Source organism: bacterium, assembly GCA_040755755.1.
Lineage (GTDB): Bacteria > SZUA-182 > SZUA-182 > DTGQ01 > DTGQ01 > DTGQ01.
The window spans coordinates 57672-115342 of record JBFLZW010000061.1 but is presented as its reverse complement, the minus strand read 5'-3'; the positions used below and the strand labels follow the sequence as shown (position 1 = coordinate 115342).

Sequence of the window (57671 nt, the reverse complement as noted above, 5' to 3'; positions counted from 1 at the left end):
TCCTCCTGAAAAGGTGACGCGAGATTCTTGTCCATCTACTATTTTTGGCCCTCTGCCCTCCCCTCGATAGACACCGTTCAGCTCTATCTGCCCCACCAGGCTGGTGACAGGCAGGGAGAAAAAATAGGGCTCGCCGATCAGAGGAATCGGCCGGCACAGAGCCAGATTATAGCTGAGCTCGTCTCCGGGATCAAGTCCGTTCTCTCTCTGGCGGGGAAAAAAATAGGAAACATTGGTATGGAGATACCCCAGGTCGCGAAAGCTGGTGCTGAAAGCAAGTCCCGGCATGAATTCATATCTGCCGGAGCCCAGGGGGATGGTATAGCTGGTCCATCCGTACCAGGCGGTCTTATGCTCATCTCCGGTAGGCACACTGGTGGCCAGGGATGCGGCAAAACTGGTATGCCTGCGGGACCAGAGGCAGTATTTGAGCAAAACGACCGTGTCTCCAAGGCCATGGACCGAGGGCTGAGACTCCCCCTCCCAGGTACGAATGTAAGCCTTTTTCCAGAACATCTTCGGGATAATCCCCAGGGTAAGATCATCGGTCAGGCCGTATCGAATACCCAGAGCCAGCCTCCAGACATCGACTGGCCGCTCTTGCGGAGATATCCATTCCCGTCTGATCGTCATGGATCCCAGGGTCAAACTGACCGAAGTTATTCCCTGTGACAGAGTAAGCCCCGGCTCCCGGCTGAAAATCGGGACAGGGACCATCGATCGCTCTTCACCACCGGCATCATCGCGTCCCATCATCCGCTGGATATATTCCAGGTTAGCCTGGGCGCGCTTGTCTTCCTCCCTGATATCGAGCGCGGTATGAAACTCGCGGATGGCCAGCTCGTATTCACCCTGCATCCGGTAAATCTCGCCCAGGCTGGTGTGAGGATCGGAGGAGTCGCTCCCTTCGCAGGCCAGTTGCAGCTCCCGGACCGCCATGTCCCACTGCCTGCGGGCCTTATAAATGTTGCCCAACCGCTCGTGAGATGGTGCGTGCTCCGGACAAAGCTCCACTGCTTTTTGATAGCAGGCGATCTCTTGCGCAGAGTTGTCGCTGAGGGCGAGTCCCTTCTGGTACCACTCCCCTGCTTTGGTGCAGTCAGCCCCGCTGGCAACTGCCCGGCCTGGATAGATGGCGGACATGAGCAGCCACCCACAAAGACACAGAGGCAGCAGTAAGACCATGCTTCTCTCTGTGTCTCTGTGTCTCTGTGGTTTCCTTTGCATTTCGCTTTTTGGTTTGCTCATATATGGTAGCCATCACACTGCTTAGTATCTGATGCCTTGAGCGGAGTGAAAATCCTATAGAGATGATTTCCCGCAGAGACGCAGAGGCGCAGAGAAAATAATTTGTCTTTTTTACCTCTGCGCCTCTGCGTCTCTGCGGGAGAAATATTACTGTGTTGTCTTACCAATATGAGCGTTTTGGTTTTAAAACTCGCGTTCCAGAAATTCCCTGCCTCTTCGGCATATTTCAAGCCCGTAGTCAGTCCATGCTCCCTGTCCCCAGTAGCGGTAGCAACTGGTCTGGCTGACCAGAAGGTAGAAAAGGGCCTGCTGATAGGCCGGGCTTTTCCTGTCAACAGCCGCATTCTGATCGATCTTCTGATGGAACAGGGCACTTAAGTGCTCCATGGCACTCAAAACCCCTTCATAGCCCTTGACCCAACTGCGGTCATTGGTCCAGGAGCCCATATCCAGGTGAAAGCTGCGGTCCTGTTTCTCGAGATCGGAAATGGCCTGTCTGACCGCATCAGGACTGGGATGTGAAACACGGTCCCAGATTCTCTTCTGTCCCACCGGCTGCACGGGAAGGGCGGATTTTTCAACATCGATTCCTTCGGCCTCAAGAAGCTCAAGATACTCGCTGGCGCACAGGCTGACAGTGCCTGATGTGCCGATCTGTCGGAAGGCACTCTTGAAAGCTTCCGGGAATTCGTTCATCATCACCCCGCCGTTTTCCCCATCTCCGATCTGAAGGACAAAAGGCGGGATGCTTTTTCCTCCAAACTCCTGCCGACGAAGCCCCCTGGCTTCAGCATACGGCTGCATCTGTGCCACCAGCTTGGTATCAGACCCCTTGGTCTTTACCAGGGCGGTCATGGATACCTCCTCGCCCCGGGAATTTCTGGCTGTCAGAAGGTGAGGAACATGAGGATTTCTGATACGGCCGCCGTCCAGGTTCTCGACGGTGTGCTCCTGAACCATGAGCCAGCGAAACCCGCAGGCTTTCAGAGTCTTGACGTATTCATGGCAGACATCGGGATGGATCGGAAGATGCATCTCCGGGGGTGAAAATCCCCTGACCCTGGCCAGGGCATCCCAGCCGAAGATGGAGGCAAAGTGCTGCTGCCATGCCTGGATGTGCAGTTTGAGATCCGGAGGCGGTGTAGAGGAAGCCACGGCATGGGACCACATGGTTCCCAGCCATTCGATGCAGCGGCTGTAAGGCTCCCGGGACATGACGTTTTTAAACTTCTCCAGAATATCACCCCGGCCCATCTGACGGAGCCCATAGAAAAGGTTGCCGGAGTAGTCCAGCATCACCCGGGGACTTTTGCCCTCATCGACCAGTTCCTTGATGAAATCGGCCATGCGGGCATAACATCGGGCAAAAACCGGGGCATTGTGATTATCGTGAATGTGCTGATTTTCCATCATATACTGAAGATTGCCAATAATGGCTGCATTTTTAAGGTTTGGTCCCCCTGCCGGGATCAGCGGCTGGTGCATATGAAGGGCAATACCGAACGATGACTCGACCTGGCTGAGAATTACCGGCGTGCGATCGAGAAAGACCGGCAGGCTGCGGGACATGGTCTCTTCGACCGATGATTCATATCCGCAGAAATTGGGCAATCCGTTGATGATGTCAGAAAGTGGCTCCATACGAGTAACTCCTTTAATGGTAATGAAAAATTTTCCAGAACATGGCTACAAGGCCGCTCACAATGAAATTGCTGTCAATAGTCAACTTGGATGCGATCCCTTTCGGGAGCGCGTTGCGGTGAGAAAGAAACATAAAGATCCAGGTAAAAAGTATGCACAGGGAAAGAGCAAATCCCAGCGAAGTAGTCCAGCCGAAATATGCGGCTGCGGTCAGAAGAGCAAGCGACGGCAGGGAAATGGCAAACAAAAGCCGCTCAATCCGCTTCTGGCCGAGAATTATCGGCAGGGTTTCCCTGCCCACAATCCGATCTGCCTGGATATTGCGAATATCCTGCAGCACGGAGCGGATAAAAACCAGGGTGGCGATAAAAATAAAGCAGACCGCAGTATCAATTCCTGCTGAATCCACCCCATAGAGGAGTGGAATCCCAACGGCGACACTCGCCCAGGATGCAGCCAGGAAGATATCCTTGGAGGCCGGAATGTCTTTCAGCCGTCTGAACTGGACATAAACCTTCCACCTGTGGGGAATCAGCGGAATACTGTAAATAATACCGGCTATACTGGCCAGGAGAAGAAACAGAAATGGATAAAAACCCAGATGCAGGGAGAGCGAGAGGGCCAGAGCAGCCGAAACAAGGGCCAGCGCGAGGCGCAGAGCAGTGTAGCGGGATATCCCGTGCAGTATGTTCGGATCACGACCTTCGGGGTCGTGCCGGTCTATCAGGTGGTTGACAAGATACATGGCAAACACGTACAGGGCGGGAATGATCAGCAGGGGAAAATCCGGATCGATTCCCTGCAGGAGGCTGGCTGCATAACTGATGCTGAAAGCACCGATGGCTACAAAAAGGTCGCTGCTATCCAGAAACTGGAACATTCGAAGCAGGAGGCGCATGAGAAAATTGGCCTTGCGCTGCCTGATGGAATTCAGCTTTTCCACTACCCCGTCGATGATCCAGTTGGGAGTGGATGCTCCGGCTGTCACGCCGATACGGTCGAACTTTTCAAGCTCTTTAACCGGCAGTTCCTTCGGGACCTCGATATGAAAGGTGGGTTTGCCGAGAGCGCGGACCATATTGGCCAGGCGGATGGTATTGGCGCTGTTTTTCCCGCCCACGATGACCATGGCTTCGACCTGCTGGGCTATCTGCATGGCTTCATCCTGCCGCTTTTGGGTCGAGGAGCAGATGGTATTGAAGATTTCGGCCTGGGGAAAGCGGCTGCGGATTTTATCCGCGATCCGCTGGAAATCCTCGACATTCTGGGTGGTTTGTGCTACCACGCAGACCTGGTCCATATTCGGCAAAAGATCAATTTCCGGCAGGCTGCTGACCACGGTCCCCCGGTTTTGCGCAAAACCCAGAATGCCGGTCACCTCGGCATGCCCCTTATCACCGATGATGATGACATGGTACCCCCTGCGGCTGTGGGATTTGACGATGGATTGCACCTGAGCCACATGAGGGCAGGTAGCGTCGCAGAGCTTGAATCCCTTTTTTTTCAAAAACTGCCTGGTCTTTGGCGCAATGCCGTGCGCCCGGATAACCAGAGTGCCGGAAGGAGCGGAGTCAGGATCCGACAAAGCGGTAATTCCCCGGCTCTCAAGCAGGGCTATGACCTGCGGGTTATGGATGAGCGGTCCAAAGGTATAAATCGGCGGGTCTCCCAGACGGGCTGTATCCAGAAGGATATTCATCGCCCGCTGGACACCCGTACAGAAACCGGCAGTTTTGGCAATCTTGATCTCCATGGTATTTCATATATTACCTTCTTTCCGACCAGGATTCAAGGGGTTTGACCAGAATCAGGAATGAGCGGGATGAAGATTTCCAGTTGACGGGAATCCGGTATTCCAATACAATGAAGAAGATAAAAGAGAGCCGGGAGAAAAAACGGAGAAAAGCAAAAGGACACCACAGAGACACAAGAGGCACAGAGGAGCACAGAGAAAAGCACAATAACTTCATTAACCCTATCTGAAAGTTGACCATGCTTGCATTACGGAAAGTATCAAAACAGTTCGGGCCGCAGGTATTATTTCAGGATGTAGATCTTCAGGTCAGTCTGAACGACCGGATTGGTCTGATCGGACCGAACGGATCAGGAAAGACGACTATCTTCTCGCTGATTCTGGACGAGCAAATGCCAGATTCCGGTCAGATCGAGAGAAATAAGAACATGGTTATCGGCTGCCTGAAGCAGGAGGTGGTGGAAGACACATCCCGCCCTCTGCTGGAGGAAGCCACCGATATCTGTCCCCATCTGAACCGCATCAGGGAGCGGATTGACCTGTGGCAGGAAGAAATGGCCCACGAGGATGACCCGGAAAAAATACAGGACTATGTCCAGAAAATCGGCGAGTATCAGGCTGAATTTGAAGCCCGCGGCGGGTGGGACCTGGAGCACCAGGCCAAGCGCATCCTCTTCGGCCTGGGATTTCGGGACCAGGACCTGAACCGTCCGATCCGCGAATTCAGCGGAGGGTGGCGGATGCGCATTTCTCTGGCCAAACTGCTCCTTCAGGAGCCCGACCTCCTGCTGCTGGATGAGCCGACCAACCACCTCGACCTGGAGTCCATCATCTGGCTGGAGGATTTCCTCAAAGGATACCAGGGGGCCATGATCCTCATTTCCCACGACCGGAGATTTCTCAATAATATCGTTACCCGCATCGTGGAGATCGACCAGAAAACCCTTCAGCAGTATACGGGAAACTATGATGATTTTCTGGATCAAAAGCAGCTCCGGCAGGAAATCCTTGAGGCTTCTTACAGGAATCAGCAAAAAAAGATCGAAGCCACCGAGCGGTTCATCGAGCGGTTCCGCTACAAAGCCACCAAAGCCCGTCAGGTGCAAAGCCGGATCAAGTCTCTGGAGAAGATGGACAGGATCGAGCTTGACCAGAAGGCCAGTCAGTTTTCAATCACTATTCCCCCGCCTCCTGTGTCGGGAAAGGAGGTTATGCGGTTAAAAAATGTGCACAAGCGGTACGGTGACCGGACAGTCTATCACGGGCTGAACCTGGTTTTGCACCGGGGGGACAGGGTTGCCCTGGTTGGCCCCAATGGATCGGGAAAGTCAACCCTGCTGAAAATCATGGCCGGGGTGCTGGACATAGAAGGCGGTGAGGCAGTGGTAGGCTATAATGTCGCCAGGGCCTATTTTGCCCAGCACCAGCTTGAGATTCTCGATCCGGAGCATACGGTCCTCGAAGAAATCGATCCCTGTTTCGGGCCGGGCTCGCCCGTCTCTGCCCGCTCCTTTCTGGGGGCCTTTCTCTTCCGGGGAGATGATGTATTTAAAAAAATTGCTGTCCTGAGCGGAGGAGAGAAAAGCCGTCTGGTGCTGGCAAAAATGATCGCCCAAAAGCCCAATTTCCTCCTGCTGGATGAGCCGACCAACCATCTCGATATTCCCTCCCTGGATTGCCTGCAGGAAGCCCTCAGCCAGTATCCCGGCACCCTGTGCATGATCTCTCACGACCGGCTGTTCATCAATCACCTGGTTAATAAAATCATCCATATTCAGGATGGACGTCTGGAGGTTTTTCTCGGCAATTATGATGACTATCTCGAACAGATGGAGCAGAGGAAGGAAAAACTCGCCGCCTCCCCGCTGCTCTCTCCTTCGGCAGAGCCCGGCAGCAGCAGGGATGGAAAAGTCAGGAGCCGGGAGCAAAAGCGGCTTGAAGCCGAGAAAAGAAACCAGAAATTCCGCCGCCTGGACCCGCTCAGGAAAGAGTCGGGAAAAGTGCAGGAGGAATTAAACCTTGTGCTGGAAAAAATGGACCAGCTCGACAGACTGTTTGCCGATCCAAATTACTACCAGCAGCCTGAATTCTCCAGAAAATTGTATGAATATAAGGAGCTTGAGGCCAGAAACGAGGAACTTACCCACCGCTGGACCGAACTGGAAGAGCAGATTGAAGCCGTTGAGCGGGAATTGGCGGAGGAAGGATAGATTTGACCATACACTCCCCCCTTCCCTCCCCCTGAACCAAGGGGCGGCTTTCCCTATTATCGACACCCACCAACTGCATGGAGATGCACATAGCTGATGCATCCGCTCTCGGGCTTCTGCATCAGCTCGGCATGTTCTGCCACACGGCCGGGACTTAGCGACTGCTTCTGCCGTGCAACTGACTTTCAAAGGGGCGATAATCCTTAACAGCGGCTACTACATAAGGTGAAGTACATAATGCATAATGAGTGTAACATAGTACAGAACGAAGATAAGCGAAGTCGGCACAAGGTATCTCAGCATGTTTTAATCTCCCTTTACACCCCACACAATTAACCATACCCCCGGAAAAATAAAAAAACCACCAGAATAAATTTCTGGCGGCTGGGGGGGACAACTTATCTGATTCCATAACATAAAAGAGCCTGTTTCATTACAACTCAACCAGGCTGTTTTTATTATAAACAGACGGGTTAAAAAAAAGCAAGAGGAAAATATCGTAAAACTATTCAGGGGAGCATTACCTGATTGTTTACGATGCCTATTTTCACACTTCTTCTGCAAGACAGAATAGCCAAAAGGGTTTTATCCGAATCTCCCGGTAATGTATCCTTCTGTCCGTTCATCTTTTGGTGAGGTGAAAATCTTTGACGTTTCATCGAACTCTATCAATTCGCCCAAGAGCATAAAACCGGTATAATCCGAAACCCTGGCAGCCTGTTGCATGTTATGAGTAACGATAATGATGGTGTAATCTTTCTTAAGCTCTATCATCAGCTCTTCAACCCTCAGAGTGGCAATGGGATCAAGAGCAGAACATGGCTCATCCAGAAGTATTATTTCCGGCTCAATGGTGAGAAGACGAGCGATGCACAGGCGTTGTTTTGTTTCTTCCGAAAGGTTAAGAGCCGGGGTGTTGAGTTTATCTTTCAGCTCATCCAGGAGACCGACAGCCATGAGGCATTTTTCTACCGCATCTTTATATTTTTTCTTATTTTCACCGTGTACTTTCAACCCATAGACCATATTATCGTAGACTGATAAGGGGAAGGGATTAGGACGCTGAAAAACCATACCGACTTTGCGTCTTAATTCAACTAAATCAATATCTTTGATACTTTTGCCGTTAATTTCCAAAAGGCCGGTTATCTTCACCTCGTCAATCAATTCATTAAGCCGATTAAAGCAGCGCAGAAGCGTGGATTTGCCGCAGCCGGAAGGACCTATTAAGGCAGTAATGCTTTTCTCATAGACAGAAAAATTTATCTTTTTCAAAGCATGAAATTTGCCATAATAGAGATCCAGATCTTTTGTTTTCAGAGCAATGTTTTCCATCAGCCGAATCTTCCCAAGATATAATCTTCAGTCTTTTTCAGAGAAGGATTGGTAAACATTTTTTCCGTACTGGAATATTCGATCAGCTCTCCCATATAAAAAAAGATTGTGTAATCGGTAGACCTGGCAATCTGCTTGGTGTTGTTCGAGACCAGGATTATTGTATATTCCTGTTTCAACATATTTAAGGCTTCTTCAATCTTGGCTGTGGATATCGGGTCCAAGCCTGAACAAGGTTCGTCTAAAAGGATTATTTCGGGTTTCAGGGCCAGAGTCCTGGCCAAACAGAGCCTTTGTTGCTGCCCTCCAGAGAGTTTCAAGGCAGATGTTAAAAGTCTGTCTTTGACTTCTTCCCAGAGAAAGGCTTTTTTCAGGCTTTCTCTCACTATTTCGTTCAGTTGGAGCTTTTTATTAATACCCTTAAGCCTGGGGCCATAGGCCACATTTTCGTAAATAGAACGGGGCAGCGGGATGGGAACAGCAAACACTGTCCCTACCCGTCTTCTCAAATTTACTTCATTTACTTTCTCTTCCAGGATATTTTCATTATCAATAAATATTTTCCCTTCAACCGAAAACCCATCTTCAAAGCTTATCATCCTGTTGATCACCGAAATAAGAGTTGATTTTCCACTACCGGCAGGCCCCATGATACCGGTAATAGTATTTCGATAAATCTCCAGGTTTATCCCCTTTAAGACCTCATTTTTTTTAAAAAAGGCTCTGAGGTTCTCTATTTTTATTTTTATGTCCATACTCATCTATGAATATTTGGCATTTATGAATATTTGGCAATAATTTTATGCATAAAATAGTAAGCTATCACATTAATGGTCAGAATACTGAGAACGAGAATCCAGGCTGTACCATAAGCCTTTTCCATGGATATTCCTTCTCTGGCCAGAATATAGAAATGTACTGACATAGTCCGGCCGGATTCCATTAATGAAGCGGGCAAGCGGAGGGAACTGCCCATAGTAAAAATAACCGCTGCCGTCTCACCAACCACCCTCCCTATACTCAGCATAATCCCGGTTAAAATTCCCGGTGTGGCTGAGGGAAGAACTACTTTGGTTATGGTCTCCCACTTGGTTGCTCCCAATGAGTAGCTGACCTTGCGTAAGTTATTGGGGATAGATTTGATCGCCTCCTCACTGGTACGGATAACAGTTGGGAGTATCATGATAGTTACGGTCAGAGAACCGGCTAACAATGACCAGCCCATCTTTAATTTTATAACAAAAAATATAAATCCGAACAGGCCATAGATAATGGATGGAATACCGGCCAAGGACTCTACACCAAAGCGGATTATCCTGGTCAAGGTGGATTCTTTGATATACTCGGTGAGAAAAATCGCCGTACCAACCCCCAATGGAGTTGCCAAAAGTATAGAAAGCATGGCCAAAAAAAATGTGCTGATAATCGAAGGGAATATTCCTCCCTGTCTCCCCATATTCCCTGGAGGATAAAGAATAAACTCCAGGTTGAAATTGGCAAAACCCTTGACAAAGATGATGACAATAATAACGACTAAAACGCTTACGGCAAAGAATGCCTGCAAATTAAAAACTATTTGAACGAGCTTATCGGTAATCCGCGGATTGATTCTCATGTAATTATCTTATTTAATTATTTTATTTTTAAAGATAAAATTAGCTATATAGTTAAGAATCATGATAATAATAAGCAGAACAACCCCGGTAGCAAATAATCCCTTACGATGATCACCGTTGGCATAGGCAAGTTCCAGGGCAATGTTACTCGTTAGTGTCCGTAATGGTTCCAGAGGGCCGGCAGGAATCTTGAGGGCATTTCCTGCAACCATGATCACAGCCATAGTTTCACCGATGGCCCTGCCCATTCCTAAAATGAAACTGGCCAGGATACCCGAACTGGCAGAAGGAACGACCACCATACGTATAGTTTGCCATTTGGTTGCTCCCATAGCCAATGAACCATCCCGATAAGTCTTAGGTACACTTTGCAGAGAATCATATGAGATACTGATAATGGTCGGTAAAATCATTATACCCAAGACCATTGATGTGGTAAGAAGACAGAAACCGGAACCTCCGAGATAGTTTCTTATCAAGGGGACGATGTAGATCAACCCTAAAAACCCATAAACCACCGAAGGAATACTGGCCAGAAGCTCCAGCCCTGGTTTGAGGAATATTTTCATTTTTTTCCCTGCATATTCAGAAAGATAGATAGCACAGGAAAGCCCCAGTTGGGCACCGATTATTAACGCACCAATGGTCACCAAGAAGGAAGAAATGATCATAGGGAAAATACCGAAAAAACCTTTCGTAGGTGCCCACTTGAAGCCAAAAATGATTTTATTGAAGCCAACTTTGCTGAATAATGGTAATCCTTCGATAAAGATAAATATAAAAATGAGAAATAAAAACAGAATTGACGAAAAGGCAAACATCGTCAAAACCCATTTAATATACCGTTCTCGGGGAATGCCATTTTCGGTCATATGGAATGAAGACGCAAGCTCCATGAAAAGGCCCCTCATATATCTATCTTGTGAAACAGATTTCTCAATCATGTATGGAAACCAGACCTTCTTTTTTCAGGATACTCTGTCCTTCATGAGAAAGGACATATTCGATAAATTTTTTTGCTCCATCTTGAGGATCAGCATTGGTTAAATACAGAAAAGGACGGACAATTTTATATTTTTTTTGTTTAATATTAGTTATTGAAGGGGAAACGCCATCTATGATAACTGCTTTAACCCTTTTGTCCACTAATCCAAGAGAGATATACCCTATGGCATAAGGATCAGTCGCCACAACCTCCTTTACTGATCCGTTAGAATCCTGAACCATAATACTATCATCAATGCTATCTTTTTGCATAACCAAATCTTCAAAACTGCCTCGGGTCCCGGAGCCTTCCTCGCGAGTTACGACATCTATTTTACGGTCGATCCAACCTAACTCTTTCCAGTTAGTGATCTTCCCATTAAAGATATCTTTTACCTGTTGAAGAGAAAGAGCCTCTACTGAATTATTTGGGTTGACCACGAGGGCAATACCGTCATAGCATATCACAATCTCGTTGAGCTCTTTTTCATCCTCTTTAAGCTCTCGGGAAGACATACCTATATCCGAGGTTTTGTTAAGGCAGGACTGAATACCGGCGGTTGAACCGCCACCCTGAACATTAATTGAATAATTTGAATGATCGATCATAAAATATTCAGCCAATTTTTCCGTGAAAGGCATAACAGAAGTAGAACCGGCAATAGTAATTATATGATTTTTTCGATTTGGATTGCCGTTAGAGTTACTATTACATGCGCTTATGGCCATAACCAAAAGAAAAAGAAAGAGGATTAAAGATCGGCGAATATCTGCTTGAATGTATTCCATCCTGGCTCCTTGCCTGCTTCCATAATTGACCATTATAACCGAGTATAAGGTTATTGGTCAACCGTCCAAGAATTTTGCGTGTTCTATCCCCAGCCACCTTCGACAGTCCCGCTATCAGCACTCCTGAACAGGGTAATCCCGGCACTTTTATGATGCCTATTGCCGGTGTGCCAGCCTGCTCGAAAAATTACTGTCGGAGAGAGGGTTATGGGGTTGAGATTGATGATCGGATTGATGATCGGTAAGGGTGTGCCGCATTTTATCACTCTCCTGTAAAGCTGCCGACAGATCTCGAATGACCTGTCCCAATTGTTCCTGGTGCCGTCCATATCCAGCCCAGTCACCTTTCCGGAAGCTGTCTGTAGAAGCTTGAAAACATTGGGTCACCCTTCTGGCCAGATCGATAATCGACTGATTGGCCATCCGGTGTCCTGCCGGTTGGATCTGGCACAGATCATGCTCTTCCAGGAGATGCGGATCTTGTGACGCCGTCAGAGAAGGAACCTGGGCAGTTTCCTGACCGAATATCTCCTGCAAAGCCTCAGACAGCGTTTGCTTCATCTCTATTTTTTCCCCATAGGCGACAATAACCCGCTTCAGCTCGGGTACGTTGCTTCGATCATTGGCCAGAAGATAAACCGGCTCGACATAGAGAATGGATTCTTCAATGGGAATTACCAGTAAATCCCCCCTGAAGACATCAGACCCTTGCTGGCTCCATAAGGTCAATTGGCTGGAGATCTCGGTCTGCTGGTCGATACGGGCTTCGATCTGACGGGGGCCGTAAATCAGCTTTTCCTTGGGCAGCTTATATACCAACAGCTTGCCATAATCCGGTCCATCGCACCGGGCGCACATCCAGGCAATCATGTTGCTTTTACTGTCAGGAGTAAACGGAACCATGAGCAAAAATTCCTCTTCCTGATAGTCCGGCAGGCGCATGGTCAGGTAATACCCCCGCATCGGTGAACCAGTCTGCCCGGTAACTCCTCGCTGCAGCGGCAGGTCCCATAAATCTTCCTTATTGTAAAATACCTGGGCATTACTCATATGGTAGAGCCGGTACATGTGAGCCTGAATTTCAAACAGGTCCCGGGGGTAGCGGATGTGAGCCCGCAAGTCCTGCGGCATTCTGGAGAAGTGTTTAAAAAGCCGGGGGTATATTCTCCGGTAGGTCCGGATAATCGGCTCTTCCTCATCCACCATATAAAAGGTAGTTTCCCCGCTATAGGCATCGATGGTTATTTTCACCGAATTGCGGATATAATTGATCATCTTCATCCCGGCCTTGCGGTCTGCCGAAAGAGCCGACATCACCGGAGAGGAAAGGTCGGAATCCGAGGCCAGGGCGATTCGCTCGGAATAAGGATACATATCGGTAGTGGTATATGCATCGAGAATCCAGAAGATGCGCCCGGCATCCGACACCACTACATAGGGGTCCCGGTCGTAGGTCAAAAAAGGCGCCAGGGTCTTGACCCGGTCCTTGATTTGACGGTGGATCAGTATCCGGCTTTGCGGCGTGAGGTAGTTGGTAAACAAAATCCTGGGCTCCAGGTATTTGATTGAAAAAACCAGCCGGTTAAAAAAAGAACCGATGGGAACGCTGCTTTTCTCTCGATATTTCGTGTAGACATTGGTGTCTCCCTTGGGATAATCGAATTCCTGGGATTTTGTATTGACAATAACAAAGTCTTTGGTTTTTTCACCATAGTAAATCTCAGGCCGGGAAATATTGAGCAGTGATTGACTGGCCGGAGGAATATCTTTGACAATCAGGTTGGGCAATCCCTTTTCGGTTACATCATTGACAAGGTTCATACACAGGCCATAACCGTGGGTATACTTGAAATATCTGTTTTCAAATGTCTGAGCCTGAGGGGGGAGGTTATTTTGGTCCAATTCACGGACGGAGAGCATGATCTGGGTTTTTTTCCCATCCAGGAGGTAGCGGTCCTCATCCACGCTGACAAAGCTGTAGTATAAGCGCATCTCCTGCAGTTCACGGTAGGTTTGTTTCAGGGGACTTTTATCCCACAATTTGACATTCTTCAGGGTCGGGGAATTTTTCCGGATGTCTTCGAGAGTCAGGTTCGCCGAAGCCTGAAAGTCTCTCTCTTCAATCTTATCCAGATTGTATCCGGCCCGGGTATACTGGATATTACGCTGGATATATGGCTCCTCTTTGGTTAATTCATTTGGCTGAACAACAAGTTTCTGAAACACCCAGGGATAAAAATTATTTCCCAGGATGGACAGGGCAAAGAGCGTGGCCAGACCGATGAGCGGCCACTTCCATCCTTCAGCCGAGGTATTGAACCAGAATACCAGTGCACACACCGCAGCAATAACGATAAAGACCCAATAAGCAATCAGTTGAGCATTCATGTCCGTATAGCCGGCACCGAAAACCACCCCGCGGTTGGAATACAGAAGTCCCAGCAATTTCAGCCTGCTGTCCCAGGCTATGAGAAGCAGGATAAAACCATTCAGCACCGACAGGTGAACCTTGGCCCTCCGAGTGAAGCTGATCTCGCCCGGCTTAAGGTTCATGGCCTTATCTTTGACATAGATATAGCCCACCAGCACACTGGTTATCAGGAGTGCACAAAAAAGCCATTGCTGCAAGAAAACATAAATTGGATACGTGAACACGAAAAATCCGATATCCCGATGGAAAATCGGGTCCACCTGGGCGAAGGGCTTCTGATACAGGAAGCGCAGGAATGAGTCCCAGGAGCGAAGAGCAGGCCACAGTCCCATGAGCCCGCCAAGGAGAAGACAGGCCACGATCAGCAGCTTATCGACCTGCTCCGGTTGAAGGGGAATAACCTTTACCCCGCCCGGCTCCTGAGTCCGGTAAGACAACTCCCAGTGATTTTTGGGAGCCCCGATTTTCCTGGCCAGGTATATGTTGATGCCGGCCACCAGAACAAAGGCCATTCCAAAAATGAACCACACTGACCACTTGGTCAGGAAAATAGTCCAGAATACCGGGGAATAGTGCAGAGATTTAAACCAGAGAAGCTCCCCGTACAGATGGGCCATCTCTCTGATGGCCACTACAGCCAAAAAATCCAGGAGAATAAAAAGAGCGGTACGAAAAATAATTTTCCTTTTAACTTCCATAAGTCCTCCCTACTATTATAATCGAGCTCCTCATCGAGGAGCTCAAATACTATTGCAAATAAAATACCTGGTGGATTGTCATCACGGGTCTACCGGCCTCCGGTAGCAGGGAGGCCGGTAGAGGATAAAATCGAATTTCCGTACTCCTTATAGACACTATTACCTGACTATTACTTACTTCCTCCTACCCCATGGGCTGAATTTCGAATCCTTGAGCCCTGGTAAAAGTCAGGTTCTGACCATCCTGGGCCGGGAACTCACCAGATGGCGGAAATCCGCCGGGTGGTTGGCCCCCGCCCGTCGGAAATCCGCCCGGTGGCGGGAATCCTGCTGGGGTTGGATTCCGCCAGGGGACGGAAATCCACCTGGAGGTTGGAATCCACCCGGAGGCTGAACTCCACCATCCGCCCCGGGAAGTTGCGGTGCAGGAAACTCGATTGATTCAGAACGGGAATTGGATTTATTCGTAATAACGATCGAGATGCTGCTGTATGGCTTCTGAATTCACTATCATGATAACTCAAATATCATGCCAAGGGTGTTTCACTTCGTAACCCATTGGAAAATTGATCTTACCTGCTTGTTATGAGCCTGTTCCTCATTATTAATTCGCCCATCCGGACGATCTATCAGCCGGGACGGACGAATGGGTTGCATATTGAATACAGCTTTATGGAAATTATGATAGCGAAGGCAGGCGCGAAGTGAATGAACCGCAGAGGAAAAATGCAAGAGAGGGCAAAGTCATGGCTGACTTTGCCCTCTCTTACTGATAAAAATCAATCCAGACAACCTGGCAGTCCTAGATATTTTTTAAAAATGCACAGCGCATCCGCTGGAGTAACACTGCCGTTCATATCTACATCAGCACAATCAGGACAGGCGGCCAGGCTGAGGTAACACCGAAACGCACTGAGAGCGTCTGCCGGAGAAACGTTTCCATCTCCATTCAGGTCTCCATGAATGGGATTATTCGGGCAGGGATCTTCATCAGCGCAGATTCCATCCCCATCAGCATCATTGGCCGGATCGTTGAAGCAGGCATCACATGCATCCCCAATGCCGTCACCATCGGGATCAAGCTGGTCCCTGTTTGAAACAGCCGGACAGTTGTCCCTCTGATCAGGCACACCGTCAGAATCAGTATCGGTCATGGTTCCCGCCTGGGTTATGGAATTTGCAGAGCCGGGGGTAGGTTTATCGAACGACACCCAGGGCTCTCCACCATCGTGCGCCCTTCCCTGCGAAACATTTGTGGTCTGCGCTGCGAAGGTCAGGGTATCGATAGCCGCATTTCCTCTGGCATCGGTGTCGAACAGACCGATCGCTTCCCCGCTTTTACTGAGCTTGAAGTTGGCATGAGTATTCCCCTGCCCTTTATTTTCATCAGCCCAGAAAAGCAGGTAACCTTTGGCCGGAATACTCACTCCCTCCGGAATCTGCCATTTGGTCGGCCTGGTCAAATCATCGGTCAGATACATACCGGCCATATTGACAGCCGAATTGCCTGAATTGTAGATTTCGATCCAGTCCTCAAACTTTCCCGGCTCGTCGGGGTCCTCAATCGTGCCGGTATTATCAGCCATGAACTCGTTGAGGTAAAGCCGGGGGGGGAGCTCATCCAGCGGCTGGAGTCCGGGGTTAATGGCATTACTTGCCAGGATTTCAAATGCGGCTGACCTGGTGAAGATCATATTCTGACCACTGGGAGGCATGGCTATGGGCATACCCTGTCCTGCCGGAGGCTGAGCCCCTGCCGGAGGCTGAGCCCCTGCTGGAAGCTGCATTCCAGCCGGAGGCTGAAATCCGGCAGGGGGTTGGAACCCGGCTGGCGGCTGGAATCCGGCTGGGGGTTGTGATCCAGTCGGGAGTTGAAATCCAGCCGGAAGCTGGGTCCCTGCCGGAGGCTGAAATCCGCCTGGGAACTGGGCTCCACCGCCTGGCGCAGTGCCCCCCGATGCAGGAAACTCGATGGAAATGTCCTTCATCCCAGGCGGCTCATCTGCCGGAATGTCAAATACGGCTGTTATCTGAAGTCCGTTGCGGTTCATATCTCTTCCCGTCAGGGTAGCAATCTTCACGCTGACTGGAGTAATCCCGGCAGGAAGCATGGCTGCCTGCTGGCTTAAGGTTATGGCAACGGTTACATTCTTATCCCCCTGTTTTGCCTGCGAAGGTGAAACCTTTTCAATGAGCGATGCCAGAGGCTCTGCCTCATCCACCTGGCCGTCACAATCATTATCTTTGCCATCCCGGACTTCGGCCTGGGGTTGAAGCGCAGTGCACCCGGCCCACCGGCCATTCCGGCAGGTCTCCGTTCCGATGCCGCAGGCGCTGGAACAAGCTCTGGTCAGATTTTCATCCACCTGGCCATCGCAGTCATTATCTATGCCGTCACAAGCTTCCTGGGCCGCTGGATGTACAGCCGGGTTATTATCAGCACAGTCTCCTTCGCCGGTTTCGTATCCATCCACATCTTTATCCGAATCCAATGTCTGATTACCGGAAATGCCTCCACCGGAAACAAAGGAGAGATTCTCGCCATTGGGAGTCGGGGACATGGACTGAAGCTGGCCAGTGCCATTCGGGAACCTCCCGAACGATACATCCGCCTCCTGTTTTCCAAACACCACGGAATCGAGAATGGCATTTCCCCGCTCGTCCGTATCCACGAGCATGACACTTTCCCCATCGGTCGAGAGCTTGAAATTGGCATGGAGCCCTGGCTGATCACTCCCATCTTCATCAGCCCAAATCAGCAGATAACCTCCCGGAGCAATCACCGTTCCCTCCGGTATTTTCCACTTGAGGGGGCTGTCTTCCCTGTCACTCAGATACATTCCCGAAAGGTCTGCCTGCCGATTGCTGACATTCAAAAGCTCGATCCAGTCCTCGTACTCTCCCTGGGGATCCTGAATAGTCGCCTCGTTTTTTGCCATTAACTCGTTGATAACAACAGGAGTATTTACCGCAACGGGGATGAACACGCTGTACGTGAAAACCCGATGTTCGGCACCCGAAGGTGCAAAAGAGGTGCTTTGTACCGTATCAGCGCTCCTGGCTTCAATATAATAACGGACCAGGCTGCCCGCAGGGCAGGGAGGGATTTCCCCGCCATACATGCCATCACCTTTTCTCCCATCCCCATGAGCACCATCATCGAACATGGACACACGGGTAAAGGATCCGACGGCTCCTGCGGCATAATAGAGGGTAACATCTCCGATGCCAGCCTCTCCCTCAACCTGAGCCGTTATTCTTACGGATTGACCAGGGAGGGGGGAAGCACTATCTCCCTGCGATACCGTGCGGGCAACCGAAGAAATCTGAGGAGCCGCTCTGTTTATTTCCTCGTGGTTAAGCAGGTAATTCCGGCGATTTTTCACAAAATTCTCAAGATCGGTGAAACTTTTTTCAAATTGATCATTCGAATACAGCTTCTTGGTATCCAGCCTGACTTCATCGGCAATGAGCGCTTTATAGGCTTCGACCTGCGGTGCCAGGATGTTCCAATCGAGACACTCGTTGATGATGGTTCTCAGGTGTGCCAGGTAGCGCTGACGGAACTGCGGGACAGCCAGAAGCCTGCTTATCACCGGACGGCTCGTGCTGTTCTCGCCTGAAAACGGATCGAGGTTGACATCACGGGAATTGAAAGTCTCATTGCCATCATGTTCCAAGGGGTGAATTTGCCCGGTTTCCACTTCATAATAGATCTGGTAATCCCAGCCCTTGGTCAGATAACTATCCTCGTCCGTGAAGATGTTCTCCAGTGCCAGGAACCACAGCCACCGATCGACAGCCAGGACAGACTCCAGGGTGTCCGGCAGTTGCTCCAGGGGCGTGTTGTTTAAGATGTCGCAGGTTGTAATCAGATTTGCCCACGGATCGGATGTTTTCCCTGACTTTAATTCATACGCCTGTTCGTATTGAGCGCTGTCAGTTCCCAGCCAGGTCAAAGCGCCGTTACCACCGCCGAACATCATCATACCGCCGCCGCCACCAAACATCATATTGCCGCCAGCAGCAACCCTGTTAGGATCAACAGCCATGCCACCAAAACCACCCCTGCCTCCCCATGTAAAAGCAGCCGTGTTAGGATCACCGAATGGCATCATCCACGGCATCCCGCCAGGAACCATGTTAGGATCAAACATACCACCGGGAGGCATGCCACCAGCAACAAACATTCCACCGGCAGCAGCCGTGTTAGGATCACCGAATGGCATCATCCACGGCATCCCGCCAGGAACCATGTTAGGATCCCCAAAGGGCATTACCGGAGGGGTCCCCCCAGGGAGTATGCCAGCGGGAGGAGCCTGTTGAGTGGTACCCAAGGGTATTCTCCAGGGGCTGACAATGGTATTGAAATCTTCCGCCGTAATCTGGCCATCCCCATTCAGGTCTTTCGCCTCAGGACTGGCCATCCATTCTCCAAATGTCGGCTGTTGTGTCCTGCCGCCAGTCGGCCGCTGGGAGTTCAGAAAGGAAACATAATCCTCTTCCGTAATCTGGCCATCACCGTTCATGTCCTTTGCCGCAGTGCTGGCTGCCCATTCTGCAAATGTTTGCCGCTGCGGGCCTCCCGTGCCGATGGTAAAAGCTCCGCCCATTCCTCCTCCTACCTTCCATCGATCACCATCACTGCTCTGGAACCACTCTTCGATGAGGTCCGAGTTGTTTTGCTGCGCATTAACGTAAATTCCCCAATTTTCGCCGTTGATGATGAGCTTGACGAAATTCGCCTGAGGACAGGGTACATATTTTCTCATGATATTGAAATAGAGCACTTCGCGGATGAACGAGGGGTCCATACTGGCATTGTTCAAATTCAGGGTTTTATACCCCATCAACCTTTGATCGGGATTTGTTGCATCCAGCTCGATATTGAAGGATTTCTTCTGGGAATTTCCTGTCATCTGATATGATGTCATGCCCTTGAATCTGACCCCGACGCCAGGGTAAGTAACCCCATCCATGATAAGATCGGCGACAAGATTCTCGTCCCTGCCTGCATTGTGGTTAGTAATTAACTGCTGCCACCAGTCTTTCTGGGCGAATTCAAGGTATATGGTCCGTAATATCGTCTCGTCATACAGGCCGGAGGCGGCCACAGGCTTGCCAACAACCGTTTCACCGGTCGCTGCCGACCCGGTCATTGCTGCCTGGATGCCTCCAGCATACATCGCTGCTGTGTAAAGTACAGCCAATGATGCTGCTAAGGTTATGTATATGCGGTGCTTAATGTTCTTCATTGTCTTATCTTCCCTAACCCGGACAAATTGCCGGAACTCAAAAGATCCTTAAAATTCTCTTCATCCAATAGCATGAAATTCAGAACCAAGTACACGGTGCAGGAATTACGCGGACGGTTAGATACCCCCCTCACCTGCCAGCCCTCTCCCCGAAGGGGAGAGGGAGAAAATCGCTGTCCTTAAGCTGATAATTGCATGCATCACATTCCCATGCTGTCCCCTTTCTCTTCTTGTTGTCTGTTGTATGAAAAGGCCCCCACTCCGTTTTCTTTCAAAAACCCTTAAAAAGAGTCCCCTGAGTAAGGAGTTTTTGAAAGGGAAAAGCTTGACTTTGAGTTGCGCAGGGCTGAAAATTTTTTGAGTAGAGTGAGGGCCCATTTTGCATTACCTCATCATGATCCACCCCCTGAGTTTACCCCGCCAGGGGTTGGAGTGAGTGTCCGGGGTTTGCCGGTGCCATCGGGCAGGCGGCCATAGCTCGCGCCCGAAGGTGCATCTCCTGCTCCCCAGTCCAGCACATCGATAATGTTGGTATCCTGATAGTAAAGGCTGACGCAGTCATCAGAGCCCAGTTTGAAGGGCACGGAGAAGGAGCCGTCTTCGGGCTCCTGATCAGTGGCCAGGACAATGAAAAATTCACCGGGCTGTAAGGTAATATCAGGCAAGAATGCGTGCTCACGATCGGTGCTGTCGTCAATCAAGGCATAATCATTCAGATGAACGGAATCTTCGCCGAGGACATACAGCTCGATCCAGTCAGGGCCGCCGCCAGCATCTGCGGCCACAATTTCATTAATAACCAGAGAAGGTTTTGGAACCACCTCCGCAGGGGAATCCTCAGCCGCCCTGTTCACGGTGTTCGGGGTCGGGGTCAGTGTGCGGGCCGCACCCGTACCGTCGGGCAGACGGCCATAACTGGAGCCGGCCGGCACATCCCCTGCTTTCCAATCCAGCTCATCTACAACTTCAGCGTTCAAATAATAGAGGCTCACGCTGTCATCGGAGCCCAGCTTGAATGGCACGGAAATGGAGCCATCCCCAGGTTCCTGCTCAGTAGCCTGGACAACGATAAATTCACCGGGCTTCAGGACAATGTCGGGCAGGGGTTCAGGCTTCCGCCCCGGATTATCGTCAGCCAGTGAGTAATCACCCAGGTAAACAGGCTCCTGACCAATGGCATACAGCTCAATCCAATCAGGTCCGCCATCAGCGTCCTCGGCCATGATCTCGTTGACTGCCAGTTTCCCCGAACCGTCCCTGGCTTTGCCCGGGTCGCCGGCACCACATGCCGAGAGGAATAGTATCCCTGTAAGGAGAAGGATTAATCCTGTGTGCCTGAATTCTTTGACCACCGGCTAACCTCTACTGTATCACCAGGCTGAATTGTTTTGGTGCTGTTTTCTTCCGATCCATCATGACACCTTACTCTCGCGGAGCAGGATTTCCGTGAGCTTACTATTCTGTTGCTCAATTATCATGCCAAATTATCCGTATCAATATAACGTGTTGAGATCAATAAATATTAGGAGATCGTCAGAGGAACCGGCTAAGTTTAAAACTCGACTGTACGGGCGATTTATAAAACCGCGCGGTCGAATCGGGATTGATGGTGAACTGCCGGAAGAACCATTGATAAAAGGGTGAACGATGATATTATAGCCATTCAGGGGTCAGAATCCAGAAAAAATCCTGTATTCTGGATTCTGACCCCCCTTGTGTTCTATCGGGGACAAAGGTTTGCGGCCAGGATGACAATTACTGTTGCATCCTATCTTCGGTCAGGGAGCTGTTCATTCCTGCCCGGCTGTAGATAGAGATTCCGGCACGGGTAATTCCACGGTCTTTACGAGAGTAAAGTCAGGGAGCGTGTATTGAAGCACCATGTGACCTTGAACCACGGAGAGGAAACTTCCATTTGTACAGATGCTGGATGGACGGGGGCCGGGCGGCGGAGGCAGGATAGGGGTTGTATCTTCAGTATCCGCCGCCACTTCCGGCTGGGGTAATTCCACAGTCTTAATGAATGCCATGTCAGGGAGAGCATACTGATGCATCAGGGACCCTTGCAGAACATACAGGTAACTTACATCCGTGCAGACAGCAGACGGTCCTGGTCCGGGCGGCGGAGGCAGGGTGGCAGTGCTGTTTTCGGTATCTGAAGAAACTGCCGTCTGGGGTAATTCTATGCTCTTCACCAGACTCAAGTCAAGGATAGCATACTGATGAATCAGGGGACCTTGAACGGCATAGAGGTAGGTTCCGTCTGTACAGACATCGGCGTGGCCAGCTCCACCACCCTGTCGTTTGCCAAACGGCGGCTGTTGCCTGGAGGGAAAATTCGCCTGGGGTAGTGTGGAAGTGAGCCTGGGCTGAGATACCTGCCTGGCAGGTGCCGCCTGGTTTATTTGCCAGAGAGACGCTTTTCCCGCGGTATTGGCAGGGGATTGTCCAGCTTTCCTGCTCTGCAGAGCAAAAGCACGTGTTACGCCAAAAACGAAAACGAACAATAGAACGATAACGCTTAATCTACGGTAAAATTTCATAATCTTTTCTCCAGTTTATTATTATCTCATGGACATTTTCTCTGAAAATGATAACATCAGCTTAATTTTTCAAATAATTGCATTCCACCTCCTTTCCGGGCGATGGCTGTGCTTCAAGCAACGGGATCGATCCCTGGTATTGCTTGCTGTGGCCATTCACGGCAATACCCTGTTCAACTATTGTGCCAGATTATGCCAATTAAAATAAGTTATTTAAAATCAACAGATAATATGGACCGCCAGAAGAAGGTTGTTTATCGAATCAGACCTGGTGGACGACTTTCTTAGACTGAAAGGTCGAATTGAAAGGTCGAATTCTGGAAGAATTCGTTGCCACTCCCTGATGAAGAACGGCAATGGGCAGGCAGTTACGGTTTGCTTTTTAACCCTAATTTTTCCAGGCGGGAGCGAAGATGCCTTTCGGTGATACCGAGCATTCTGGCGGCTGCACTTTGGTTTCCGTTATTGAGTTTCATTGCCTCCTGGATCATTTCAGTCTCAAAGGCTTTCATCTTCGCTTCATAGTTGCCCGATACATTGGAGGGGTCTAAGATCTCTTTTCCGGAAACAATCTGTATTTGTATGGGTAAATCCTGTTGGGTGATATATTCGGTTCTGCAGAGAACCACGGCCCGTTCGATGATATTCTCCAGTTCGCGGACATTCCCCCGGTAATCATACCTCATTAACTGATCCAGTGCTTCGCGGGTAATGCCTTTGATCTTTTTATTGTTTTCCATCGAAAACTTCCTGATGAACTGATCGATCAGGATGGGGATATCTCTTTTCCGACGCCGCAGGGGAGGAAGCACTATGGTGACCACGTTGAGCCGGTAATACAGGTCTTCCCGGAATTCTCCGTTCCTGATCATTTCTTCGAGATTTCGGTTCGTGGCGGCAAGTATGCGTACATCGACCTGAATGGTTTTGTTTCCACCCAGCCGCTCGATCTGTCCGAATTGAATGGCTCTCAATAACTTTACCTGAACGGATAAAGGAATATCCCCGACTTCGTCGATAAACAGGGTTCCTCCATCGGCCTGTTCAAAACGTCCGATTCTCTGCTGCATCGCTCCGGTGAAGGCACCCCGCTCATGACCGAACAATTCACTTTCCAGCAAACTCTCGGATAACGCGGCAACGTTTACCACCACCCAGGGCCTGTTCTTCCGGGGACTGGCATAATGGATGGCCCGGGCGATCAGTTCCTTTCCGGTGCCGCTTTCCCCCCGCACCAGGACGGTCGTCTTGCTCGGTGCGACGCGAGCTGCCATATTCATTACTTCGTCCATGTCGCCACTCTGGGAAAAAATGCCGTCGAACTTGATTTTTTCCTGGAGTTGCTGCTTCAAGAGCCGATTTTCAGCAACCAGTAATCGCTTTTCCTGGATCCGCTTGATAAGGTGATCAAATTCATCAAGGTCAACGGGTTTGGGCAGATAATCGTAGGCCCCGGCCTTCATGATCCCCACGGCATCTTCAACACTTCCGAAAGCAGTCATGATGACTACCTCGATGTCAGGATTCAGCTCTTTGACCTTTTTTAAGACCATGAGACCGTCGCCCCCGGGCATACGGAAATCCGATACTACCAGATCGATGATATTTTTCTGGGCGATCTCACATCCGGTTTGCCCATTGTCGGCAGTGAAGACCTTATGGCCCTGCCGGGTCAAAAAGGTGTGTAATAATTTGAGCTGCTGGTCTTCATCATCTATGAGTAAAACCGTTAACTGCATCGTCATACAGGGGATCCTTATTTTATCCGTATTATTGAAAGTTGATTTCACCAGGTGATGGGATAAGCTAATCTTATTTACTGTAAGAATATATCAAAAACTGTGCCAGGCGGCTCATCGAGCCTAAGATATCACTATTCATCCAAATTGACAATAGACGGAAGAGCAAAGATTCTCAATGCTTCGACCAAATGGGCGAGACAAAAAGACTCCACATCGCCGATGAGCTATTCCCCCCTGAGAAAGGCATCGACCACATGGAGGGTGGGGCTGCTTTTTTGCCCCACCCAATACCGCACGCGATCTCCTGGTCGATCCTAACTGGCCGCGGATTTATCGCGCCGTGTACTGAGCCGGAGCTACGGGCATTCTTTTTGCAGGTTTTATATCTTAAAATTATCATGTATCTGTGGTAAAGTGTCTTGCCGCATTATCTGATAATCTTCGATAATAATGACTGCCAGCAGAACCTTACGGAAGGAATGCTCGCTGAATTTTCCCGGGAGGAATACATGAAATATCGGTCGTGGAATCGTAATGACACTCGGTGGAGCTATGGAGGAATATTCATAACTGCCGCCATTGCCATCTGCTTTCTGCTGTCCTGGTTCACAGCGCCAATCTGCCGTGCTGATGACCAGGGACCGGATGGCCAGGAAAAGGCCCAGGAGGAGCCGATTGACTTCACTTCGTTGAGCCTGGAAGAGCTGAAGCAGGTCATGATTGTTTCGATATTGAAAAAACCGCAAAAACTCTCTGAAGCAACCTCGGCGATCTCGGTCATAACCCAGGACGATATTCGCAGGTCCGGTGCCACGAGCATTCCTGAGCTGCTGCGGGGGTTGCCCGGTCTTCAGGTAGCGCAGATCAACTCCAGCACCTGGGCGGTAAGCGCACGGGGATTCAATCACCGATTCGCCAACAAGCTTTTGGTGCTCATGGATGGCAGGTGTCTTTATACGCCCTCTTTTTCCGGTGTCTATTGGAATGTCCAGGATACGCTCTTTGAGGATATCGAACGAATTGAAGTGATTCGGGGGCCGGGCGCGACCTTATGGGGAGCGAATGCGGTCAACGGGGTGATTAACATTATCACTAAAAAGGCCAAAGATACCCAGGGAGGACTGCATGTAATAGGATCGGGTAAAGAGGAACTGGGAATTGGTGCCTTCCGCTATGGTGCCAGATTGGGAGAGAGCGCCTATGGCAGATTTTACCTGAAATATTTCCTGCGGGATGGCTTTGTCAATAAATCCGGTGACCACGGGAATGATGACTGGAATTCACTCCGGGGGGGTGGACGAATTGACTGGTCTCTTTCAGGCAGCGACTCACTTACCCTGCAAGGTGATATCTATGACGGCGAAAACGGCGAGCGGGAGGTGGTTTTTGTCTGGCCCGGATCAAAAGAAAAGAGCATAAATATTAACAATAATTTTTCCGGGAGCAATGTATTAGGCCGTTGGGCTCACACTTTTTCCAATTCGTCTGGAATGGCTTTGCAGGTATACTATGACCGGACAGAGCAGGAGAAACAGCTTTGCCATGCTCCCAGCCATACCGAGAGCTTCGATACCTTTGACCTCGACTTTCAGCACAACTTCAGGCTCATCTCCGGAGCGCCGCAGGAAATTGTCTGGGGGCTTGGCTACCGCCTGATACAAGATCGCCTTAACTTTGGCGGGGATAATCCCATCTTTGTGCCGGAAGACAAAAATCATGACACTCATATTGTAAGCGCCTTTCTTCAGGATGAAATAGACGTGGTCAGGAACAGGCTGCAATTGACGCTGGGATCTAAATTTGAGCATACCGATTACAGCGGATTTCAATTCCAGCCGAGTATCAGAATGCTGTATAAGATCCCCCAAAACCAGAATATCTGGGCTTCCGTGTCCCGTGCTCTCAGGACGCCATCCCTGTATGAACAGGATACCAGCCAGCCCGCGCCGCCGCCGCCGCCGTCATCGTCATCGCCGTCATCGCCGTCATCGTCATCAACGTCATCGACGTCCGGCAAGCCACAGTATCCGAACGACAAGCAAAAATCTCCGGTAATTTTGGAGCTGAAAGAGGACAAGCACGTTCAGCCGGAAGAGCTGATTGCCTGCGAGCTTGGATACCGCATTCAGCCTGAAGAGTATTTTTCTCTGGATTCGGCGATATTCTACAATGATTATGATCAACTTATTGTGGGTAAGGAGAATATTGGGCAGGGGGAATCCTATGGTTTAGAACTGGCTGCCAACTGGGATGTAACAAAATACTGGGCTCTTCGCTTTTCCTACACTTTCCTGCGGGTACACACCAGCGTTGATGAAGATGCCGGACATCCCAGGAAGGGACCTGGAGCGGATCTCCCGAATATTTTTCTGGAAGGTATCAGCCCTGACCACCAGGTGGTGGTCCACTCATCTGTGGACCTTCTCCGGGACCTGGAATTCGATATGGACCTGCGATATGTTGACAACCTCGGCAGCTATACCGAAAGTTACCTGGAAGCGGATGCCCGCCTTGGATGGAACTTGAGGAAAAACCTGGAGTTATCCGTCGTGGGACGGAATCTGCTGAATAACCGTCATTCTGAATTTGTGTATATGGGATATATACCCGACTCAGCCGGGGTTAATATAGAAGTTGAGCGAAGCATCTACTGGAAAATAACATGCCGATTCTAACCATGAAACCAGCTCAAAGGCTTTCCCTGAAAGCCGTGATCGCAGCATGTACTATACTGCTGCTCACCGGACTGCTTGCCGTACCCGCCGGCCTGAGTGCCCAGACCCGCGCCTTATCCGGTTCGGAGTATCAGGTCAAGGCTGGTTTCATTTATAATTTTGCCAAATTCGTCGAATGGCCGCAGGGCACCTTTAATCATGATAATGACCCGCTTATTCTCTGTATTGTCTCCAATAATCCTGAGAGCGATGTTTTTTTCTCCCTGAACAGCAAGACCGTCGGGGGCAGGAAAATACAGGTAAGAAAATACGAAGATATGAAAGACATCGGAACCTGCCATATTCTTTTCCTTGATTCGATAGATAAAACCCTTATCCAGGAAGGGTTAAAAACAGTCAGGGACCGCAGTGTCTTAACCATAAGCCATATCAAAGGATTTACTCAGCAAGGGGGAATCATCAACTTTTTTATCGAGGAAGGCAGACTCAGGTTTGAAGTGAATCTGGATGCTGCCAGGCGCTGCGGGCTGAAGCTGGGCTCACAGCTTCTTGTATCTGCCGAGATCATCGCCAGGGAGCAGAAGTGACATGCCCTTCTTCAGCCATATCTCGATTAAGCAGAAGCTGAATCTGATCATTACCTTCACCAGTTGGACCACCCTGCTGGCTGCTTCGATAGCTTTCATGGCCAAGGACACGATAACCTTTCGTCAGACGCTGATCAACGATACCTCCAGCCTGGCCCAGGTTATCGGGACAAACAGCTCCGGCGCTCTGGTTTTCGATGACCGCAGGGCAGCGGAAAAAAACCTGTCAGCCCTTCATGCCAAGCCGCATGTGTTCTTTGCCTGCATTTACAACCGGGACGGAAAAGTATTCGCTACCTATCATCCCGGCAGCCCCGGTCCGGATCTCGTACCGCCGAAACCGCAGAAAACCGGATATTATTTCAAAGACAAGTATCTTTTCCTGTTTCATCAGATATATCTGGAAGAAGAAATGATCGGCACGGTTTTTATCCAATATGACCTGGCCGAGATCCGCTCCCGGATGAAACAGTCAGCCGGTATCGTGGCCGTGATCATATCTGCGGCTTTTTTACTGGCCATGCTGCTCTCGATTCTGCTCCAGCGCATCATTTCCGAGCCGATTTTGAATCTGGCGCAGACAGCCAGAACCATTTCACAGCAGAAAGATTATTCGGTCAGAGCAAGAAAGCAGAGTCATGACGAAATCGGGACCCTCATTGACGGATTTAACGAGATGCTGGCTGAAATTCAGGACCGGGACAACGAATTGAAGTGCCATAAGGAACATCTGGAAGAGGAGGTGGTCAAGCGCACAGCCGAGCTGGAAAGTCAGCGTCAGGCATTGCAGGACGCCCTGAACCGCGCCGAACGACTGGCCGTCGAGGCCGAGGCGGCTAACAGCGCCAAGAGTGAATTTCTGGCCAATATGAGCCACGAAATCCGCACCCCGATGAATGCCATTTTAGGGCTTACCGAATTACTGGACTCTCTCATCGCCGATAAAAAACAGAAAAACTACCTTGAAACCATTAAATCGAGCGGGAAGAGTCTTTTGACCTTAATCAATGATATCCTTGACCTTTCCAAGATCGAAGCCGGGAAAATGGAGCTCCACTATGAGCCGGTCAATCCCTATCCCCTGTTTCATGAGATCAAGGATATCTTTTCCCTGAGCGTATCCCGCAAAGGACTTGAATTTGTCATGAACATAGCTCCTGACATTCCCGAAAGCCTGCTCTTGGATGATGTCCGGCTGCGGCAGATACTTTTTAATCTCGTCGGGAATGCCGTCAAATTTACGGAGCGGGGGCAGATCAAACTCTCGGCCAGGAAAACCCTGCACCAGAACGATCCGAAGACAATCGATTTAATCATTGCCGTAGAGGACACCGGCATCGGCATCGACCCTGAATCTCACGGCAAGATATTCGAGGCCTTCAGGCAGCAGGATGGCCAGAGCACCAAAAAGTACGGAGGGACCGGACTGGGGTTGACCATCTCGAAACGTCTGGCGGAAATGATGGGGGGAACAATCTCGGTTAAAAGCCAGGTGAATAGAGGGAGCACTTTTGAGATTACCCTTCATGGCGTATCGATTGCACCAGCCGGGGTGCAGCATCCACACGGGAGATTATCAGCCTCTCAAGACAGCTCATTTGACACGGCAGGAAAAAAGGTGGAAAATAAGGAGGTAAAAAATGAAGAGCCGGAAAGTCTCTCGCCTGAAACTCTGGCCATGCTCCCGGAGATCATCGGCAAACTGGAAAACGAGCATATGAATTCATGGAAGAGAGCCCGTCAGAATGGCCTTTTTGACGATATTGCCGGTTTTGGTCATCGGATAAAAGAATATGGCGACAGGCATTCACTCAAGGTCCTTCAGCAGTTTGGCGATGATTTGATCTTGCAGGTGAGTACCTTTGATATCGATAAAATGATGAGCATATTGGATTCTTATCCCGGATTGATTACCAGACTCAAATCATTACCCCAGGGCAGATGCAAGGAGAAATGCAATGGTCAATGACAGCAAAACCAGTTCCCGGATATTGATCGTTGATGACGTCCCCCAGAATATCCAGGTACTGGCTAATATCCTGAAAGAAGCCGGTTATCAGATGGGATTTGCCAAGGACGCCAAAACCGCCCTTGCTCACACCGATTCCACCCAGTTCGATTTGATTCTCCTGGATATCATGATGCCGGAGATTGACGGCTACGATGTCTGTGCACGGTTAAAAGAGGACAGGAGGAAAAAGGATATCCCGGTCATTTTCATTACCGCCAAGGGGGAGACAGCGGACAAAACCAGAGGATTTGAGCTTGGAGCCGTCGATTATATCACCAAACCTTTTGATGTCCAGGAAGTCCTGGCCCGCGTCAAGACCCACCTGACCATACGAAGTTATGCGACCAGGCTGGAGCAGATGGTCGAAGAAAGAACCCGCCAGCTTGTCCATGCAGACCGGCTGGCTACCCTTGGTACCTTTTCCGCTGCCATTGTGCATGAAATCAATAATCCCCTGTCCCATGTCCTGGGGAATGCCAAGCTGCTCCAGTTACTGTGGAATTCGCTCAAGCCGCTGGTGGAGGGGCATGCCGGTAAGAATACCGAAGGAGAAAGGATCCGGGAAGATATGCGGAGTATGGATGGAGCGCTAACCAGTCTCCTCGATGGCTGCTATCGCATATCCCGGCTTACCAACAGCCTGCGAACCTATTCCCGGCAAAGCAATGCTCAAAAAGAAAACTACCCGCTGATCGATATCATCAATGACGCTCTTCATGTCGTCATGCATAAGCTCAAGTTTCTTGGTATAACAGTTGATGCAACTGTCCCCCGGGATCTGGCGATATATGGGGATCAGCAAAAAATCTCCCAGATTTTCATCAATCTTATTGATAACGCCTGTGATGCGATGGAAGAGAATGCCGGGGGGAAAATAACCATACAGGCCTCTGCCGTTGATAATCAAATCGATATCAGGATTACGGACAATGGTCCCGGCATACCCGGAAAAATAGCCGACATGATTTTTAATCCCTTCTTCACGACCAAAAGCAAGGATAAGGGAACCGGCCTTGGTCTTTTTATCGTCAAGAATATCGTCGAGGAATACCAGGGGACGATTACCGTATCTTCGGGGAACGGGAAGGGAACCGAGTTCCACATCACCCTGCCGGGGAACACGACGAGCCTGTCATTCCAGGAAGCGGCAGCGGCCAGTGACATGAGGTGACAAACTGAAAAAACCTTACCTTGACAGACAGGAAGATAATCTCTGGAGACTGAGCATGACATGCTCTTCATTCAGGGCTTCGATGGTCAGGGCCGGGAATATGCCCTCATGCTGAATCGCTTTCAGCACGCCCTGAACATCGATTGTTCCTTCTCCCAGAGCAAGGTGCTCGTCCTCCTGGCCGTGATTGTCGTGAAGGTGAAGCTCGAAAATCCTCGATCCCAGGCTGCTGACCCAGTCAGGCAGAGGGACCGGGGAAAAAATATGCGCATGTCCGATATCAAGGCACATCCCCAATGAAGGGGAATCGACTTTCTGGATAAGTTCCTGAATTATCTGCGGTGTCTTCTCAAGAACATTTTCAAGAGCGATTCTGGTCCCTGCCTTTTTGGCTGCTTCTGCCACCGACAGCCAGGTTTCGATGCTCCGCTTCAGCCAGATCTCGGCCCGGTCCCCATAGAAAAGAGGATCAAAGTCAGCGTGAAAGACAACGATCCTGGGGGCCAGAGGGGGTATGAGGGCCAGCAGTTGCTGATACCGCTCCCGTGAAACCATCCGGATACGGCTGTCGGACGATCCGGGATCAAGGTCGAGGAATGGACCGTGAATAGTGCAGGAAAGCTGATGTGCGCTGAGAAAACGGCCTATTTCCCTGATGGAGGCATGGGGTTCCCTGTCCAGGTCATCAGCCGTAATCAGGATTTCCACATTGAGCCGGTGGTCCGCGATTCTGGACCGGTACTCAGGGAAAGAGCAGAAAGGAACATGAACAAAAATATTTTCCTGGATTTTGGCTATCGATGTCACGATTTTCCCTCGTCATTGTTCCCGGACGATCCGGTTCAGGTGGTCCACCTTCAGCTTGATGGGCTGAAAGTTCCGGTATTCGGCATCGGTCATGAGGACATAGGTGGCAATGATAACAAGGTCCCCCGGAGCAGCCAGTCTCGAGGCCGCTCCATTCAGGATGATCCGGCCTGAATCGGGCGCTTCCCTGATAGCGTAAGTTTCAAATCGGCCTCCGGTATTCAGGTTATAGATATGAACCTGTTCTCCCTCCAGGATATTGGCAGCCTCAAGAAGGTCGGCACTGATGCCGATGCTTCCCTCGTAGTGAAGACAGGTATCGGTAACCACGGCCCGATGAATTTTCGATTTTAAGATAATCCGTTGCATTATCTTCTCCTTAAAGAACCTTTCCTGCAAAAAGACTTTGTTAATTTTTACAGCAGGCAATTATCAATCAGCCTGGTTTTTCCAACATATATGGCCATGGCCAGAAGTGCCTGACCGTCGATATAATCCACATCCAGCAGGGTTTCGGGATGACATATCTGGATGTATTGCGGCCTGACCAGAGGCTCAAGAGCCATGATCCGCTGGATCTCGGTGATTATTTTTTCAGCCCGCACAACCCCTTCCCCTCTCATTTGCCGTGCCCGGCAGATTGAGCGGTAGAGGCACAGGGCAGCCTGTCTTTCCTCTCCGCTCAGATAGGTGTTTCTGGAGCTCATGGCCAGGCCGTCCTTTTCGCGGACAGTAGGCAATCCCTCGATCCGGATGTCCAGGTTGAGGTCCAGCACCATTCTCCGGATAACCGCAAGCTGCTGAAAGTCCTTCTGGCCAAAATAGGCAACGTGCGGCTTGACAATGGAAAAGAGTTTGGCCACGACCGTGGCCACTCCCTCGAAATGGCCGGGACGAAACCTCCCGCACAGGTTTTCGGTCAGGCCCTTGACCACAACCGAGGTCTGATACTGATCAGGATACATCGCGCCTGCCTCCGGAACGAACAGGATATCCACCCCTGCATCTCTGGCCATCCGGCTGTCGGCGGCAAGATCACGCGGATAGGCGGACAAATCCTCCTGGGGGCCAAACTGGATGGGGTTGACAAAAATGCTGACTACGACCGTATGCCCATCCTGCCGGGCAGCCTCCATCAGCGAGAGGTGACCGGCATGAAAAAAACCCATGGTCGGGACAAAGCCGATGCTTTTCCCCGCTTCCCGCACGGCATTGGCAGTGCTGTGCATCTGACTGATGTCGGTTATGATTTCCATTTTTCTTCCATTCGGAGAATCGGTTTAAAATACCTTACCCCAATAGTCGGGGCGAATATCGATTACATGATCGGGTATCGCTTCTCCAATGTCAAGATAAAAAAGCAGGAAAGTTTATCTCATTACTTGATGCACACCTTGCGCACCTGGTTTAAATCCGTGATCCCCAAAAGGACCTTGGCGATTCCATCCTGCTTCAGAGTGGTCATGCCCTGATTCAACCCGGCGTCCCGGATCGCCTCGATGGTTGACCTCTGAATAATCAGATGCCGGACTGTATCCGAGCCCATTAAAAGCTCATGAATCCCGGTCCTGCCCCGGTATCCTGTCTGACCGCATTCCTGACACCCTTGAGGCCGGTAGAGCTGCAGGTCATCGGTGTAGCGGAATCCGTTCCGGTCAAAAGCATCTTCGCCATATTCGGCGCGCAGCTCCTGGAATTCTTCCGGGGTGGGGTGATAGGCCGTCTTGCAGGATTTACACAAGGTCTTGACCAGACGCTGGGCCAGCACCCCCAGCAGGGCATTGGCGAAATTGTAGGGGTCCATGCCCATGTCCAGGAGGCGGACAACGGTTTCCGGGGCACTGTTGGTATGGAGGGTGCTGAAAACCAGATGGCCGGTCAGGGAAGCCTCGATGCCGATGGCCGCCGTCTCCTTGTCCCGCATCTCTCCCACCATGACCACATCGGGATCAGCCCGCAGGAAGGAGCGCATGGCACTGGCGAAAGTCAGCCCTATCTGACTTCTCACCTGCACCTGCCGCAATCCGTATTGGGTGATCTCAACCGGGTCTTCCGCTGTCCAGATTTTTTTTTCCGGGGTATTGATATGGGCCAGGGCAGAGTGCAGGGTCGTGGTCTTTCCCGATCCGGTGGGGCCGACCACCAGAACCAGGCCATAGGGCTGGCTGATAATATGCTTCAGGTTTTTCAGGTTGTAGGGGGCCAGATTGAGTCTGTCCAGAGGGATCGGCTCGCTGGAGGCCAGCACCCGGAGCACCACATCCTCCTGGTCCCCGACGGTTGGGGTTACTTCCACCCGCAGCTCGATCTCCCGCTGGTTGTGCCGGAACTTTATCTTGCCGCTCTGCGGAAGCCTTCGTTCGGCAATATTCAATTGAGACATGATCTTGAGCCGGGCAACGATGGCCCGGCGGTAGCTTGCCGGAATTTCCAGATATTTTCGGCAATCGCCGTCAATGCGGTAGCGGACTATTGTCGGCTGCTTTCCGGGGTAAGGCTCGATGTGGATGTCCGAGGCCCCCCGGTTATAGGCTTCACGGATAAGCTGATTGGTCAGTTTGATGATCGTATTGTCCGATTCATTGAGCGCATCATCGACTTCTTCATCCACCTGCTCTTCAGCGACCTGCTCAAGATCAAGCTCCGACAAAAGCTCATCCACCTTCAGAACGGTTTTGTCCACGGGGTTACTGACCGCATTGATGAACTTTACGATATCCTCCCGCAATGCGCCGATAAGGGTAATTTTCTGCTGATTCAGGGTGAGCTTGATTTCATCGATTTTTTGAATATCCCGGGGATCATCCACCAGCACCTCGATGGTTTCGCCACTCTTTCGCAGGGGCATCCAGAAATGCTTGTTCAGGTAATTCGGACTCAGGCGGCCCAAAATTCCCTCATCGATCTTATATTCAGGATCAAATTCGATAAAGGGGCATTGATAGAAATCGGACAGGGAATCCAGGATGTTTTTTTTAGCCACCTTGTATTCCCGCATCAATATCTGCTCAATGGCCTTATTGCTTTCGCGGGACCTTCGGATGGCTTCCTGCAGCTCTTTCTCGGACAGGATATTTTGCTGGACCAGCATCTGAAACTTGCTGGGCATCTTCTTTTGGCGCAGGGCCTGATTATGAAAGGCGATACCGATGATTTTGGCAATTTCGCGGACCGAATCGATATCCTTGGCAGCAAACTGCTGGCTATCCTTTTTATTAATGAGCTGGATGACTCCCTGCAGGGTTCCCTGAAACATTATCGGCGAGGCCAGAACCTGCCTGGTCCGGTATCCGCTCTTCTGGTCATAGGATTGATTGAAGTGAAGCTGCGGATTGATCCGTTCCAGCTCCGCTGCGTCATAGGCATCTTTAATCGTGATCGGCTCTTTGGAATAGGCCGCAAACCCTGCAATACTGGCCGGGCTGATCGGTATGCGGATTTCTCCGATTTCTTCTCCGACCTTAAAACGGGAAAAAAGCTCTCCCTTTTCATCATCCACAGCATAAATGGTAATGCGGTCAGCCTCGAACAGCTCGAGAATCGGCTTTTGGAGGCGCAAAAAAATCTCGTCCAGATTGTGGGCAGAGTGAATCTGGTGAGTAATATTCAGCAGCCGGTCCTTATAGGCCAGGGCCTTTTCCAGGGATTGGATCTCTTCTTCTTTACTTCTCTTGGTAAAAATTCCCATAAATATTTTATCGAAAGAAAAGTTCCTGCTCCTCGTAAGGGAGCACATATTATATTTGGGGCCTGGGGAACAATAGCACTTGAAAAAAAAGGAAAATTTCTTATAATAACCGATGAATTTGAAAAATATTACGATGACTCGATCTGTAAGGCCTTAACATGAAAGGAGCAAAGGGAGACTATGGCGGAGAGAATTTGTAACTACCTTCAAAGGTATGCCGTATCAGTGATTCTTATCTGCGGATTACTTATCATGCAGTCCGGCTGTGCGCAAAAAGAAAATACCATCAAGATCGGCGGTGTCGGGCCGGTGACCGGCGGAGCAGCCACCTATGGGATATCCACCCGCAATGCCTGCCGAATGGCTGTAGAGGAGATCAACCGGCAGGGCGGAATCGAAGCTGGAGGGAAGAAATACAAGATTGACCTGATCTTCGAGGATGACGAAGGAAGGCCGGAGTCTGCCGCCAATGCCTATCGAAAGCTCATCGACCAGGATGGAGTAGCGGCCATTGTTGGAACAGTCATGAGTAAATGCTCCCTGGCCGGGGCCCCGATTGCTCAGGAGGCCCATGTTCCCATGATCAGCAATGCCTCCACCAACCCGCAGGTGACACTGGTCGGCGACTATATCTTCCGGGCATGCTTTATCGATCCATTCCAGGGAAGGATCATGGCCAATTTTGCCTTTACCAGTCTGGGAAAGAGAAGGGCCGCGGTCCTGTTTGATAATGGCAACGATTACAATAAAGGGCTGGCTGAGTTCTTCAAGGTCCGGTTTACGGAGCTTGGCGGAGAGATCGTGGCCTATGAGGCCTTCACCGATGAGGACAAGACCCAGGATTTCAGCGCGCAGTTGACTAAAATCAAGGCAGCGGGGCCGGACATTCTGTTCCTCCCCAATTACTACAGCTCAGTGGCCCTGATTGCCAAGCAGGCACGGGCTATGGGTATTGATGTTCCCATGATCGGCGGTGACGGCTGGGACTCGCCGCAGCTGATGGTTCTGGGCAAGGAAGCGGTGGAGGGGAATTTTTTCAGCACGCATTTTTCCAAAGATGATCCCAGCCCGCAGGTCCAGAAGTTCGTCAAGTCCTATGCCGAAAAGTATCAGCAGGACCCTGATGCCCTGGCCGCTCTGGCCTATGATGCCTGTCTCATTTTATTCGAGGCCCTTCGCACGGCCAGGAGCCTGAAGGGTGAAGATATCCGGGATGCTCTGAAAAACATCAGGAACTTTGCAGCCGTATCCGGCCAGATTACCTTCGATGCCCAGCGAAACCCGATCAAGGGCGCAGTCATTGTCAAGATTGAAAATGGCCGTCAGGTTTTCTATCAGAGGATCAACCCGTAAGGGGCGCTCCACTGAGCGTTAATCCTTAAATCAATGAAAATAAGAAGGACAAGCGGACTCATTGAGAAGAGTAAAGCCTGCTGACATTATTCTGCCCGGCGTTCTCCTGGCTGCTGGTGGGTTCTACCTCTGGCATTATGGCTGGCAGGTTCTGGCCCAGCAAGTTATCAACGGCCTCCAGAAAGGAAGCATGTATGCCCTGATCGCCCTGGGGTATACGCTGGTCTATGGCATTATCAGGCTCATCAATTTCGCCCACGGGGATGTATTCATGGTGGGCGTCTACCTTTCCTGCTTCGCCGGGAATTTCCTGCTGAGCAGAGGAGTAGGACTCCCCTTTTGGATAGCAATGATCATGGCCATGATCGGCTGCCTGCTGATCAATATCCTGATCGAGGCAATTGCCTACCGCCCCCTGAGAGATAAACCCCGCCTGACCATGCTCATCACCTCCATCGGCGTGTCATTATTCCTGGAGAATTTTCTGTCCCTTGATCCTCACCAGGTTTCCTTCCCCCTCAATTACCTGGTGTTCGGACCTCACTTTCGCTCCTTCCCGACCCTGATCAGGGAAAGGGCCTATCCGCTGGCGGGAGGCCTGACAGTCAGTAACATCAAGATCATTGATCTTGTCACTGCCCTCATGCTGATGGTTCTGCTCGAATATATCGTCAAGAAGACCAAAATGGGCAAAGCCATGCGGGCCGTATCCTATAACATGGATGTGGCCAGACTGATGGGCATCAACGTCAACCGGGTCATCACCTTTACCTTCGCTCTGGGCGGTGCCCTGGCCGGATGCGCCGGCATTCTCTACGGCCTTACCTACGGGGTGCTTCAGTCTCCCTGTCTTGGCATGTGGCCTGGTATCGTGGCCTTTGTCGCTGCAGTAGTTGGCGGAATCGGCAATATCCCCGGAGCCATGCTGGGCGGGTTCCTGATGGGCATCGTGGAAACCCTGGCCATCAGCGTTAATTCGAATCTCGGCTACGGAGTCACCTTTCTGATCCTGATCCTGGTCCTCCTGGTCAGACCGACAGGACTTCTGGGCTCACCCTATGCGGAGAAGATTTGAGGACGGAGACTGGGTGGGGGTGAAGAGACATGAGGAACATCAGGCTTCTGAATTCTCCACTTGACATGCGGTCCGAATTTGGTATCATAAAAAGATCGGAGGTGATATACATGAATATTTCAAAAGATATAAAACCGATAACCTATCTTAAGTCACGAGCTGCAGATCTATTAAAACAGGTTAACGAAACCCATCGTCCTGTCATTATCACGCAAAATGGAGAGCCCAAAGCGGTTCTGCAAGACCCGCAAAGTTATGAAGACATGCGCAATGCCCTGGGGATATTAAAGCTTGTCTCCATCGGAGAAGAAGCGATAAAAGACAATAATGTTACAACTCAAGAGGAAGTGTTTGAATATCTGGAAAACATAATCAAGGAACATGAACGTAAATTATAAAGTGATATGGGTCAATCCTGCCAAATATGATTTGGCAGGTATTATTGAATATATCTCCAATGATAACCCATCTCATGCCCGGGAAATTTTCCAGGAATTACACCAAAAAACAGCGAGTCTCTGCCACTTTCCCCAACGATGCCGCATTATACCGGAGCTCCAGAAACAGGGTATCTATCAATATCGTGAGCTTATTATCCCTCCCTGGAGAATTATGTATAGAATATCAGAAGAGAATGTATACATTGTAGCTGTCCTCGATTGTCGGCAAAATATCGAAGATATCCTGTTTCAAAGGCTTATAAGACCTTAAGGTCGCTTGCCGGAGGAGAAAAACGGTGATTGAGATTCGCAGGGAACACCCAAAAGACTGTGATGAAGTACGCACCGTCAACAACCGGGCCTTCGGTCAGCCCGGAGAAGGACGCATTGTCGATAAGCTGCGGAAATCCTGTACAGAAAACCTATCCTTGAAGTTATGTAACAGGCCGCTTTTCGGGTAAAAATATGGCAATGGATATCCAAAAATTAGGCTTTAATCCAGGGTTTCAGGACAGGATCGATCCTGCAAAGCTGGCTGCTTTTCAGATAGCCAGAGTAATTGCCGTCAATAAGAACAGTTATATCGTTTCAAATGGAAAGCATGATATATTTGCGGAAATAACCGGAAAACTCATGTTCGATGCCGATTCCCCGCTGGATTATCCCGCAGCGGGTGACTGGGTATATGCGCAGTTTGTCGATGATGAATCCTTTGCTGTCATTCATGAGATTGTTCCAAGAAAGTCGGTGCTCACAAGGAAGACATCGGGGAAAAAAGTAGAATTTCAAGTAATTGCGGCCAACATCGACACGGCCATGATTATGCAGTCGCTCGATTCCAATTATAATCTCAGACGGTTGGAACGATATCTGGTCATGATCAACGAAAGCAACATCCATCCTGTTGTGTTATTGAGTAAAAGCGATCTGCTGCCTCCTGAGGCAATCGAAGAAAAGAAAGCCGATATTCAGAAAGTGATGCCGGATATCCCGATAGTGGCTTTCAGTAACAAGGATAATGCAGGTCTGGAGAGGGTAAAAGAGCTGCTGATTTGCGGGCAGACATTTTGCCTGCTCGGCTCATCAGGCGTTGGAAAGACCACTTTGTTAAATAACCTGATAGATGAAGAGTTATTCGAAACGCAGACTGTCAGGGAAAAAGATGGAAGGGGAAGACATACCACTACCCGCCGTCAGCTGGTTATTCTGGAAAACGGCGCAATGATCATCGATACACCGGGCATGCGCGAGCTTGGGGTAATGGCCGCAGAATCAGGTCTTCATGATACCTTTACCGAGATAGCGGAGCTATCGGGCCAATGCCGCTATAATGACTGCACCCACACCCTGGAAGAAGGCTGTGCAATATTGGCTGCAATAGAAGAGGGAACGATTTCCCGGGAACGATATCAGAATTACCTGAAAATGACGAAAGAATCTATCCATAACGAGATGTCCTATTTCGAGAAGAGACAGAGAGATAAACAGTTTGGGAAAATGTGTAAATCAATCATGAAGCATAAAAAGAATAGATAGCGCACAAACCTGTCAACGTACAGGAGATACGCAGGGCGACATAGATCGTTAGGGAAGCAACCTCAAGGTGGGTTCTATCCCAAAATCCGCAACCTCAATTTACGGCGCATTCGTTTGACGAGACCGATAAGGATTGTATAAGATAGTAATGGAGTGATAAATTATACAAATTATTAGTATATGCAGAGGCATAAACTTGATATTGTCAAGAGAGACGAGATTGAATAATGGATTGAATCTCAGAAAGAAAAAAAGGTGATATCGAAATGAGAAGTACACAGGTAATGGAATTATTCGATATCTTCTCGGAGTCCTTCGGCAAGGAATAAGGGTCAGATAGTCGTGAAGGATATTGAGGAAATGATAGACTCCGAAAAACAAAAGCTGGCTACAAAAGGCGACCTTCGGGAAGTTGAATTGAAACTTACCAAGGAAATAGAGCAGGCGAAATCAAGTACAATCAAATGGGTTGTAAGTCTTATCATTGCTCAAACAGCGGCAATTATTTCCGTTATTTTATTAAAGTGAACTATCCAATCATGCTTTCGAAAGTAAAGGGAACAAGATGAAATATAGGGTGACAATTCCCCTACTTACCATTCTTCTTATTGCAGGGTGCACACAGGCTGAAATGAAAGATGCAATAACCATCGGCAGACCAGGCATTGTCAAGCTCTATAGTGGCGGGCGATTGGTTGAGCAATGGGAGTCAACGGGAAAGGTTATATCTGAAGAAAACAGCGACGGCTGGTTATTTGTTGATAAAAAGACCGGCAAGCTCATCAGAGTGAGCGGAACGGTAGTTATTATCAATTAAGAGGTGAAAGGATTATCGAAGATACCAGGAAGATACCAGAATATTTTACCTTTCTCCGCTGGGGTATCTTCTGAAGTCCAGGCCGCGAATAATGGCATATATCACCCCCCAGCCTTTGTTCCCTTTGGGACCGCTGAACAGCAGGGAGAATATCCATAGGAGGCCACAACGGCAAGGATAATCCAGGTGTCTCTTGCACAATGGTTACCCAGGAAAAAGCTGATTACCAGCCATGAGGACAGGAGACCAAGAATAATAGCTTTTGATGGTTTCTTTTTCGATAATATATTTTTCAAAAGAGTAAATATACTGAGCAGGTAGAGGATAAATCCAACAATCCCAAACTCAATTATAACTTCCAGATAATTATTATGTGGATATGTTATTTTAAATGCACTGATATTGGTTAGCGCAGTTTGTGAGCGTCTTAATCCTGTTCCAAATAAAAGATGTTCAGGAAGGACGTTAAGATAGTCAGCCCAGATGTCAATCCGGTGTGATCCCCGATTATGGTGAATTTCTTCAATGGATACTCGATCATGGATCATCTGAGCGGTATTTGAAGGAGTAAATGGTATAATAATGCAGAAGATTACCACTAAGGCACCAGTAAGTGCTGTCTTGTACTTTATTGGCAAATTCGCCAAAACTAACAGCACTCCGGTAAATACTCCAAACATGGCCCCTCTCGATCCTGATAGGCATATTCCAAGAAAACCAACACCTATGCATGTCGTAGACACAATTTTTACCCTTTGAGAAACTGGCATGATTATTACAAAAAAGTTAAGAAAAATAGCGGTAGCTGCTGCCAATCCAAAAAAGTTGGGGTCCATATACCCACCTGTTAATCTTCCTTCGAGCCAATATCCACTTAATGATAACGAGCAGATAAATCCGGCTCCGTATGCAATACATACGTTTACAAGGTCTTTTTTTGTCCTGAAAGAAGCAGCTAAGGCATATGCAAATAAAACCAGAATAAAAATCCGTATTAATCCCATACCGGCCGCTTCTATTGGCTTTGAAAACCCGCTATGGAGCTTGACAGTATTTACATATCCAAAAGTTAATTCATCAGGAAATACAAACAGATAGGTAATTACCGTATGCAGGAAAGCAAATGATATATAAAGATTAAAAGCTCTTGGGAATACGACCTTGCGATTAAATAAAAGCCAAAAGACGATGAGCATAACTGAGCACCAGACAAACAGTTTTGATAAGTCGAATCTGGCTGCCTGCTGCAATCCGGAGCCCCAAGAAGTAAAGAATACAGTAAGTATAGCCAATATATGATATGTTTTGTCTTTAACTTGTTTGATATTCATGTAAATGATTATATCTCATTCGAGATAAAAAAGTCAAATTCAATTAAGAGAAGAATATGATAAATAATATGAAAATAAAGATTTAAGGTAGTCTTTGAGATTACAAGGCAATCAGCAGAAAAATGGAAAGCCGGGAGATATGAAAAAAGATAAGAGCACATGGGAGCAATTTCATGACTTGGAGGCTCCTGGGTATGACAACCTATGCTATACAAAGAACACGGTGCAGGAAGTTGATTTCCTGATTGATGTATTGGATCTCTCGCCGGGCGATTCCGTTCTTGACGTTGGATGCGGTACAGGACGCCACTCTGTTGAGCTTGCCCGAAGAGGATATTCAGTGACAGGGATTGATCTTTCTTCCGGTATGCTTGCTCAGGCAAAAGACAAGGCCAGGGCAGCAGGTGTCCAGGTAGAATGGATACATGCGGATGCTGCCAGGTTTTCGCTGGGAAATCGGTTCGATGCTGCTATTTGTCTGTGCGAAGGGTCTTTCGGGCTTCTTGGCAGCGAAGATGACGCCATCGAGCACCCACTGGCGATTCTCCGCAATATCGGCAGGTGTCTCAAGCCGAACGCCAAGACGCTTTTTACCGTTCTCAATGGTTTTCGGATGATTCGAAATCACACCGAAGATGACGTAAGGAAGGCCATTTTCGATCCGCTGACGCTTTCATCGGTGTCGGAAGTTCCTCCCGTGGAAGGGGTGCCTGCTTTGCGAGTCAGAGAACGTGCCTTTGTTCCGACCGAACTTGTCCTGCTTTTCCAACTGGCAGGCATGAATGTGCTCGATATCTGGGGAGGAACCGCAGGGAACTGGAAACGCCAGAGAACCATCGATCTTGACGAAATGGAAATCATGGTCGTGGCAAGGAAACCTGCCGAACAATCGGCAGCGGCGAACGGCTGATCACAGCCGATGCTCAGGCCCCGTAAGAGAAGGGAGATTGAATATAGATAAAAGAGGGAATAAAAAGTTTCCGGTAGCGTAAGTTTAAAACATATGTCAAAAGAAATCCAGACCCCGCAAGGGGATGATAAGACTTCGGTACTTGCTCATGATTTGCGGGAACTAAGCTCTTCCCAGATTTTGAAATTGTCGCGACACTGTCACGACAATTGAGCTGGAGCCATATTCAGATCATGAGAACCTTTACCAAGATGCGGGAAACGCTCATGAACTATGAAGAAGTCAAACAGAAAATAGAGGATATGGAACAAAAGTACGACTATCAGTTCAAGGTAGTCTTTGAGGCCATAAGGCAAGTATTGGAACCAACGGAGAAGCAAGAGAGGAAGATAGGCTTTCAGAATGATTGAACGGCGTATATAAGATGGCGAAAACGAAAGTTAAAAGAAGGCGGATGGTAAGCCACGTACTGATCGGCCTGCCAGCAGTCTGTCGAAGAGAAAATCCGGGGACGGTCTAAACCGAGGGAGATAATTACCACGAAGAGCACGAAGGCATAGCAAGGTATTTCCTTTGTGATTTTCGTGTGCTTTGTGGTTTGAATGGTGGTCGAAGATCTTTCTTCGGCAGGCAGTATGTTATATATTATAAGTGAATGAGATAAAAAAGATGCCAATAATCAGCAAATTTCTTGGAATTATTATTGCAATGTATTGGGACGATCATTTACCTCCGCATTTTCACGCCAAATATGGAGGGTATGAAATTATAGTGAATATACTCAATGGAGTAATTGAAGGAAAGTTTCCCAAAAGAGCACTTGGACATGTTCTGGAGTGGTACGAGTTGCATAAAGATGAATTGCTGGAAGATTGGGAACTTTGTAAAAAGCAGGAACAACCAAAACCAATAGAACCATTGGAGTAAAAAATGATATTACACGTTACGAATGCCCTCTATATTGGAGATTATAAGGTAGAAGTATCCTTTAATGATGGACGGAAAGGAGTGGCTGATTTATCAGATGCCTTGGAAGGGCCGGTTTTCAAGCCCTTGAAAGACAAGTCAATTTTTTCTCAACTGAAAGTTGATGAAGTTCTTGAAACTATTACCTGGCCAAATGGAGCTGATTTGGCTCCAGAGTATATATATTTTCAAGCATTTAAGAACAAACCCGAACCAGAATTGCAGGCAAAATTCAGGGAATGGGGATACATAGGAAGTGAAGTGAAATGAAATGAGGATTATATACATTTATCCATGAAAACCTCCCCCCCCACAACCTATCGCTCCTTTTATCTTGGCCTGACCGCTGCCGGGCTCATCGTCAGCCTGCTGGTGCATTTCAACATTCTGAGCCGGTACTACCAGCAGATATTTCTGTTTATCTGCATCAATATCGTCATGACCGTCAGCCTGAATCTGATCAATGGCTTTACGGGAGAGTTCTCCATTGGCCATGCGGCTTTTATGGCTATCGGGGCCTACACTTCATGTCTGGTGACGACGATTCTTTTTTCTGCGGCCAGATGGCCGGGCCTGTGGTCGGTTCCGCTTTTTCTGGCATCAGTCATGCTGGGCGGGCTGATATCGTTTGCCCTGGGCTATCTGGTCGGGCTTCCCATCCTGCGGCTTCGGGGGGATTATCTGGCCATTGTCACCCTGGCTCTGGTCGAGGTAGTGCGATCGGGCATCAAGCTCACCGATGAGCTGGCTGTGGCGCTCGATAAGGTTCACCTGTCCGCCCTCAGCCGGATTGCCCAGAAACTCGGCGGCCCCAGGGGGATCGGGCAGATTCCGGGGTTTACCAACATTTTCTGGGCAGTAGCGTTCACGCTGCTGACGGTTTCGGTTATCCACCGGCTTCTGCATTCCAGCTATGGCCGCGTATTTCTCTCCATGAGGGAAGATAACATTGCCGCTGAAATGATGGGGGTCGATCTTACCCGCTACAAGGTGCTCTCCTTTGCCATAGCCAGCTTCTTTGCCGGTTGCGGGGGCGGGCTGTATGCCCATGCCCTGCGCTATATCCATCCGGATAACTTTAACTTTATCAAGTCCATCGAATATCTGGTGTATCTGTATCTGGGAGGGATGGGCAGCCTGTGGGGGTCGATCATCGCTGCCGGATCGATGACTTTCCTGCTGGAATTTTTACGCATGGCCAACCTCCAGCAATGGCGGCTGGTGATTTACCCATTGATTTTAATCCTGGTCATGCTCAGAAAACCCGAAGGGTTATTCAAAAGGGATATGTAAAAAGGGACCTCTCAAAGGGATCGATACCATGGTGCTTCTGGTAGATGGCCTTCACAAATCCTTTGGCGGGTTGAAGGCGGTTTCAGATTTTTCCACCCGCATCAGGCAGGGGGAGATCGTTTCCCTTATCGGGCCCAATGGTGCCGGGAAGACGACCATCTTTAATCTTCTGACCGGATTCTATGTACCGGATGGCGGAAGCATTCAATTTCACGGCCGGGAGATTGCCGGCCAGAAACCCCACCTCATCGCCGCTGCCGGCATTTCGCGCACCTTCCAGAATATCCGGCTGTTTGGCCGGATGAGTGTGCTCGATAATGTCCGGCTTGCCTTTCACCTGCAAAAAAAGTACAACCTTGTGGATGCCATTATCCGGAGCAAAAACTTTCAGCAGGAGGAGGAGCGCATTACCGGCCTGAGTCTTTCTTTGCTCAAGACCTTTGATTTAACCGCAGAGCAGCACAAGCTGGCCCGCGAGCTGCCCTACGGGCTCCAGCGCAGGGTCGAGATTGCCCGGGCGGTAGCCACCGGTGCCCGGCTTCTTCTCCTGGATGAGCCGGCAGCAGGCATGAACCGCGTCGAGACGGATGAGTTGATGGGTCTGATCCGGTGGATCCGCAGGGAATTCCCTCTGACCATCCTGCTCATCGAACATCAGATGAGGATGATCATGGAGATCAGCGAGAGGATCATTGTCCTGAATTTCGGGGAAAAGATTGCCGAGGGCACTCCCGAAGCGATTCAGAAAGATCCCAAAGTCATCGAGGCTTACCTTGGAGGAGGGAACCGGGGAAAAGGGCATGAAGGAGGAAGCCAGGGGGATGATGCTTAAGGTCTGCAATCTCGATCTTCGCTACCAGCAGATTCAGGCGGTCAAGGGCCTTTCCTTCGAGGTGGCCGGGGCTGAAACCGTGGCCCTGCTCGGTGCCAACGGAGCCGGGAAAAGCAGCATCCTGCGGGCCATATCCGGCCTGATCCGCCCCTTCGGGGGTGAAATTTTCTTTGAGGGAATAAATATCACCCGCCTTGCTTCTCATGAGATCGTCAAACTGGGTATTGTCCATGTTCCGGAAGGCCGGGGAATCTTTGCCAACCTGAAGGTGATCGAAAACCTGGAAATGGCAGCTTTTCTGCGGCGGGACAAAAAAGCGATCAGACAGGACCTCGATCGTGTCTTCACCCTTTTTCCCGTACTCCACCAGCGGCAAAAGCAATACGGAGCCACCCTCTCCGGCGGAGAGCAGCAGATGCTGGCTATCGGCAGGGCTCTTTTGGCCGGAGGAAAGCTCATCCTGCTGGACGAACCCTCACTGGGGCTCGCTCCCCGGATCGTGGAAAATATCTTTCAGATTATTGCCAGAATCAATCAGGAGGGATTATCGATCCTGCTGGTTGAACAGAATGCCCAGAAAGCCCTGGAAATCTCTCACCGGGGGTATATTCTTGAAACCGGCAGCCTCGTTTTAGCTGATACAGCCTGGAATCTGGCCAATAATCAACAGGTCCGCAAGGCTTACCTGGGAGAGTAAATCGCCCATTCGAAAGCCCTCCCCTTCCTCACCCCCCGTGATAACTTCCATCACTGAAAGTCGTGAAAATATCTCGGTTTATCCGAAAAGTAGGGGCAACCGGCAGGCAAGACTCATAAATTTTTCTCTAATTTCAGGCTGGAAAGCAGTGTATATTTATTGAAACATGCGTAAAAAATCGGTTAATTTCGTAACACATCTGAACAGGAGACAGTCCATTACGATATATAACTGCTGAATATAACTGCTGAATGGGGAATAGAAAGCCGTTAAACGCTTTATCATAACCAGATCGTAAAAAATATAACTTCGTTTTATTTTTAGTTTGACAAAATCATTATGGTTCGATATCATAAGGGACGCTTTTCAAGAAAAGCTTAAAGACAAGGCTCGGAAAGAAGAGCCGGTAACCCAGCAATAAACCTGAAGAGGTTGAGGAGAGAGGAGTGTGTATGGTTAAGGAAAGCTGTTTTATCGATAGGGAAAAGAGAGAGAAATCCGCCTTCACAGCACCATTCCCCGTAAAAACGACATTCGCACATCTGAAATACTTAAATCCATATTCCGGCAGCCTGGCTCGGCCTTTATATCAGCAATGATAAACCGTGTCCCCAGGTATAACCTTATATAAAACGTCATTCTAACTCATCTTTCAGGATAATATATGAGCCATGATAAACACGAAAAGAATAGTTGTCTGTGATATCAAGCAATGCCTTAATTGCGGTAACTGCATCGATGCCTGCAAGAGAAGACACAAGGATGTTTCAAGGCATGTCAGAGACCGGTCCGCTCTCATCGGCATCAGTCTTATTCCCAACCTTTGCAAAATCTGTCGAAACCCTAAATGTATAGAAGCCTGCAACCGTCATGGTGTTGAAAGAGATGCCGAAGGGCATATCATCGTAACGGACAACTGTGTCGGCTGCGGACTCTGCATGAGAAGCTGTCCCTATAACGCCATCCTTGTTTTCTCGAAGCAGGAACAGGAATACTCATTTTGGGATAAATTGATGAGCTTCCTGAATCCGGGGCGAAAATCTCTGGAAGAGGCTCAGGGAAATGGCGGGGGTGGTGATTCAGGGGATGGAGGGTCGTTCTCCGAGAGTAAGGTCGATGAGATAATCAATCGATACCCCAGGAATTCAAGCGCCCTTATGGCCATTTTGCAGGATATCCAAGTCGAGTTCAACTATCTTCCCAAAGAGGTGCTGATCAGTGTTGCTCACAAGACCCGAATTCCTTTAAGCCGTATTTACAACGTGGCAACTTTTTACAATGCCTTCAGTCTTGTTCCTCGAGGGCGCCATATTATCAGCGTCTGTATGGGAACGGCCTGTCACGTCAGGGGATCAGGCAAGATTCTGGAGGAACTGGAACGATGCCTGAAAATAAAGGCAGGTGAGACAACCGAGGATCTGAAATTCACCCTGGAAGTTGTCAATTGCCTGGGTGCCTGTGCACTCGGCCCGGTAATGGTCATTGATGGTGAATATTTCGGAAAATTAACTCCCGATAAAGTGAAATCAACTTTGAAAATATTTGATTGATTATACTAGTTTGAGCGTATTGATTTCATAAGGAAAGAGGGTTATCTCTGGTGTTAAGATCAGCTAAAGACTTGAGAGATTTGCGGAAAAGTATTAATCAAAAGATTGATTACAATCAGCCCCGGATCACGGTTTGCGGGGGGACAGGCTGCCGTGCGTATAGTTGCGAGAAGGTAATCGCGGCTTTTAAAGATAATCTGGCCCAACTGGGTCTTACCGATAAGATACGGCTCCTGGTATCCGGATGTCATGGCTTCTGTGAATTGGGACCTTTGGTGGTTATCGGACCGCAGGGGATTTTCTACAATAGAATTACCCCTGAGGATACCAAAGAGATTATCGAAGAGACTATCCAGAAGGGCAACATTATCGACCGGCTCCTCTACAAAGATCCGGCCACCGGGAATAAGATAGTATATGAGAAGGACATTCCTTTTTACAAAGGTCAGAAGCGGATCGTCCTGAAAAATAATGGTCATATCGATCCCACCTCGATCGAGGATTACATTGCCTTCAATGGATTTGCTTCCCTGTCGAAATGCCTGTTCGAGCTGAGCCCGGAAGATATCATCAAAGAGGTCATCGACTCATGCCTCCGGGGGAGAGGCGGCGGCGGATTTCCGACCGGATTAAAATGGAAATTCACCTCGGAGAGCAAGGCGGATCAAAAATATGTGGTCTGCAATGCGGATGAAGGCGATCCCGGTGCCTACATGGATCGAAGCATCATGGAAGGCAATCCCTTCGCTGTCATTGAAGGCATGACCATAGCTGCCAGGGCAATAGGATCGAGCAAAGGCTATGTCTATATCCGGGCGGAATATCCTCTGGCCGTCCATCATCTCAATCTGGCCCTCAAGAGCACCCGTGAACATAACCTGTTAGGTGAAGATATTCTTGGATCAGGATTTTCTTTTGATATCGCTATCAGTAAAGGGAGCGGTGCCTTTGTCTGCGGCGAGGAGACAGCTTTGATCATGTCCATCGAAGGCCGTGAAGGCACGCCAAAACCCAAACCCCCGTTTCCGGCTCAAAAGGGACTCTGGGGCAAGCCGACCTTAATCAACAATGTGGAAACCTATGCCAACATTCCGATTATCATGGACCGGGGGGCGACCTGGTTTACGAGTTTCGGTACCGAAGGCAGTAAAGGCACCAAGGTTTTTTCCCTGGTCGGGAAAATCAATAACACCGGACTGGTGGAAGTTCCGATGGGAACTACGCTGCGGCAGATTATCTTTGATATCGGGGGCGGCATACCGAACAACAAAAAATTCAAAGCCGTTCAAACCGGCGGTCCATCAGGGGGATGTCTGCCCGAGCAGTTGCTCGATCTGACGATTGACTTCGACAAGCTTACCGAAGTCGGCTCCATGATGGGCTCCGGCGGTATGATTGTCATGGATGAAAATACCTGCATGGTGGATGTGGCCCGCTACTTCCTGACTTTTCTTCAGGATGAGTCGTGCGGCAAGTGCGTGCCCTGCCGTGAGGGGATTACCCAGATGTTGAGTATCGTTACCCGGTTTACCAAAGGGCAGGGGACTATGGAGGATTTGCAGCTCCTGCGGGAGCTTGCCCCGAATATCAAAAGCTCCGCTCTATGCGCTCTCGGTCAGACATCTGCCAATCCTGTCCTGGCTACCTTGAGATATTTCGAGCATGAATACCTGGCCCACATTCAGGATAAGCGATGTCCGGCCAAGGTGTGTAAAGCCCTTATCAAATACGGGATCGATCCGGAAAAATGCATCGGCTGCACCAAGTGTGCCCGCCAGTGTCCTGAGGGGGCAATCAGCGGCGAGAAGAAAGCTGTCCATACAATTAATGAATCAAAGTGTATACGGTGTGGGATTTGTTTCCAATCCTGCCCCAAGCACGCTGTTTGGGTAGAGTAGAACGGGAAGGGGTGATGACGGATGGAAAAACCTGTGACCACGATTTTATTGATCGAGGATGATCCAATTCATGCCAAGCTTATCAGAAGAGAATTGCATAATTTCGATGAATCTATCATCGTAGAGCATGTCCAGTCTGCCGAGGAAGGTTTTGGCTGCCTGGAAAAAGCTCCTGTCTATGACTTGATCGTTATCAATTATGACCTCCCTCGCAAGAATGGCCTTGAAGCTTTTCGAATTATTAAAACGGTGCATAATTTCAAAAAACCGGTAATTATGCTCCTGAGCCAAAAGTATGAAGCAAAAGCCGTAGATATCCTTAAGGAGGGGGTAACCAATTGCCTTATAAAAACTGAAGAGTATACGACAATTCTTCCCCATCTTATTCATGATTGCCTCGAACGCAGGCCTCATGAGCAGCAGGAGCGGGTAATACTCGAATACCGGCCCCAGGAAGAGCTTTTACGGTTTACGATCGATGGGCAGCCGGTTGTGGGGCGGAAAGACGAGACGGTACTGGATGTGGCGAAACGGTATGGCATCTATATCCCCACCCTGTGCTACCACCCCTCCGTAAGCCGGTTGGGTGCATGCCGCATCTGCCTGGTCGAGATCACCGTTGGCAAGATGACCCGCCTCCACCCCTCGTGCATGTTCCCGATACAAGAGGGCATTGTGGTGAAAACATCGACGGAAAATGTGAAAAACGTCCGCAAGATGATCCTGGAATTGCTCATGGCCAGATGCCCTGATGCCGAGGTAATCAGAGATATGGCCATATCTCTGGGAATCGAAAAGACCCGCTTCAGTATAAGGCTTGAGGCTGACAAATGCATCCTGTGTGGTCTGTGCGTCCGCGTTTGCGATGAGGTAATCGGGGCCAATGCCATCGGATTTTCCCACCGGGGCATTCACCGTAAAATCGGTACTCCCTTTATGGAACTTACCGACGCCTGCACCGGTTGTGCCGAGTGCGCCAAGGTCTGTCCAACTCAGGCCATTACCCTGGATCATATCGATCAGAAGGTTCGCAAAAAACGCCTGGCACGGGTTGCCGTGAAATGTGACAGTTGTGCGGGTTATAATAACCGGGCCTGTGTCAACAATTGTCCTACCGGTGCTCTCAAGGATATGACCATCAAGGAATTCCTCGACAAGAATAAAGGATCTATTAACGTGGAATTACGAGACCTTTTAAAATATTCACTTGAAGAAGCAAATGCAGAGGGAAAAAATGTCTGAATCAACGACTAAAAACCTCAACTCCATTTTTCAGATCACCTGGATTTTAATGGTTTGTTTGATCGCAGGGTACCTTTTCACGCTCTATCGGCCCTATCTTGCTGTTTCCGAATACGAGCAGCACCTCCATTCCCTGCTCCATGCCGATCTTAAGCCCTCGGGAACCGTCGGTCATGCCCTGGGTATTATCGGAACCATTTTAATGTTTCTGTCCTATATCCTGTACTTTCTGCGCAAGAGGGTGGAAAAGCTCGAATGTCTGGGGCCGCTCTCCCTATGGCTCGAAGTCCATATATTCTTTGGTATTCTCGGACCTGTCCTCATTTTCTTCCATTCTGGATTTGCCACCAAGGGCCTGGTGGGTGTTGCTTTCTGGCTGATGGTGGTGACGGTCATTTCGGGAATTTTCGGCAGGGTATTCTTCAGCTACTGCTTTTGGGGAATATCCAAAATATACGAACCGCTCTATGCCATAGATCATCTCATCGAGAGGGATTTACGAGAGGCCAGTAAGATCTCACCGATTATCAAGAGGATTCAGGAGGTAAAGCCGCCCGGTTTTCCCTGTACCTGTGGTATAATCGATGCCATCAAGCAGTGGAGATTCATCCGAAGAGAGACGGAAGAGCTGCTCACCCTCATCAATGACAGATATACCGATGCCGAGCATGAAGAATACAAGGTCTTGCGTACCTGGGGGGATGAGCTTATCAAGAGGATTCGTGAAGTGCGCTACATTTCCGTTCTCGATGTATATCTGTCCGCGTTGAATAAATGGGAGATTATCCATAAGGTTTGTAGTTACCTGTTATTTATCCTGGCAACCCTTCACATAATGGTGACCGTTTATTGGGGATATAGGTGGATATTCTAATGAAGAGAACTTTTTTATTTACCGCTTTCATTATTCTTGTCCTTGCCCTCAGTTTTTACTTTGGCTTCAATATCCGGTGGTCCAGGTTGTTTTCTCCCGGAGACCTTTCGGCAGCACACCAGGAGCTTGATTCAACAGGTGACTGCAATGCATGCCACACCAGGGGGAAAAGACTCGACACGGCCAAATGCCTGGCCTGCCATGATGAAATCAAAGCCAAGCTCGAAGCGGATTCGGGGATTCACTCCAAGAATTCCCGGCAGTGCATCTTTTGTCATTCAGAGCATCACGGATGCTCGTATCAGATTGTTCATCTTGACAAGGAATCGTTCGACCACAGCAAGACAGGATGGCCGCTGGAGGGAAAACATAACCTTCTGAAATGCCAGGCATGCCATCCAGAGGGCAGCTATCTGATACCGAAGAATGAATGTGTTCAATGTCATAAGGATGCGCATAACGGAGAAAACGGCACAGACTGCGCTGAATGCCATAATCCGAATTCATTTAAGGAGACGTAAAACTGCTCAGGTCCACAGAGGGGGCAAAGGCACGGAGTGAAAACTCTGTGCCTCTATGTCTCTGTGGTGTCCTTTGCTTTTTCCTTTGTCTTTTTGATTGTAATCAAGGCAAATCCGATCCCTTCCGGACATCAGGTCGAAAACCTCCTATCCCTTCAGCTATTCGGCTTATTTTCATCTATTCAATGAATATACCCTCAAATTTCAAGGATAAAAAATCATCCAGGCAGTGTCAAGGTTTTTGTGGAAAATCCCATAATCTCTCTTGACCTTCGAGGGTCAGTTGTGATACACAAAATAGTAAATACTTATACTGTCGTCATCATCACTTCTTGCGGATATTGGAGCCTGCGTGGATATGGAACCTATAACTACTGACCGATGTACAAAGCCAATTCTCAATAAGCTCTTTCTCCCGGTTTTTGCTTATCTTCCAGTCTTTATCTGCCTTATGTTCTGTATTTCTCTCTCTGCAGAAGCAGAGGGCAAAACCTCTTCCTGTTCCGCACGAAGGCCCATTCTCCATCCCCTTCAGGATGAAGTCTTGTCTATCCTTTACTCTCATCCGGCCATGAAGAAAATAAAGACCGGCATCTATATTGTCTCTCTGACAACCGGCCAGGTACTGGCTGACCTGTGCTCGGACGAGCTGTTTATTCCGGCCTCAAATCAAAAGCTGTTCATTTCAGCCGCAGCCTTGGCCAGGTTAAAACCGGATTATTCCTTTCCGACCGTTATCTACGCCAGGCAGATGTCTCCGGAGGGCGTTGTTTCGGGGCCTCTTTACATCAAGGGATTCGGGGACCCTCTGTTAGTAACCGAAGAGTTATATGAGCTGGCGCGCGAGGTCAAAGAAGCCGGTGTCAAAAAAGTCACCGAAGGAGTGATCTTTGACGATTCCTACTTTGCTCCTGAAGAGAATACGGAAAACCAGCGCGGTGGAGACCCCTCGCTCTGGTACCGGGCGGAAAGCGGAGCTTTGTCGATGAATTTCAACACCATAACCTTTGTGATCCGGCCTGCATCCAGGGTTGGACAAAAGCCCCTGGTCCAATGGGACCCTCCTTCAAGCGACGGGGCGATTCAGGTGATCAACAGGGCCACAACCACTGCCCGCTCTCCCCGAAAAGCTCTGACCATAGCCCATCGCTTCAAGGATGGGATAAACATATTCACGGTATCCGGGCAGATATCCATTCGTCATGCTCCCATGACTGTCTACCGGGCAATCAAGGCTCCATCCCGGTACACGGCTGAAGTGGTGAAAGGGCTGCTCAGGCAAAAAGGAATAGATATCTCAGGCCAGGTAAGACCGGGCATTGTTCCTGAAAATGCCAGGGTGATCTGTCAGCATCAGTCCAAACCTCTTTCGGATATTGTGGCCAGTCTCAACAAGTTCAGCAATAATTTTATCGCTCAGCAGCTCTTGAAAACCCTGGGGGCCCAGAGCAAGGGGGCACCGGGGAACACCGAGAAGGGACTGGCCGCGATCAGGGAGTTTCTGGAGGAATCCGGCCTGGGAGCTGAAAACTTTTTAGCCGCAGACGGATGCGGGCTATCGAGGAAGAATTTCACCACCCCCAAGAAGATTGTGGACCTTCTGACCTATATGCAGCAAAAGTTTGAATATCAGCCGGAATACTTTTCATCCCTGGCCATAGCCGGGGTTGACGGAACGATGAGAAAGCGGCTGAAGAGCCCGAAGGTGCAGGGCAGAGTGAGGGTCAAGACCGGACTGATCGATGGAGTCTCCTGCCTGTCCGGATATGTCTACTCTTACCGTAACGAGCTGATTGCCTTTTCAATCATGATGAATCAGGACAAAAATCAGCACCATATCTGCAAAGCCATCCAGGATAAAATCGTTGAATTTCTGCTAGATCCAAAATGATCGAATAGACAAATATGCTGATTTCCTTGACAATTTCCACCGATAAAGAAATGGAGAGTCATCTCTTGGGGTATTGACAAAGAGCAAAGTTTTGATTAGAATGAAAAAAAAGTAACACATTTTTACAAATAGGTAAACTCTATCATAGCATCCCGTGCCTGTTTAAACACTTGCATGTAATTGATCTCATGGACAATATTCTGATAGTTGACAGTCATCAGCAATATGCCAGCTACCTCGAAGCTCACCTGGCCCAGGAAGGTTATCAGGTGGCAGTTGCAACCTCCGGCGCCGAAGCCATGCAGAAAATTCAGCTCACTGACTTCAGCCTGATCTTCCTGGATTTGCAGGCGGAGATGGCTGAAATAAAGGCTATGGAATTCCTTGAGCATATCAAACAACTCTATCCCGAGATCCCGGTCATTATGATTTCAGGGCATGACTCACGGGAAGTGGCGGTTGAATCCTCCAGGAGGGGAGCTTATGACTTCCTGGTCAAGGGCTGCTCCCTGGACGAGATCCGGTTTGTGGTGAAAAAGAGCCTTGAGCGCAGAAGACTCGGTCTCAAGAATAAGCAGTTGGTTACTGAATTGCAGGAAAAAAATCAGGAATTGGAATGGAAGATCAAAGAGCTTTCCGTATTGTATGAAATTGCCCGGACCTTCGGCCTGCAGGCTAACCTTGATGAGGCCCTCGAACGACTTGCCCAGGTCATCAAACAGGTTCTGCCGGTCGATTATTTCCTGTGGTTTTCCTTTCAGAGTGAGCTTGGGGAATTGCATCTGCGGTTTGCCCAGGGAATCCCTGATGATATCCTCAAAAGGCTCAGTCTGGAGAAAATTCCGATGGAAAGCACTGACTGTTTCGGAAGGAATGGTCAGGAAGAAGACAATGACCAGTTTACCGGACCTCTGCTGGCCCATTTTCGGACACAGGGATTTCACGAGCTTATCCTGGAGTCCTTTCTCGCTGTTCCGATAACGATCGACCATGAGCTGTACGGAATCTTCTGCCTGGGGAGCAGTGTCAAAAAGGCATTTTCTTCTCTCGAGAGACGCCAATTCCTGTCGATCATTGCCTCACAGGCGGTTTCTCTGTATGAAAAGGCTTCCTGTATTGCAAAATCCACCCAACTGATCACTATGGGCGAGATGATTTCCGAAATCGCTCATGATCTGCGGCATCCAATCACCAAGATCAAGGGAGCGTTGCAGAACCTGGAGGACCGGTGGTATGATGACGACTTTCGAAACAAGTCCCTGGAAGTAGTGAATAACAGTGTTTTTCAGCTCAACGCACTGGTGAAGGAACTCCTGTTATTTTCAAACCCTGACCGGTTTCAAAGAAGAATAGTGGATTTAAACGCTACCCTGGACCAGGCATTGAATCTGGTGAGAAACGACCTCTATCGGCATAAGATTTCTCTCACTCGCGAATCGCTCCAGGATGTAAGCCCTACCTGTGTTAACGAAGAGCGGATCAAGGAGTCCTTTCTCAATATCATTGTCAATGCTATCGAGGCCATGCCTTATGGAGGAGAGCTTCGGGTTTCGGCCCAGAACTTCTCTGCTGACAGCTCTCAGGCAAAGTATGTGCTGGTACGGTTTACTGATACAGGGGTTGGAATCCCCTGCAAAATTCAAAAAAAAATTTTCGAGCATTTTTTCACCACCAAAGAATCGGGTACCGGATTAGGACTGGCTGCCGCCAACCAGATTATCCAGGCCCATAATGGTTATATCGAGGTCCAGAGCGAAGTTAATAAAGGAACCACCTTTCTGTTGTACATTCCCGTTAGTAAAGAGTAATGGTGGGCATCTCGGGACTGTCCGCATGGACCCGGGGGTATACAATGTCCAGGGAATTCAGGAACCACGGAGGCTGCTCCACTGCTGACGTGGTGTATGTAGGTAACCATAAGCTTCAATTTGACAATTATAATTAATCATCAATTTTCAGGAAAGCGTATAGGTGAGTTAAGTAAATGAAAGACAAGAAAGTAACAATTTTATTAGTTGACGATGACCCTGAATTGATCTGGATACTAACCGAGGCGCTGACTAAGGAAGGATATAAGATTTTTTCTGCCGAAGATGGGAAGACAGCTATTCAACAGGCCAGAAACGAGACTCCTGACCTGATACTGATGGACATCAGCATGCCGGATATTAACGGGATCGAGCTTCTGGGGAGGATCAAGGCCATTTCGAAGCGGATAGCCGTTATTATGCTTTCCGCACACGGAGAGGCCAAAAACGTTGTCAATGCCATGCATGCCGGAGCAGATGACTTTATTACCAAGCCGTTTGATAATGATGAGCTGAAAATTACCATTAACAAGGTGCTGGAGCGAAAAGCCCTGGCCTGTGAAAATGAATCCCTGAAGAAAAAGCTGAAATCCCGGGCTGAGTATGAAAACTTTATCGGCGACAGCAATCCGATCCTGAATATCAAAAAAATGATCGAGCAGGTAGCCGATACGGAATTGACAATCCTGGTCAGAGGGGAGAGCGGTACGGGAAAAGAACTGGTGACCAGGGCTATTCATTCACTTTCCAACCGTCGGGATAAACCGTTTATCAAGGTCAATTGTGCCACTCTTCCGGAGACTCTTCTTGAATCCGAGCTCTTTGGCTATGAGCGGGGGGCCTTTACCGGCGCTCAAAGGCCGAAACCCGGCCGGTTTGAGTTTGCCAATGAAGGAACGATATTCCTGGATGAAATCGGCGAAATGCCCCCTTCACTTCAGGCCAAGCTGCTTCAGGTTCTGGAAGAGAAAGAGTTCAGCCGTCTTGGCGGCAAGAAAAGCGTCAAGGTCGATGTCCGGATCATCGTTGCCACCAACCGTGATCTGGAAGAAGGTATCCGAAGCGGCAGCTTCAGGGAGGATCTCTTCTACCGGCTGAATGAAGTGACAATTTTTCTCCCCCCCTTGAGAGAACATAAAGAGGACATCTACCTTCTGGTAGATTATTTCATCAAAAAATATTCTTCTCTGTATAGTAAGGAAATCAGCTCAATATCCCCCCAGATCATGAACATTTTCATGAACTACGACTGGCCCGGAAATATCAGGGAATTAGAGAACCTGATCAAAAAAATCATCGTTCTGGGCAGCGAGGAAGTTGTTTATACCGTTATTCCCCACGATGTGGTTGAAGGGAAGATGGTTTATAAGAATACCAAAATTGTTCCCCTGAAAGAGGTCAGCCGCCTGGCCATTCAAAAGGCGGAAAAAGCTACGATTAAAAGTGTTCTGGC

Annotated in this window: 47 protein-coding genes and 1 pseudogene (2 of these 48 cut by a window edge); 29 read left to right on the top strand and 19 right to left on the bottom strand. The window is 49.2% G+C overall.

Features of this window, described 5'->3' with window-relative positions:
- From AB1611_18275 to ispH, 3 genes are all read right to left on the bottom strand, one after another.
- A protein-coding gene (locus tag AB1611_18275; GenBank protein ID MEW6381530.1) for a transporter crosses the window boundary here: on the bottom strand, positions 1-1143 show its 5' portion. 150 nt of this gene lie to the left of the window's left edge; the window shows 1143 of its 1293 coding nt (coding positions 1-1143); the start codon lies at positions 1141-1143; the stop codon falls past the left edge of the window.
- A 288-nt stretch (positions 1144-1431) separates the two neighbouring features.
- Positions 1432-2889, bottom strand: a complete 1458-nt coding sequence (locus tag AB1611_18270) for a glycosyl hydrolase family 57 (GenBank protein ID MEW6381529.1) — start codon at positions 2887-2889, stop codon at positions 1432-1434.
- Between the two features lie 13 nt (positions 2890-2902).
- Positions 2903-4642 (bottom strand): 4-hydroxy-3-methylbut-2-enyl diphosphate reductase, encoded by a 1740-nt coding sequence (ispH, locus tag AB1611_18265; protein ID MEW6381528.1) that lies wholly within the window; start codon positions 4640-4642, stop codon positions 2903-2905.
- A 239-nt stretch (positions 4643-4881) separates the two neighbouring features.
- On the opposite strand from ispH, the gene AB1611_18260 reads away from it, so the two are divergent.
- The gene (locus AB1611_18260) at positions 4882-6852 is read left to right on the top strand and encodes an ATP-binding cassette domain-containing protein (protein MEW6381527.1); all 1971 of its coding nucleotides are present in this window, start codon (positions 4882-4884) and stop codon (positions 6850-6852) included.
- Positions 6853-7437: 585 nt separating this feature from the next.
- Here AB1611_18260 and pstB read toward each other — a convergent pair.
- The 11 genes from pstB to AB1611_18205 form a co-directional block, all read right to left on the bottom strand.
- Positions 7438-8187: a phosphate ABC transporter ATP-binding protein PstB gene (gene pstB / locus AB1611_18255; GenBank protein ID MEW6381526.1), complete on the bottom strand. Its 750-nt coding sequence runs from the start codon at positions 8185-8187 to the stop codon at positions 7438-7440.
- On the bottom strand, positions 8187-8942 hold the full coding sequence (locus tag AB1611_18250) for a phosphate ABC transporter ATP-binding protein (protein MEW6381525.1): 756 nt from the start codon (positions 8940-8942) through the stop codon (positions 8187-8189). Before AB1611_18250 ends, pstB begins: the two co-directional genes overlap by 1 nt.
- A gap of 23 nt (positions 8943-8965) precedes the next feature.
- Positions 8966-9802, bottom strand: a complete 837-nt coding sequence (gene pstA / locus AB1611_18245) for a phosphate ABC transporter permease PstA (protein ID MEW6381524.1) — start codon at positions 9800-9802, stop codon at positions 8966-8968.
- 9 nt (positions 9803-9811) lie between these two features.
- Positions 9812-10660, bottom strand: a complete 849-nt coding sequence (pstC, locus tag AB1611_18240) for a phosphate ABC transporter permease subunit PstC (GenBank protein MEW6381523.1) — start codon at positions 10658-10660, stop codon at positions 9812-9814.
- 79 nt (positions 10661-10739) lie between these two features.
- Entirely contained in the window at positions 10740-11576 is an 837-nt protein-coding gene (locus AB1611_18235; protein MEW6381522.1) for a phosphate ABC transporter substrate-binding protein, read from the bottom strand.
- A 156-nt stretch (positions 11577-11732) separates the two neighbouring features.
- Positions 11733-14705 (bottom strand): UPF0182 family protein, encoded by a 2973-nt coding sequence (locus AB1611_18230; protein MEW6381521.1) that lies wholly within the window; start codon positions 14703-14705, stop codon positions 11733-11735.
- A 257-nt stretch (positions 14706-14962) separates the two neighbouring features.
- Positions 14963-15088 (bottom strand): hypothetical protein, encoded by a 126-nt coding sequence (locus AB1611_18225; GenBank protein MEW6381520.1) that lies wholly within the window; start codon positions 15086-15088, stop codon positions 14963-14965.
- A 396-nt stretch (positions 15089-15484) separates the two neighbouring features.
- Positions 15485-19960: a CotH kinase family protein gene (locus AB1611_18220; GenBank protein MEW6381519.1), complete on the bottom strand. Its 4476-nt coding sequence runs from the start codon at positions 19958-19960 to the stop codon at positions 15485-15487.
- A 392-nt stretch (positions 19961-20352) separates the two neighbouring features.
- Positions 20353-21312, bottom strand: a complete 960-nt coding sequence (locus AB1611_18215; GenBank protein MEW6381518.1) for a lamin tail domain-containing protein — start codon at positions 21310-21312, stop codon at positions 20353-20355.
- Between the two features lie 438 nt (positions 21313-21750).
- Entirely contained in the window at positions 21751-22503 is a 753-nt protein-coding gene (locus tag AB1611_18210; protein MEW6381517.1) for a hypothetical protein, read from the bottom strand.
- 368 nt (positions 22504-22871) lie between these two features.
- Entirely contained in the window at positions 22872-24248 is a 1377-nt protein-coding gene (locus AB1611_18205) for a sigma-54 dependent transcriptional regulator (protein ID MEW6381516.1), read from the bottom strand.
- Between the two features lie 416 nt (positions 24249-24664).
- Here AB1611_18205 and AB1611_18200 point away from each other — a divergent pair, with 416 nt between their 5' ends.
- Genes AB1611_18200 through AB1611_18185 form a run of 4 tightly spaced genes read left to right on the top strand, consistent with a single transcriptional unit; the run spans position 24665 to position 30689 of the window.
- Entirely contained in the window at positions 24665-26920 is a 2256-nt protein-coding gene (locus AB1611_18200; GenBank protein MEW6381515.1) for a TonB-dependent receptor, read from the top strand.
- A 2-nt stretch (positions 26921-26922) separates the two neighbouring features.
- Entirely contained in the window at positions 26923-27507 is a 585-nt protein-coding gene (locus tag AB1611_18195) for a YfiR family protein (protein ID MEW6381514.1), read from the top strand.
- 1 nt (position 27508) lies between these two features.
- Positions 27509-29476 carry an ATP-binding protein gene (locus AB1611_18190; protein MEW6381513.1) on the top strand — a complete coding sequence of 656 codons (1968 nt, stop codon included), beginning with the start codon at positions 27509-27511 and terminating at the stop codon, positions 29474-29476.
- The gene (locus AB1611_18185) at positions 29466-30689 is read left to right on the top strand and encodes a response regulator (protein ID MEW6381512.1); all 1224 of its coding nucleotides are present in this window, start codon (positions 29466-29468) and stop codon (positions 30687-30689) included. Before AB1611_18190 ends, AB1611_18185 begins: the two co-directional genes overlap by 11 nt.
- Before the next feature lie 15 nt (positions 30690-30704).
- On the opposite strand, the gene AB1611_18180 is transcribed toward AB1611_18185, so the two are convergent.
- From AB1611_18180 to AB1611_18165, 4 genes are all read right to left on the bottom strand, one after another.
- Positions 30705-31496, bottom strand: coding sequence for a sugar phosphate isomerase/epimerase family protein (locus AB1611_18180; GenBank protein MEW6381511.1), 792 nt, complete (start codon positions 31494-31496; stop codon positions 30705-30707).
- Between the two features lie 12 nt (positions 31497-31508).
- Positions 31509-31865 carry an aspartate 1-decarboxylase gene (gene panD / locus AB1611_18175; GenBank protein ID MEW6381510.1) on the bottom strand — a complete coding sequence of 119 codons (357 nt, stop codon included), beginning with the start codon at positions 31863-31865 and terminating at the stop codon, positions 31509-31511.
- Between the two features lie 47 nt (positions 31866-31912).
- A complete protein-coding gene (gene panC / locus AB1611_18170; GenBank protein MEW6381509.1) occupies positions 31913-32752 on the bottom strand; it encodes a pantoate--beta-alanine ligase in 840 nt (279 codons plus the stop codon).
- Positions 32753-32874: 122 nt separating this feature from the next.
- The gene (locus AB1611_18165) at positions 32875-35184 is read right to left on the bottom strand and encodes an ATPase, T2SS/T4P/T4SS family (GenBank protein ID MEW6381508.1); all 2310 of its coding nucleotides are present in this window, start codon (positions 35182-35184) and stop codon (positions 32875-32877) included.
- Between the two features lie 180 nt (positions 35185-35364).
- Between AB1611_18165 and AB1611_18160 the strand changes: the two genes are divergently transcribed.
- The 8 genes from AB1611_18160 to AB1611_18125 all read left to right on the top strand — a co-directional run bounded on the left by AB1611_18160 (position 35365) and on the right by AB1611_18125 (position 40405).
- The gene (locus tag AB1611_18160) at positions 35365-36537 is read left to right on the top strand and encodes an ABC transporter substrate-binding protein (protein ID MEW6381507.1); all 1173 of its coding nucleotides are present in this window, start codon (positions 35365-35367) and stop codon (positions 36535-36537) included.
- A gap of 106 nt (positions 36538-36643) precedes the next feature.
- A complete protein-coding gene (locus AB1611_18155; GenBank protein ID MEW6381506.1) occupies positions 36644-37612 on the top strand; it encodes a branched-chain amino acid ABC transporter permease in 969 nt (322 codons plus the stop codon).
- A gap of 110 nt (positions 37613-37722) precedes the next feature.
- Positions 37723-38010 carry a type II toxin-antitoxin system Phd/YefM family antitoxin gene (locus tag AB1611_18150; GenBank protein ID MEW6381505.1) on the top strand — a complete coding sequence of 96 codons (288 nt, stop codon included), beginning with the start codon at positions 37723-37725 and terminating at the stop codon, positions 38008-38010.
- Complete coding sequence (locus tag AB1611_18145) at positions 37994-38323, top strand: type II toxin-antitoxin system RelE/ParE family toxin (GenBank protein MEW6381504.1); 330 nt, start codon at positions 37994-37996, stop codon at positions 38321-38323. The genes AB1611_18150 and AB1611_18145 overlap by 17 nt, the downstream gene beginning before the upstream one ends.
- 25 nt (positions 38324-38348) lie before the next feature.
- Complete coding sequence (locus tag AB1611_18140) at positions 38349-38513, top strand: hypothetical protein (protein MEW6381503.1); 165 nt, start codon at positions 38349-38351, stop codon at positions 38511-38513.
- A gap of 10 nt (positions 38514-38523) precedes the next feature.
- Positions 38524-39588 (top strand): ribosome small subunit-dependent GTPase A, encoded by a 1065-nt coding sequence (gene rsgA, locus AB1611_18135; protein MEW6381502.1) that lies wholly within the window; start codon positions 38524-38526, stop codon positions 39586-39588.
- 342 nt (positions 39589-39930) lie between these two features.
- Positions 39931-40116 (top strand): hypothetical protein, encoded by a 186-nt coding sequence (locus AB1611_18130; GenBank protein ID MEW6381501.1) that lies wholly within the window; start codon positions 39931-39933, stop codon positions 40114-40116.
- A 103-nt stretch (positions 40117-40219) separates the two neighbouring features.
- Entirely contained in the window at positions 40220-40405 is a 186-nt protein-coding gene (locus AB1611_18125; protein ID MEW6381500.1) for a hypothetical protein, read from the top strand.
- Positions 40406-40506: 101 nt separating this feature from the next.
- On the opposite strand, the gene AB1611_18120 is transcribed toward AB1611_18125, so the two are convergent.
- On the bottom strand, positions 40507-41736 hold the full coding sequence (locus AB1611_18120; protein MEW6381499.1) for an O-antigen ligase family protein: 1230 nt from the start codon (positions 41734-41736) through the stop codon (positions 40507-40509).
- 139 nt (positions 41737-41875) lie between these two features.
- Here AB1611_18120 and AB1611_18115 point away from each other — a divergent pair, with 139 nt between their 5' ends.
- The 16 genes and pseudogenes from AB1611_18115 to AB1611_18040 form a co-directional block, all read left to right on the top strand.
- Positions 41876-42646 (top strand): methyltransferase domain-containing protein, encoded by a 771-nt coding sequence (locus AB1611_18115; GenBank protein ID MEW6381498.1) that lies wholly within the window; start codon positions 41876-41878, stop codon positions 42644-42646.
- Positions 42647-42879: 233 nt separating this feature from the next.
- On the top strand, positions 42880-43056 hold the full coding sequence (locus AB1611_18110) for a hypothetical protein (protein ID MEW6381497.1): 177 nt from the start codon (positions 42880-42882) through the stop codon (positions 43054-43056).
- Between the two features lie 259 nt (positions 43057-43315).
- Complete coding sequence (locus AB1611_18105) at positions 43316-43573, top strand: DUF4160 domain-containing protein (GenBank protein MEW6381496.1); 258 nt, start codon at positions 43316-43318, stop codon at positions 43571-43573.
- A gap of 3 nt (positions 43574-43576) precedes the next feature.
- A complete protein-coding gene (locus tag AB1611_18100; protein ID MEW6381495.1) occupies positions 43577-43882 on the top strand; it encodes a DUF2442 domain-containing protein in 306 nt (101 codons plus the stop codon).
- A 24-nt stretch (positions 43883-43906) separates the two neighbouring features.
- Positions 43907-44905 carry a branched-chain amino acid ABC transporter permease gene (locus tag AB1611_18095; GenBank protein MEW6381494.1) on the top strand — a complete coding sequence of 333 codons (999 nt, stop codon included), beginning with the start codon at positions 43907-43909 and terminating at the stop codon, positions 44903-44905.
- Positions 44906-44933: 28 nt separating this feature from the next.
- Positions 44934-45737: an ABC transporter ATP-binding protein gene (locus AB1611_18090; protein MEW6381493.1), complete on the top strand. Its 804-nt coding sequence runs from the start codon at positions 44934-44936 to the stop codon at positions 45735-45737.
- On the top strand, positions 45730-46434 hold the full coding sequence (locus AB1611_18085) for an ABC transporter ATP-binding protein (GenBank protein MEW6381492.1): 705 nt from the start codon (positions 45730-45732) through the stop codon (positions 46432-46434). The genes AB1611_18090 and AB1611_18085 overlap by 8 nt, the downstream gene beginning before the upstream one ends.
- Positions 46435-47105: 671 nt before the next feature.
- A pseudogene (locus AB1611_18080) lies at positions 47106-47396 on the top strand (4Fe-4S binding protein).
- Positions 47397-47555: 159 nt separating this feature from the next.
- Positions 47556-47984 (top strand): NAD(P)H-dependent oxidoreductase subunit E, encoded by a 429-nt coding sequence (locus AB1611_18075; GenBank protein ID MEW6381491.1) that lies wholly within the window; start codon positions 47556-47558, stop codon positions 47982-47984.
- Positions 47985-48034: 50 nt separating this feature from the next.
- A complete protein-coding gene (gene nuoF, locus AB1611_18070; protein MEW6381490.1) occupies positions 48035-49882 on the top strand; it encodes an NADH-quinone oxidoreductase subunit NuoF in 1848 nt (615 codons plus the stop codon).
- Positions 49883-49903: 21 nt separating this feature from the next.
- Positions 49904-51124 (top strand): 2Fe-2S iron-sulfur cluster-binding protein, encoded by a 1221-nt coding sequence (locus AB1611_18065; protein MEW6381489.1) that lies wholly within the window; start codon positions 49904-49906, stop codon positions 51122-51124.
- The gene (locus tag AB1611_18060) at positions 51117-51998 is read left to right on the top strand and encodes a hypothetical protein (GenBank protein ID MEW6381488.1); all 882 of its coding nucleotides are present in this window, start codon (positions 51117-51119) and stop codon (positions 51996-51998) included. Before AB1611_18065 ends, AB1611_18060 begins: the two co-directional genes overlap by 8 nt.
- Positions 51998-52519: a hypothetical protein gene (locus tag AB1611_18055; GenBank protein MEW6381487.1), complete on the top strand. Its 522-nt coding sequence runs from the start codon at positions 51998-52000 to the stop codon at positions 52517-52519. Before AB1611_18060 ends, AB1611_18055 begins: the two co-directional genes overlap by 1 nt.
- Before the next feature lie 358 nt (positions 52520-52877).
- On the top strand, positions 52878-54410 hold the full coding sequence (gene dacB / locus AB1611_18050) for a D-alanyl-D-alanine carboxypeptidase/D-alanyl-D-alanine-endopeptidase (protein ID MEW6381486.1): 1533 nt from the start codon (positions 52878-52880) through the stop codon (positions 54408-54410).
- 188 nt (positions 54411-54598) lie between these two features.
- Positions 54599-56218, top strand: coding sequence for an ATP-binding protein (locus tag AB1611_18045; GenBank protein MEW6381485.1), 1620 nt, complete (start codon positions 54599-54601; stop codon positions 56216-56218).
- Positions 56219-56394: 176 nt separating this feature from the next.
- Positions 56395-57671, top strand: the 5' portion of a protein-coding gene (locus AB1611_18040) for a sigma-54 dependent transcriptional regulator (protein MEW6381484.1). It continues 97 nt past the right edge of the window; only the first 1277 of its 1374 coding nucleotides appear in the window; its start codon is at positions 56395-56397; its stop codon lies off the right edge, out of view.

What these genes read in the sequence shown, in the direction of transcription:
- AB1611_18270 (MEW6381529.1), bottom strand. Translation starts at nt 2,889, where the DNA reads ATGGAGCCACTTTCTGACATCATCAACGGATTGCCCAATTTCTGCGGA.
- ispH (MEW6381528.1), bottom strand. Translation starts at nt 4,642, where the DNA reads ATGGAGATCAAGATTGCCAAAACTGCCGGTTTCTGTACGGGTGTCCAG.
- AB1611_18260 (MEW6381527.1), top strand. Translation starts at nt 4,882, where the DNA reads ATGCTTGCATTACGGAAAGTATCAAAACAGTTCGGGCCGCAGGTATTA.
- pstB (MEW6381526.1), bottom strand. Translation starts at nt 8,187, where the DNA reads ATGGAAAACATTGCTCTGAAAACAAAAGATCTGGATCTCTATTATGGC.
- AB1611_18250 (MEW6381525.1), bottom strand. Translation starts at nt 8,942, where the DNA reads ATGGACATAAAAATAAAAATAGAGAACCTCAGAGCCTTTTTTAAAAAA.
- pstA (MEW6381524.1), bottom strand. Translation starts at nt 9,802, where the DNA reads ATGAGAATCAATCCGCGGATTACCGATAAGCTCGTTCAAATAGTTTTT.
- AB1611_18235 (MEW6381522.1), bottom strand. Translation starts at nt 11,576, where the DNA reads ATGGAATACATTCAAGCAGATATTCGCCGATCTTTAATCCTCTTTCTT.
- AB1611_18230 (MEW6381521.1), bottom strand. Translation starts at nt 14,705, where the DNA reads ATGGAAGTTAAAAGGAAAATTATTTTTCGTACCGCTCTTTTTATTCTC.
- AB1611_18220 (MEW6381519.1), bottom strand. Translation starts at nt 19,960, where the DNA reads ATGAAGAACATTAAGCACCGCATATACATAACCTTAGCAGCATCATTG.
- AB1611_18210 (MEW6381517.1), bottom strand. Translation starts at nt 22,503, where the DNA reads ATGAAATTTTACCGTAGATTAAGCGTTATCGTTCTATTGTTCGTTTTC.
- AB1611_18205 (MEW6381516.1), bottom strand. Translation starts at nt 24,248, where the DNA reads ATGACGATGCAGTTAACGGTTTTACTCATAGATGATGAAGACCAGCAG.
- AB1611_18195 (MEW6381514.1), top strand. Translation starts at nt 26,923, where the DNA reads ATGAAACCAGCTCAAAGGCTTTCCCTGAAAGCCGTGATCGCAGCATGT.
- AB1611_18190 (MEW6381513.1), top strand. Translation starts at nt 27,509, where the DNA reads ATGCCCTTCTTCAGCCATATCTCGATTAAGCAGAAGCTGAATCTGATC.
- AB1611_18185 (MEW6381512.1), top strand. Translation starts at nt 29,466, where the DNA reads ATGGTCAATGACAGCAAAACCAGTTCCCGGATATTGATCGTTGATGAC.
- panD (MEW6381510.1), bottom strand. Translation starts at nt 31,865, where the DNA reads ATGCAACGGATTATCTTAAAATCGAAAATTCATCGGGCCGTGGTTACC.
- panC (MEW6381509.1), bottom strand. Translation starts at nt 32,752, where the DNA reads ATGGAAATCATAACCGACATCAGTCAGATGCACAGCACTGCCAATGCC.
- AB1611_18165 (MEW6381508.1), bottom strand. Translation starts at nt 35,184, where the DNA reads ATGGGAATTTTTACCAAGAGAAGTAAAGAAGAAGAGATCCAATCCCTG.
- AB1611_18160 (MEW6381507.1), top strand. Translation starts at nt 35,365, where the DNA reads ATGGCGGAGAGAATTTGTAACTACCTTCAAAGGTATGCCGTATCAGTG.
- AB1611_18150 (MEW6381505.1), top strand. Translation starts at nt 37,723, where the DNA reads ATGAATATTTCAAAAGATATAAAACCGATAACCTATCTTAAGTCACGA.
- AB1611_18145 (MEW6381504.1), top strand. Translation starts at nt 37,994, where the DNA reads ATGAACGTAAATTATAAAGTGATATGGGTCAATCCTGCCAAATATGAT.
- rsgA (MEW6381502.1), top strand. Translation starts at nt 38,524, where the DNA reads ATGGATATCCAAAAATTAGGCTTTAATCCAGGGTTTCAGGACAGGATC.
- AB1611_18125 (MEW6381500.1), top strand. Translation starts at nt 40,220, where the DNA reads ATGAAAGATGCAATAACCATCGGCAGACCAGGCATTGTCAAGCTCTAT.
- AB1611_18120 (MEW6381499.1), bottom strand. Translation starts at nt 41,736, where the DNA reads ATGAATATCAAACAAGTTAAAGACAAAACATATCATATATTGGCTATA.
- AB1611_18115 (MEW6381498.1), top strand. Translation starts at nt 41,876, where the DNA reads ATGAAAAAAGATAAGAGCACATGGGAGCAATTTCATGACTTGGAGGCT.
- AB1611_18110 (MEW6381497.1), top strand. Translation starts at nt 42,880, where the DNA reads ATGAGAACCTTTACCAAGATGCGGGAAACGCTCATGAACTATGAAGAA.
- AB1611_18105 (MEW6381496.1), top strand. Translation starts at nt 43,316, where the DNA reads ATGCCAATAATCAGCAAATTTCTTGGAATTATTATTGCAATGTATTGG.
- AB1611_18100 (MEW6381495.1), top strand. Translation starts at nt 43,577, where the DNA reads ATGATATTACACGTTACGAATGCCCTCTATATTGGAGATTATAAGGTA.
- AB1611_18095 (MEW6381494.1), top strand. Translation starts at nt 43,907, where the DNA reads ATGAAAACCTCCCCCCCCACAACCTATCGCTCCTTTTATCTTGGCCTG.
- AB1611_18090 (MEW6381493.1), top strand. Translation starts at nt 44,934, where the DNA reads ATGGTGCTTCTGGTAGATGGCCTTCACAAATCCTTTGGCGGGTTGAAG.
- AB1611_18085 (MEW6381492.1), top strand. Translation starts at nt 45,730, where the DNA reads ATGCTTAAGGTCTGCAATCTCGATCTTCGCTACCAGCAGATTCAGGCG.
- AB1611_18065 (MEW6381489.1), top strand. Translation starts at nt 49,904, where the DNA reads ATGGAAAAACCTGTGACCACGATTTTATTGATCGAGGATGATCCAATT.
- AB1611_18060 (MEW6381488.1), top strand. Translation starts at nt 51,117, where the DNA reads ATGTCTGAATCAACGACTAAAAACCTCAACTCCATTTTTCAGATCACC.
- AB1611_18055 (MEW6381487.1), top strand. Translation starts at nt 51,998, where the DNA reads ATGAAGAGAACTTTTTTATTTACCGCTTTCATTATTCTTGTCCTTGCC.
- dacB (MEW6381486.1), top strand. Translation starts at nt 52,878, where the DNA reads ATGGAACCTATAACTACTGACCGATGTACAAAGCCAATTCTCAATAAG.
- AB1611_18045 (MEW6381485.1), top strand. Translation starts at nt 54,599, where the DNA reads ATGGACAATATTCTGATAGTTGACAGTCATCAGCAATATGCCAGCTAC.